Annotated in this window: 55 protein-coding genes; 34 read left to right on the top strand and 21 right to left on the bottom strand. The window is 59.8% G+C overall.

Annotated elements, in window-relative coordinates; genetic code table 11:
• Positions 1-102: 102 nt before the first annotated feature.
• From DYE40_RS05835 to folP, 3 genes are all read right to left on the bottom strand, one after another.
• Positions 103-804, bottom strand: coding sequence for a DedA family protein (locus tag DYE40_RS05835; protein ID WP_115308323.1), 702 nt, complete (start codon positions 802-804; stop codon positions 103-105).
• A gap of 126 nt (positions 805-930) precedes the next feature.
• On the bottom strand, positions 931-2271 hold the full coding sequence (gene glmM / locus DYE40_RS05830; RefSeq protein ID WP_115308132.1) for a phosphoglucosamine mutase: 1341 nt from the start codon (positions 2269-2271) through the stop codon (positions 931-933).
• A gap of 224 nt (positions 2272-2495) precedes the next feature.
• Positions 2496-3350, bottom strand: a complete 855-nt coding sequence (folP, locus tag DYE40_RS05825) for a dihydropteroate synthase (protein WP_115308131.1) — start codon at positions 3348-3350, stop codon at positions 2496-2498.
• 176 nt (positions 3351-3526) lie between these two features.
• On the opposite strand from folP, the gene rnc reads away from it, so the two are divergent.
• The 4 genes from rnc (at position 3527) to recR (ending at position 6884) form a co-directional block, all read left to right on the top strand.
• Entirely contained in the window at positions 3527-4261 is a 735-nt protein-coding gene (gene rnc, locus DYE40_RS05820) for a ribonuclease III (protein ID WP_115308130.1), read from the top strand.
• Between the two features lie 143 nt (positions 4262-4404).
• On the top strand, positions 4405-5655 hold the full coding sequence (gene glyA / locus DYE40_RS05815) for a serine hydroxymethyltransferase (RefSeq protein ID WP_115308322.1): 1251 nt from the start codon (positions 4405-4407) through the stop codon (positions 5653-5655).
• Positions 5656-5738: 83 nt separating this feature from the next.
• A complete protein-coding gene (locus DYE40_RS05810; protein WP_115308129.1) occupies positions 5739-6206 on the top strand; it encodes a hypothetical protein in 468 nt (155 codons plus the stop codon).
• Between the two features lie 72 nt (positions 6207-6278).
• Complete coding sequence (gene recR, locus DYE40_RS05805; RefSeq protein ID WP_115308128.1) at positions 6279-6884, top strand: recombination mediator RecR; 606 nt, start codon at positions 6279-6281, stop codon at positions 6882-6884.
• Positions 6885-6965: 81 nt separating this feature from the next.
• Here recR and radC read toward each other — a convergent pair whose 3' ends face one another.
• Both radC and DYE40_RS05795 read right to left on the bottom strand, forming a co-directional pair.
• Entirely contained in the window at positions 6966-7640 is a 675-nt protein-coding gene (gene radC, locus DYE40_RS05800) for a RadC family protein (RefSeq protein ID WP_115308127.1), read from the bottom strand.
• A 96-nt stretch (positions 7641-7736) separates the two neighbouring features.
• On the bottom strand, positions 7737-8207 hold the full coding sequence (locus tag DYE40_RS05795; RefSeq protein WP_115308126.1) for a YchJ family protein: 471 nt from the start codon (positions 8205-8207) through the stop codon (positions 7737-7739).
• Positions 8208-8314: 107 nt separating this feature from the next.
• Here DYE40_RS05795 and gshB point away from each other — a divergent pair, with 107 nt between their 5' ends.
• From gshB to DYE40_RS05715, 16 genes are all read left to right on the top strand, one after another.
• Entirely contained in the window at positions 8315-9265 is a 951-nt protein-coding gene (gene gshB / locus DYE40_RS05790) for a glutathione synthase (RefSeq protein WP_115308125.1), read from the top strand.
• Positions 9266-9351: 86 nt separating this feature from the next.
• The gene (locus DYE40_RS05785) at positions 9352-9837 is read left to right on the top strand and encodes a hypothetical protein (protein ID WP_115308124.1); all 486 of its coding nucleotides are present in this window, start codon (positions 9352-9354) and stop codon (positions 9835-9837) included.
• A gap of 85 nt (positions 9838-9922) precedes the next feature.
• Positions 9923-10333: a diacylglycerol kinase gene (locus tag DYE40_RS05780; protein WP_115308123.1), complete on the top strand. Its 411-nt coding sequence runs from the start codon at positions 9923-9925 to the stop codon at positions 10331-10333.
• Between the two features lie 128 nt (positions 10334-10461).
• The gene (locus DYE40_RS05775) at positions 10462-10974 is read left to right on the top strand and encodes a copper chaperone PCu(A)C (RefSeq protein ID WP_115308122.1); all 513 of its coding nucleotides are present in this window, start codon (positions 10462-10464) and stop codon (positions 10972-10974) included.
• A gap of 175 nt (positions 10975-11149) precedes the next feature.
• A complete protein-coding gene (gene frr / locus DYE40_RS05770; RefSeq protein WP_115308121.1) occupies positions 11150-11707 on the top strand; it encodes a ribosome recycling factor in 558 nt (185 codons plus the stop codon).
• A 40-nt stretch (positions 11708-11747) separates the two neighbouring features.
• A complete protein-coding gene (locus DYE40_RS05765; RefSeq protein ID WP_115308120.1) occupies positions 11748-12494 on the top strand; it encodes an undecaprenyl pyrophosphate synthase in 747 nt (248 codons plus the stop codon).
• Between the two features lie 4 nt (positions 12495-12498).
• Positions 12499-13266: a phosphatidate cytidylyltransferase gene (locus DYE40_RS05760; protein WP_115308119.1), complete on the top strand. Its 768-nt coding sequence runs from the start codon at positions 12499-12501 to the stop codon at positions 13264-13266.
• 18 nt (positions 13267-13284) lie between these two features.
• Complete coding sequence (locus DYE40_RS05755; protein ID WP_115308118.1) at positions 13285-14037, top strand: SIMPL domain-containing protein; 753 nt, start codon at positions 13285-13287, stop codon at positions 14035-14037.
• Between the two features lie 127 nt (positions 14038-14164).
• Positions 14165-15391, top strand: a complete 1227-nt coding sequence (gene ispC / locus DYE40_RS05750; protein ID WP_115308117.1) for a 1-deoxy-D-xylulose-5-phosphate reductoisomerase — start codon at positions 14165-14167, stop codon at positions 15389-15391.
• Positions 15392-15425: 34 nt separating this feature from the next.
• Positions 15426-16787, top strand: coding sequence for an RIP metalloprotease RseP (gene rseP / locus DYE40_RS05745; RefSeq protein ID WP_115308116.1), 1362 nt, complete (start codon positions 15426-15428; stop codon positions 16785-16787).
• 4 nt (positions 16788-16791) lie between these two features.
• Complete coding sequence (gene bamA, locus DYE40_RS05740; protein ID WP_115308115.1) at positions 16792-19200, top strand: outer membrane protein assembly factor BamA; 2409 nt, start codon at positions 16792-16794, stop codon at positions 19198-19200.
• A 22-nt stretch (positions 19201-19222) separates the two neighbouring features.
• The gene (locus DYE40_RS05735; protein WP_115308114.1) at positions 19223-19729 is read left to right on the top strand and encodes an OmpH/Skp family outer membrane protein; all 507 of its coding nucleotides are present in this window, start codon (positions 19223-19225) and stop codon (positions 19727-19729) included.
• A 97-nt stretch (positions 19730-19826) separates the two neighbouring features.
• On the top strand, positions 19827-20867 hold the full coding sequence (gene lpxD, locus DYE40_RS05730; RefSeq protein ID WP_115308321.1) for a UDP-3-O-(3-hydroxymyristoyl)glucosamine N-acyltransferase: 1041 nt from the start codon (positions 19827-19829) through the stop codon (positions 20865-20867).
• A gap of 69 nt (positions 20868-20936) precedes the next feature.
• Positions 20937-21401 (top strand): 3-hydroxyacyl-ACP dehydratase FabZ, encoded by a 465-nt coding sequence (gene fabZ, locus DYE40_RS05725; protein ID WP_115308113.1) that lies wholly within the window; start codon positions 20937-20939, stop codon positions 21399-21401.
• A 147-nt stretch (positions 21402-21548) separates the two neighbouring features.
• Positions 21549-22325 carry an acyl-ACP--UDP-N-acetylglucosamine O-acyltransferase gene (lpxA, locus tag DYE40_RS05720; protein ID WP_115308112.1) on the top strand — a complete coding sequence of 259 codons (777 nt, stop codon included), beginning with the start codon at positions 21549-21551 and terminating at the stop codon, positions 22323-22325.
• A 162-nt stretch (positions 22326-22487) separates the two neighbouring features.
• The gene (locus DYE40_RS05715; RefSeq protein ID WP_115308111.1) at positions 22488-23480 is read left to right on the top strand and encodes a hypothetical protein; all 993 of its coding nucleotides are present in this window, start codon (positions 22488-22490) and stop codon (positions 23478-23480) included.
• A 75-nt stretch (positions 23481-23555) separates the two neighbouring features.
• Here DYE40_RS05715 and galU read toward each other — a convergent pair whose 3' ends face one another.
• The 5 genes from galU to DYE40_RS05690 all read right to left on the bottom strand — a co-directional run bounded on the left by galU (position 23556) and on the right by DYE40_RS05690 (position 30127).
• Entirely contained in the window at positions 23556-24443 is an 888-nt protein-coding gene (gene galU / locus DYE40_RS05710; RefSeq protein WP_115308110.1) for a UTP--glucose-1-phosphate uridylyltransferase GalU, read from the bottom strand.
• A 20-nt stretch (positions 24444-24463) separates the two neighbouring features.
• Positions 24464-26950, bottom strand: a complete 2487-nt coding sequence (gene ligA / locus DYE40_RS05705; RefSeq protein ID WP_115308109.1) for an NAD-dependent DNA ligase LigA — start codon at positions 26948-26950, stop codon at positions 24464-24466.
• A 99-nt stretch (positions 26951-27049) separates the two neighbouring features.
• Positions 27050-28423, bottom strand: coding sequence for a cell division protein ZipA C-terminal FtsZ-binding domain-containing protein (locus DYE40_RS05700; RefSeq protein ID WP_115308108.1), 1374 nt, complete (start codon positions 28421-28423; stop codon positions 27050-27052).
• 78 nt (positions 28424-28501) lie between these two features.
• Positions 28502-29050, bottom strand: coding sequence for a 1,6-anhydro-N-acetylmuramyl-L-alanine amidase AmpD (ampD, locus tag DYE40_RS05695; protein ID WP_115308320.1), 549 nt, complete (start codon positions 29048-29050; stop codon positions 28502-28504).
• Between the two features lie 84 nt (positions 29051-29134).
• The gene (locus tag DYE40_RS05690; RefSeq protein WP_115308319.1) at positions 29135-30127 is read right to left on the bottom strand and encodes an RluA family pseudouridine synthase; all 993 of its coding nucleotides are present in this window, start codon (positions 30125-30127) and stop codon (positions 29135-29137) included.
• Between the two features lie 455 nt (positions 30128-30582).
• Between DYE40_RS05690 and DYE40_RS05685 the strand changes: the two genes are divergently transcribed.
• The 6 genes from DYE40_RS05685 to DYE40_RS05665 all read left to right on the top strand — a co-directional run bounded on the left by DYE40_RS05685 (position 30583) and on the right by DYE40_RS05665 (position 35887).
• The gene (locus tag DYE40_RS05685; protein WP_115308107.1) at positions 30583-33348 is read left to right on the top strand and encodes an Rne/Rng family ribonuclease; all 2766 of its coding nucleotides are present in this window, start codon (positions 30583-30585) and stop codon (positions 33346-33348) included.
• 118 nt (positions 33349-33466) lie between these two features.
• Positions 33467-33895, top strand: a complete 429-nt coding sequence (locus DYE40_RS05680) for a GFA family protein (protein ID WP_115308106.1) — start codon at positions 33467-33469, stop codon at positions 33893-33895.
• Between the two features lie 209 nt (positions 33896-34104).
• Positions 34105-34632: a DUF1697 domain-containing protein gene (locus tag DYE40_RS05675; RefSeq protein WP_115308105.1), complete on the top strand. Its 528-nt coding sequence runs from the start codon at positions 34105-34107 to the stop codon at positions 34630-34632.
• A 51-nt stretch (positions 34633-34683) separates the two neighbouring features.
• Positions 34684-34941, top strand: coding sequence for a VOC family protein (locus tag DYE40_RS13210; RefSeq protein WP_342345870.1), 258 nt, complete (start codon positions 34684-34686; stop codon positions 34939-34941).
• Positions 34824-35096, top strand: coding sequence for a VOC family protein (locus DYE40_RS05670; protein ID WP_244732258.1), 273 nt, complete (start codon positions 34824-34826; stop codon positions 35094-35096). The genes DYE40_RS13210 and DYE40_RS05670 overlap by 118 nt, the downstream gene beginning before the upstream one ends.
• A 152-nt stretch (positions 35097-35248) precedes the next feature.
• Entirely contained in the window at positions 35249-35887 is a 639-nt protein-coding gene (locus DYE40_RS05665) for a hypothetical protein (protein WP_115308104.1), read from the top strand.
• A 251-nt stretch (positions 35888-36138) separates the two neighbouring features.
• On the opposite strand, the gene tatC is transcribed toward DYE40_RS05665, so the two are convergent.
• From tatC to rluD, 5 genes are all read right to left on the bottom strand, one after another.
• The gene (gene tatC, locus DYE40_RS05660) at positions 36139-36885 is read right to left on the bottom strand and encodes a twin-arginine translocase subunit TatC (protein WP_115308103.1); all 747 of its coding nucleotides are present in this window, start codon (positions 36883-36885) and stop codon (positions 36139-36141) included.
• Between the two features lie 9 nt (positions 36886-36894).
• On the bottom strand, positions 36895-37365 hold the full coding sequence (tatB, locus tag DYE40_RS05655) for a Sec-independent protein translocase protein TatB (RefSeq protein ID WP_115308102.1): 471 nt from the start codon (positions 37363-37365) through the stop codon (positions 36895-36897).
• Between the two features lie 3 nt (positions 37366-37368).
• Positions 37369-37578, bottom strand: a complete 210-nt coding sequence (tatA, locus tag DYE40_RS05650) for a Sec-independent protein translocase subunit TatA (RefSeq protein ID WP_115308101.1) — start codon at positions 37576-37578, stop codon at positions 37369-37371.
• Between the two features lie 42 nt (positions 37579-37620).
• Positions 37621-37953, bottom strand: coding sequence for a histidine triad nucleotide-binding protein (locus DYE40_RS05645; RefSeq protein WP_115308318.1), 333 nt, complete (start codon positions 37951-37953; stop codon positions 37621-37623).
• Between the two features lie 185 nt (positions 37954-38138).
• Complete coding sequence (gene rluD, locus DYE40_RS05640; protein ID WP_115308100.1) at positions 38139-39260, bottom strand: 23S rRNA pseudouridine(1911/1915/1917) synthase RluD; 1122 nt, start codon at positions 39258-39260, stop codon at positions 38139-38141.
• Here rluD and DYE40_RS05635 point away from each other — a divergent pair.
• The 3 genes from DYE40_RS05635 (at position 39259) to DYE40_RS12260 (ending at position 41324) form a co-directional block, all read left to right on the top strand.
• Positions 39259-40062 carry an outer membrane protein assembly factor BamD gene (locus DYE40_RS05635; RefSeq protein WP_115308099.1) on the top strand — a complete coding sequence of 268 codons (804 nt, stop codon included), beginning with the start codon at positions 39259-39261 and terminating at the stop codon, positions 40060-40062. The two genes, rluD and DYE40_RS05635, sit on opposite strands and share 2 nt — an antisense overlap.
• A gap of 158 nt (positions 40063-40220) precedes the next feature.
• Positions 40221-40853: a pyridoxamine 5'-phosphate oxidase gene (pdxH, locus tag DYE40_RS05630; RefSeq protein WP_115308317.1), complete on the top strand. Its 633-nt coding sequence runs from the start codon at positions 40221-40223 to the stop codon at positions 40851-40853.
• Positions 40854-41084: 231 nt separating this feature from the next.
• Complete coding sequence (locus DYE40_RS12260; protein ID WP_147286597.1) at positions 41085-41324, top strand: hypothetical protein; 240 nt, start codon at positions 41085-41087, stop codon at positions 41322-41324.
• Positions 41325-41895: 571 nt separating this feature from the next.
• Here the strand turns inward: DYE40_RS12260 and DYE40_RS12565 are convergent.
• Both DYE40_RS12565 and rarD read right to left on the bottom strand, forming a co-directional pair.
• On the bottom strand, positions 41896-42630 hold the full coding sequence (locus tag DYE40_RS12565; protein ID WP_172461223.1) for a hypothetical protein: 735 nt from the start codon (positions 42628-42630) through the stop codon (positions 41896-41898).
• A 502-nt stretch (positions 42631-43132) separates the two neighbouring features.
• Positions 43133-44056 (bottom strand): EamA family transporter RarD, encoded by a 924-nt coding sequence (rarD, locus tag DYE40_RS05610; RefSeq protein WP_115308316.1) that lies wholly within the window; start codon positions 44054-44056, stop codon positions 43133-43135.
• A 439-nt stretch (positions 44057-44495) separates the two neighbouring features.
• Between rarD and DYE40_RS12255 the strand changes: the two genes are divergently transcribed.
• Positions 44496-44747, top strand: coding sequence for a hypothetical protein (locus DYE40_RS12255; protein ID WP_147286594.1), 252 nt, complete (start codon positions 44496-44498; stop codon positions 44745-44747).
• 19 nt (positions 44748-44766) lie between these two features.
• On the opposite strand, the gene glnE is transcribed toward DYE40_RS12255, so the two are convergent.
• Both glnE and DYE40_RS05590 read right to left on the bottom strand, forming a co-directional pair.
• A complete protein-coding gene (glnE, locus tag DYE40_RS05595; protein ID WP_115308093.1) occupies positions 44767-47454 on the bottom strand; it encodes a bifunctional [glutamate--ammonia ligase]-adenylyl-L-tyrosine phosphorylase/[glutamate--ammonia-ligase] adenylyltransferase in 2688 nt (895 codons plus the stop codon).
• A gap of 95 nt (positions 47455-47549) precedes the next feature.
• Positions 47550-48353 (bottom strand): DNA ligase, encoded by an 804-nt coding sequence (locus DYE40_RS05590; RefSeq protein WP_115308092.1) that lies wholly within the window; start codon positions 48351-48353, stop codon positions 47550-47552.
• 102 nt (positions 48354-48455) lie between these two features.
• Between DYE40_RS05590 and DYE40_RS05585 the strand changes: the two genes are divergently transcribed.
• Positions 48456-49091 carry an MBL fold metallo-hydrolase gene (locus tag DYE40_RS05585; protein ID WP_115308091.1) on the top strand — a complete coding sequence of 212 codons (636 nt, stop codon included), beginning with the start codon at positions 48456-48458 and terminating at the stop codon, positions 49089-49091.
• Between the two features lie 872 nt (positions 49092-49963).
• Here DYE40_RS05585 and leuC read toward each other — a convergent pair.
• Together leuC and DYE40_RS05575 are read right to left on the bottom strand one after the other, a co-directional pair.
• A complete protein-coding gene (leuC, locus tag DYE40_RS05580; RefSeq protein ID WP_115308315.1) occupies positions 49964-51376 on the bottom strand; it encodes a 3-isopropylmalate dehydratase large subunit in 1413 nt (470 codons plus the stop codon).
• Between the two features lie 207 nt (positions 51377-51583).
• Positions 51584-52498, bottom strand: coding sequence for a BPSS1780 family membrane protein (locus DYE40_RS05575; RefSeq protein WP_172461222.1), 915 nt, complete (start codon positions 52496-52498; stop codon positions 51584-51586).
• A 922-nt stretch (positions 52499-53420) separates the two neighbouring features.
• Here DYE40_RS05575 and ppx point away from each other — a divergent pair.
• The 3 genes from ppx to rpsU all read left to right on the top strand — a co-directional run bounded on the left by ppx (position 53421) and on the right by rpsU (position 56305).
• Positions 53421-54929 carry an exopolyphosphatase gene (gene ppx, locus DYE40_RS05570; protein ID WP_115308090.1) on the top strand — a complete coding sequence of 503 codons (1509 nt, stop codon included), beginning with the start codon at positions 53421-53423 and terminating at the stop codon, positions 54927-54929.
• A 34-nt stretch (positions 54930-54963) separates the two neighbouring features.
• Positions 54964-55632 carry a DUF6348 family protein gene (locus DYE40_RS05565; RefSeq protein WP_115308089.1) on the top strand — a complete coding sequence of 223 codons (669 nt, stop codon included), beginning with the start codon at positions 54964-54966 and terminating at the stop codon, positions 55630-55632.
• Positions 55633-56092: 460 nt separating this feature from the next.
• Entirely contained in the window at positions 56093-56305 is a 213-nt protein-coding gene (gene rpsU, locus DYE40_RS05560) for a 30S ribosomal protein S21 (protein ID WP_115308088.1), read from the top strand.
• Positions 56306-56322: the final 17 nt, after the last annotated feature.

The raw sequence follows: 56322 nt of genomic DNA, 5'->3' as shown, positions 1-56322 counted from the left end.
AAAATGCCGCAAGGTCTGCCGCCGCCTTTGCAGGCGGGGGATTGCGGGTTTGGCGGATGAAAAAAAAGGTTTTCAGAGGCCGTCTGAAAACCTTTTGCGCGCTTATGCCTGATGGTCTGCGCTTTGCTCCGCCGCTTTTTGTTTCTGCTCCGCTTTGGCCGCTTTGCGTCTGGCGCGGGATTCGGCGAATTTTTCGCGGTAGAAGCGGCGGCGGCTGCGGGTCCGCCACCAAAACCAGCCCAGCAGTGCCGCGCCGACGGCAATGGCGGCAAACAAGCCGTGCTGCACCTGGTGGACGGTTTTCATCAGCCATTCGCGGTTGGTCGCGCCGTAGTCGCCCAGATACACCCAAATCGGCACGGACACGAGGGCGGCAAGGCCGTCCATCATGATAAAGCGCAGCACGGACACTTTGCCGCTGATGCCGGCGGTCATGTAGATGGGGGTGCGCAGGCCGGGCAGGAACCGGGCGACAAACAGCACCCAGTTGCCGTATTTCTCGAATTTTTCTTCAACCTGGGCATAGCGTTGCGGGGTCATCACGCGGGCGATGAAGCGGAAGCGCATGATGTTGTCGCCCCACAGGCGGCCGGCGGCGAACACGAGGCCGTCTCCCGCCAGTACGCCGGCAATGCCCACGGCCACCATGATGTGCGGGTCGGTATAGCCCAGCCCGGAGATGATCCCGCCGGTTACCAGAGTAATGTCTTCGGGTATCGGCACGCCGAAACCGCAGGCAAGCAATACGGAAAACACGGCGGCGTATCCGTATTGGAGGAAGAAGTTTTCTAAAAAAGCTGCCATAAATCCTGTTTCCTCGAATGTTTCGTGCTGCACCCGCCGTGCGGCATAAAGCGGGAAATCCGCAGCGCAAGGCCGTCTGAAAAGCGCGGATTATACCGTAACGCCCGTTTTTCAGACGGCCTTATCCTATTTTTGCGCAGCCTGCCGGATGGCTTGGGCAATGCGTTCCGCACCCTCGCGGGCGGCATCTTCGCGGCGTGCTTCCGCCATCACGCGCACGACGGGTTCGGTGCCCGAGGCGCGCAGGACGACGCGGCCTTCGCCGGCCAGCTCTTTTTCCACTTCGGCCAGCACGGGTGCGGCCGCGCTCTGCCAGTCCTGTCCTTTGGCAATGCGCACATTGATCATGGTTTGCGGGAAGGCTTTCCAGTCTACCGCCGCTTCCAAATCCTGCCCCAGCGTTTTGAGGGCGGCGAACACCTGCAAGGCGGAGATGATGCCGTCGCCGGTGTTGTGTTTGTCCATGCACAGGATGTGGCCGGAGGCTTCGCCGCCCACCTGCCAGCCGCGCTGTTGGAGCTGTTCGAGCACATAGCGGTCGCCGACTTTGGCGCGGGCAAACGGGATGTTTTTTTCGGCCAGGGCAAGCTCCATCGCCATATTGGTCATCACCGTGCCGACCACGCCGCCCGCCAGCCTGCCTTCCTGTGCGCGGGCTTTGGCAACGATGTAAATCAGTTTGTCGCCGTCGTAGACTTTGCCGTTTCTGTCCACCATCAGCAGGCGGTCGCCGTCGCCGTCGAGTGCCACGCCGTAGTCGGCTTCGTTTTGCAGCACGGCCGCTTGCAGGGTTTTCGGATGGGTGGCACCGCATTTGTCGTTGATGTTGTAGCCGTTCGGCGCGTCGGCAATGCTCACCACTTCCGCGCCCAGTTCGTGAAACACTTTGGGGGCGACGTTGTAGCCCGCGCCGTTGGCGGTATCGACGACGATTTTCAGGCCGTAGAGGTCGAGATGGTTGGGGAAGGCGGATTTGCAGAACTCGATGTAGCGGTCGTCCGCGCCGCTGATGCGGCGGGCGCGGCCGAGGTGGTCGGAGTGTTCGGTCTGCACCGCTTTTTCGAGTTCGGCTTCGATTTCCAGCTCGATTTTGTCGGAGAGCTTCACGCCGCCTTCGGCAAAAAATTTGATGCCGTTGTCGGCATAGCCGTTGTGCGAGGCGGAAATCATCACGCCGGCGGCAAGCCGCAGGGCGCGGGTGAGGTAGGCGATGCCGGGCGTGGGCAGCGGGCCGGTTTGGATGACGTTTGCGCCGGCGGCGGTAAAGCCGGCCACCAATGCGGCTTCGAGCATATAGCCGGAAATACGGGTGTCTTTGCCGATAATCACCGTCGGACGGCCTTTGCCGTCGTGCTGCACCAGCACCCTGCCCGCCGCGTAGCCGAGTTTCAAAACAAAATCGGGGGTAATCGGAAACTGCCCCACTTCGCCGCGCACGCCGTCGGTGCCGAAATATTTTTTGGCCATAAGCCGCTCCTTTGTTTGACAGAACAATAAATTAAATCCAAAACAACCGCTTGCGGAAGATTGGGCGCGCAGCAAACCGCCGTATCCGGCACATTCCGCCCGTGCGCCGGCCAGCGCGGCTTGGTTTGCCCGACTGCTTCTGCCTTGGTGAGGCCGTCTGAAAACGGCAGGCAGGCTTTTCGGAAACGCCATCCCGCGCAGGCAGGGGCGGCCTCCTGTCCGAATCAGGCCAAATCCCCGCCCAAGGCCGCCCACACTTTCAGCGCGTCGGCGGTTTCCTTCACATCGTGTACGCGCAGGATTTTCGCGCCGCGCGCCGCCGCCGCCAAAGCCGCCGCCACGCTGCCCGCCGCCCTTTCAGACGGCCTCTGCTCGCCGCTCAATTCGCCGATCATCCGTTTGCGCGACACGCCGGTCAAAAGCGGCAGGCCGCATTCGGCGGACAGGGTGCGCAGGCCGTGCATCAGGGCGGTGTTGTGCGCCAGCGTTTTGCCGAAACCGAAGCCCGGGTCGAGTACCAGCCGCCGCCGCGCGATGCCCGCCGCTTCGCACGCCTGCGCCCTTTGGCGAAGATAGGCCGCCACTTCGGCCGCCACATCGCCGTAACAAGGGTTGTCCTGCATGGTTTGCGGCAGGCCTTTCATGTGCATCAGGCACACGCCGGCGCAGCCTTCCCGCGCCAGCAGCTCCGCCGCGCCCGCGTCTTCCAGAGCCTGCACGTCGTTGATGATGTCCGTCCAGCCTTTGTCGAGCAGGCGGCGCATGATTTCCGTGCGCCGCGTGTCCGTGCTGACCGGCACGCCCCAGCGCGCCATTTCCGGCAATACGGCCGAGAGCCGCCGCCATTCTTCTTCAAGCGGCACAAAGTCCGCACCCGGCCGCGTCGATTCGCCGCCGGCATCCAAAATGTCCGCGCCCTCGCGCAACAGCTTTTCCGCGTGCGCCAGCGTGCTTTTCACGTTGGCCGAATACGTGCCGCCGTCGGAAAACGAATCGGGCGTGAGATTGACGATGCCCATGATTTTCGGCGCGGCCAAATCCAGTTCAAACCGCCCCGCCTGCCAAAGTGTCGCGCCCATCGCGCCCTCCGCCGCCGTGGTTGAAAGGCACGATTATATAATAACAATAAGAAGCCGCGCCGCCTCCGCCGAAAGCGGCGCGGCACAAAGCCGCCGTATCGGCTACAATGCCGCGCCGCCGTTTTCAGGCCGTCTGAAAACCGCTGCCGCCGTCCCGACCCGCCCGGAGGAAAGCCATGAACAAAACCCTGCACGATGCCGCCGTGCGCCGCCTGCAAGCCGCCCTCGGCCACACTTTCGCCAATCCCGCCCTGCTCGAGTGCGCCCTCACCCACCGCAGCTTCTCGTCGCGGCACAACGAACGCTTCGAATTTGTCGGCGACGCGGTGCTCAACTACACCGTTGCCCGTATGCTGTTCGACACTTATCCCGACCTGCCCGAAGGCCGCCTTTCGCGCCTGCGCGCCAACCTCGTCAACCAGACCGTGCTGGCCGAAACCGCCGCCTCGCTCAATCTGGGCGACGCGCTGCTTTTGGGCCCGGGCGAACTCAAAAGCGGCGGTTTCAGACGGCCTTCCATCCTTGCCGACGCGATGGAGGCCGTATTTGCCGCCGTCTGCCTCGATGCGGATTTCGCCGCCGCCGAAGCCGTCGTCCGCCGCCTCTTCCACAGCCGCGTGCAGAATATCGACTGCGGCGAAAAAGAAGCCAAAGACGCAAAAACCCGTTTGCAGGAAGCCTTGCAGGCGCAACGCCTCGCCCTGCCCAAATACCGCATCGACAAACAGGAAGGCGAAGGCGAAAACGCGTGGTTTACCGTATCCTGCGACTTGGGCGAACTCGGCTTCGTCAGCACCGCCCAAGCCTCCGGCCGCCGCGCCGCCGAGCAGGAAGCCGCCCGCACCGCCCTCGAATGGCTCGCCGCGCACCGTCCGCCGGCGAAAACGCCGCAAAAGCGCAGGCAGAAATAGCAAAAAGGCCGTCTGAAAACCGCCTCGGGCGGCAGCAAAACGGCGTTTTCAGACGGCCGCAAACTGTTTCAAAGCCGCCAACTGCTGCTACAATGGCCGCCCGCCGCATCAGGCCGTCTGAAACCCATTCCAAAGGAAACCCCATGTTCTCGAAAAGCCTCACCATCGCCAAATTCGACCCCGAGCTGGCCGCAGCCATCGCCGCCGAAGACCAACGCCAGCAGGACCACATCGAGCTGATTGCCTCGGAAAACTATGTCAGCTGCGCCGTGATGGAAGCGCAGGGCAGCCAGCTTACCAACAAATACGCCGAAGGCTATCCCGGCAAACGCTATTACGGCGGCTGCGAACACGTCGATGTGGCCGAACAGCTTGCCATCGACCGCGTGAAAAAACTGTTCGGCGCGGAATATGCCAACGTACAGCCGCATTCCGGCTCGCAGGCCAACCAAGCCGTTTACACTTCCGTACTCAAACCCGGCGACACCATTTTGGGCATGAGCCTCGCCCACGGCGGCCACCTCACCCACGGCGCAAGCGTCAATATTTCGGGCAAACTCTACAACGCCATCACTTACGGTTTGGACGAAAACGAAGTATTGGACTATGCCGAAGTCGAACGCCTCGCCCTCGAACACAAGCCGAAAATGATTGTGGCCGGCGCATCGGCCTACGCGCTGGAAATCGACTGGGCGAAATTCCGCGAGATTGCCGACAAAGTGGGCGCGTATCTGTTTGTCGATATGGCGCACTACGCCGGACTGGTGGCAGGCGGCGAATATCCCAACCCCGTGCCCTTTGCCGACTTCGTTACCACCACCACCCACAAAACCCTGCGCGGCCCGCGCGGCGGCGTGATTCTCTGCCGCGACAACACGCATGAAAAAGCCTTGAACTCGGCGATTTTCCCCAGCCTGCAAGGCGGCCCGCTGATGCACGTCATCGCCGCCAAAGCCGTCTGCTTCAAAGAAGCCTTGCAGCCGGAATTTAAGGAATACGCCAAACAGGTGAAAACCAATGCCAAAGCGATGGCGGAAGAATTGGTCAAACGCGGCCTGCGGATTGTGTCCGGCCGCACCGAAAGCCACGTATTCCTCGTGGACCTCCGCCCGAAAAACATCACCGGCAAAACCGCCGAAGAAGCACTCGGCAAAGCCCACATCACCATCAACAAAAACGCCATCCCCAACGATCCGGAAAAACCCTTCGTAACCAGCGGCATCCGCGTCGGCGCGGCCGCCATTACCACACGCGGCTTCAGCGAAGCAGACGCGCGCGAACTGGCCAATCTGGTGGCCGACGTGCTCGACAATCCCAACGACGAAGCCAATTTGGCAGCGGTGGCGGCAAAAGCCCAAGCCCTGTGCGCCAAAAACCCCGTTTACGGCGCGTAACAGGGCAGCGTAAACCATAGGCAGTCTGAAAGCGGTTTTCCACTTTCAGGCTGCTTTTTTGCCATTTCACGGAGCACAACTCCATGTTTATCGCCAGAAAAATCATTGCATCTTCCCTCTATCAACAACTATTGGCACAATTACAACAGCGCACAGGCATGAAAATGTATCCCGAATACGAAACCACGCTGGCACACCGCGACAGCCAATGCCTGGCGCGTGCCCGTTTAAGCGAAGACGATGTGATGCGCCTGCTGGCAACCGATGCCGCGCCGCTGCTGGATTTCGCCACGCGCTATTACGCAACATTCCGCGATGCACCAGACGAACAAGAATACCCCGCAGGCGAAACGCCCGATCCCGATGATGACGATGACAGCGAAACAATAGATTTAGGACAATGCCCCAACACGCTGCTGCATCATTTGATTCTGTATTACCTGCTCAAACACCGCCCCGATGATTTACTGCCCTATTTCCAAGCCATACGAATGCCGTATGCGGAAAAATTTGCGCGCGAAGTGGCAGCCGTGTTCCATCAGACAGCCTGAAATCCTGCAAAACCCGTTTTACGGCTTTTCAGACGGCCTCAAACCATATCCCGACACACCAACGGAATCCCTATGCCCAAACCGCAAGACGCGCTCTCCCGCCTCACCGACGCGCTCAAAGCCCTGCCCAACGTCGGCCCCAAATCCGCCCAGCGCATCGCCTTCCACCTGTTGCAGCACAACCGCGACGGCGCGGCCGAGCTGGCTGAAGCCCTGCAACACGCCCTGCGCCAGGTCCGCCACTGCGCCCGCTGCAACACCCTCTGCGAAGAAGAGCTGTGCGCCGTCTGCGCCGATCCCGCGCGCGACGGGCGGCGGCTGATGATTGTCCATATGCCCGCCGACGTGGCCGGCATGGAAGCAGCACACTGCCACGACGGCCTGTATTTCGTGCTGATGGGGCAGATTAGCCCCGCGCAGGGCATGGATCTCGACCACATCGCCCTCGACAAACTCATCGCGCGGCTTGCCGACAGCGAAGTCGAAGAAATCATCATCGCCACCGCCTTTACCGCCGAAGGCGATGCCACCGCCTACGTCCTTGCCGAACTTCTCAAAACCCTGCCCTGCAAAATCAGCCGCCTCGCACGCGGTATGCCGCTGGGCGCGGAACTCGAATACATCGATGCCGGCACGCTGGCACAGGCCGTGTACGAACGCAAGCAGTTGAAAGAATAGGAATGGAAACGGCGGCGGAAAACGACAGGCCGTCTGAAAACCGTATTGCAGCTTTCAGACGGCCTGCCGCAGCATAGCTGCCTACACCAGCCCGCGTTCGGAGAAAGACACCGCCCGCTGTGCGGTAATAATAAAATGGTCGAGCAGGCGCACGTCCACCAGCTCCAAAGCCTGTTTCAGACGGCCGGTAAAGGCAATGTCGGCGGCGGAGGGTTCGGGCGAACCGCCGGGATGGTTGTGGGCGAGAATGAGGGCGGAGGCGTAGCGGTCGAGGGCGAGTTTGACGATTTCGCGCACATACACCGCGTTTTCCGCCACCGTGCCGCGCGAGAGCTCCACGCAGTCGATCAGGCGGTTGCGGCTGTTGAGCAGCAGGGCCAGCGACACTTCCACCCGCTCGTGTCCCAGTTGCAGGCGCAAAAAGCCTGCGGCAGTCTGCGGATCGGACATCGGCTCGCCCTCGCGCAGCTCTTCGGCCAGCACGCGGCGGCCGATTTCGCGCACCACGGCAAACTGGGTAAAGCCCGCCCGCCCCATGCCCTTATGCCGCACCAGCTCGCGCTCGGGCGCGCTCATCAGGCGGCCGAGGCTGCCGAATTCGTTGAGCAGGTAACGCGCCAAATCCACCGCGCTCATGCCTTTGATACCCGTGCGCAGCAGCACCGCCAAAAGCTCGGCATCGCTCAACGCCGCCGCGCCGAAGGCGGAGAGCTTCTCGCGCGGCCGCTCGCCTTCGGGCCAGTCTTTGATGCTCATGTTTTCCCTTTCCGCTATTGCCAATGTGTATGGAGAAAAAATAAAAACAGGCCGTCTGAAACCGTTTTCAGACGGCCTCGAAACCGTTTGGCCGCATCAGGCACGGAAAAACCGCCCGCAGCACACTTTAAACTTTCTGCCCGAGCCGCAGAAACACGGACTTTGCGCGGCGGGCAGGGACACGGTGGGGTCGATGAAATACCAGCAGCCGCCCGTGCGCACAAAGGCCGAAAGCTCGTGATGCGCCTGCCGCGTGCCGTCCGCGCCGGCGTAAAAAGCGGCAAACTCCACTTGCGCATGACGTGTGCCGACGTTGCGAAAACCGCGTATTTCCAAGCCGAGCCACCGCGTTTCGCGGCTCCATGCGGCAATGGCGGCGGTGTCGAGCAGGCCTTGCTGGGCAGGTACGGTGGTTTGCACGATGTAGCCGGCCAGTTGCAAAACATAGGCGGCATAGCGCGAACGCATCAGCGCAAGCGCGTCGGCGGCGGGCGCACCCGCATGGAGCGGGCGGCAGCATTCGGCGTACGACAGCGCGGATTGGCAGGGGCAGGCTTGGTTTTCCATGTTTTCAGACGGCCTTTTGGACAGACGGCGCAGTATAGCAGGCACGCTGACGCGCACAGCCGTTTCTTGCTATCATGACAGCCGTTTTTCATTCAGGAGCAAGGCCGATGGACATCCTCTTTATCGCCGACCCGATGGCCGGTTTCAAAACCTACAAAGACACCACCTATTCGATGATGCGCGAAGCGGCGCGGCGCGGCCACAAGCTGTTCCACACCCTCTCGGGCGAATTGTCGGCAAACGGCGGCACGGTATCCGCACAGGCCGCGCCTTTCGATTTTCTCGGTGCGAAAAACAACCACGACCACGCCTGGTTCCGCGCAGGAAGCAGCGTTCAAACGGCCCTGACGGAATTTGACGCAGTGATTATGCGCACCGACCCGCCCTTCGATATGCAGTATCTCTACGCCACACAGCTCCTGACGCTGGCCGAAAACCACGGCGCAAAAGTATTCAACAGCGGACAGGCCATGCGCGATTTCAACGAAAAGCTGGCCGTACTGGATTTCCCGCAGTTTTCCCCCTCCACCATCGTTACCACCCGCGCCGCCGACGTGCGCCATTTCCTCGCCGAACACGGCGACATCATCGTCAAGCCGCTCGACGGCATGGGCGGCATGGGCATTTTCCGCCTCACCGGACACGACCCGAATACCGGCAGCATTTTGGAAACCCTGATGCGGATGGAAACCCGCACCATCATGGCGCAGCGTTACATCCCCGAAATCGTGCACGGCGACAAACGGATATTGGTCATCGGCGGCGAAGTGGTTCCCTACGCGCTGGCACGGATACCGCAGCATGGCGAAACGCGCGGCAACCTGGCGGCCGGCGGACGCGGCGTGGCGCAGAACCTGTCGGCACGCGACCGCGAAATCGCCGAAACCCTCGCCCCCGAACTGAAACGGCGCGGCATCCTGCTGGCCGGTTTGGACATCATCGGCGAACACCTCACCGAAGTAAACGTAACCAGCCCGACCGGTTTCCAAGAAATCACGCAGCAAAAAGACTGCGACGTGGCCGCCCTCTTCACCGACGCAGTAGAAGCGGCGGTTTGAACAGGCTTTGAGGCCGTCTGAAAAACCGTTTCCCGTTTTTTCAGACGGCCTCTGCCCTTTCCTGCGACATCTTCGGGAAACGCAACATGGACTTAATCGAACGCATCCGCCGCTTTTTCGCCGAAAACGAAATTGGAGAAACCGCCGGCACGCCCGACACGCCGCAGGACGTCGCCGACATCGGACAAATGCTGAACCTGCGCCCCAACCCACTGTATCAAAAAATTATTTCCGAATTCGGCCCATGCTACCTCGGCTTGGAACTCTACGCCCGCCACCGCCCGGACGACGGTGTCATCATCCAAACCCAATGGTTCCGCCAAGCCGCGCAAGACGCGGGTTTGTCCGGCTACGAACACTTCCTCGCCATCGCCGACAACGGCAGCGGCGACAAAATCCTGCTGGGCGCGGACAGCAACGAACTGTTCCTCTTCGCCCACGACAGCGGCGAAATCCTGCCCCTCGCGCAAGAATACGGCTGCGCGGGCACGCTGGACGGCCTCATCGGCGAATACCTCGAAGAAGAGGAAAACCGGAACGGCAAAGAAGACAAAGACGCACAGGCCGTCTGAAAAGGCTTTGAGGCCGTCTGAAAACGCAAAAACGGCTGTTCGGACGGCCTGCTCCTGTTTCCTGCTTTTTTAAAGAGAACATTTTATGCAAAAACCCACACCCGACAGCTACGCCGGACAAATCAAAGGCAAAACCGGCCTGCGCCGCATCATCAACGCCTGCGGCTACTCGCGCGACGGCTTCAAAGCCGCCTGCGAAGAACAAGGCTTCCGCCAGCTTCTGTGGCTCAATATTCCGCTGATTGTCCTGACTTTTTTCCTGCCTTTCGGCACCGCGTCCCAGATGATCCTGATCGCCGCCTCCTTCCTCTGCCTGATTGTCGAACTGTTCAACACCGGCGTAGAAGCCGCCGTCGACCACACCTCGCTGGAAAAACACCCCTTGGCCAAACGCGCCAAAGACGTATGCTCGGCCGCGCAAACCCTAGCCCTCGCCCTGCTCGCCCTACTGTGGCTCACCGCCCTCTGGCGCGAATACGGCTTTGCCTTTTTTTGAGTTCGGTCAAAGTTTTCCCTTGCGCCGATACCATATAACACATATAGTTTTCCCGTCAGCACAGCCTCCCGCAAACGCAAGGCCGTTGCCGGCATTTTTTTAAACCGTGTTTTGAAAAGGAAAACAGTATGAAAAAATTGTTCGCAGCAGCAGCAATGGTTGCCATGTGTCAGGCCGCTTTTGCCGAAGGCGTGTCCGTACAGAACTCATGGGCGCGCGAAACCGTCGGCGGCATGAAAAACGGCGGCGTATTCTTCGACTTGCAAAACGACACCCCCAAAGACATCATACTGGTCGGCGGCAGCAGCCCCGCAGCCAAAAGCGTGGAAGTGCACGAACACGTCCATGCCGAAATCACCGACCCGAAAACCGGCCAGAAAGCCATGGGCATGAAAATGCAGCCCGTACCCGGCGGCCTGAAAGTCGCCAAAGGCGAAACCGTTTCCCTCAAACCGGGCAGCTACCACATCATGCTGATGGGCTTGAAAAAACCGCTCAAACCGGGCGACAAATTCCCCGTTACCCTCAAATTCAAAGACGCGAAAGACCAAACCGTACAGATTGAAGTACGCGCCAACAACGCCGCCGCCAAAGGCGGTATGAAGCCGGACCACGGCCACGAACACGGCCATGCGCACTGATTCGGCCTAAACGGCATCATAAAGGCCGTCTGAAAACCCATAACCGGCGTTTCGGGGTTTTCAGACGGCCTTCTCCTGCCAATCCGCCCGCCGCCCGTCGGCTTGCCCGCCATCCGAAAGCAAGGTAGTATCCCGCCTTTGATTTTCCAGCCACATAAATTCAACAGAGACACAAATGATCAGCGACATTCAGAAAACCGCCGAAAGCAAAATGCAGCGTTCCTTGGAAGTATTGAAAGAAAACCTCGCCAAAGTGCGCACCGGCCGCGCCCACACCGGCCTGCTCGACCAAGTGGAAGTGGAATACTGGGGCAGCATGGTACCCGTCAGCCAGGTAGGCAGCGTAACCCTGCTCGATGCCCGCACCATCGGCGTGAAACCCTTTGAAAGCAATATGGCCGCCAAAATCGAAAAAGCCATCCGCGATTCCAACCTCGGCCTCAACCCCGCTTCCGTCGGCGACCTCATCCGCGTCCCCATGCCCATGCTGACCGAAGAACGCCGCAAAGACCTGATCAAAGTCGTACGCGGCGAAGCCGAAGAAGGGCGCGTCTCCATCCGCAACGTACGCCGCGATGCCAACGACCACATCAAAAGATTGCTGAAAGACAAAGAAGTATCCGAAGACGAAGCCCGCCGCGGCGAAGAAGCCGTACAAAAGCTCACCGACAAATACACCGCCGAAGCCGACAAAATCCTCGCCGCGAAAGAAGAGGATCTGATGGCGGTGTAAAGGCCGTCTGAAAAAACGCCCTTTACCACAAGGACTTTCCGTGAAAAGCAGCACCCAGGCCGTTCCCGAACACCACAGCATCCCCCGCCACATTGCCGTCATCATGGACGGCAACGGACGCTGGGCGAAAAAACGTTTCCTGCCGCGCGTCATGGGACACAAAAAAGGCTTGGACGCATTGGAAAACCTGTGTGCCGAATGCTCGGCCGCAGGCGTGGAATACCTGACCGTTTTCGCTTTTTCCACCGAAAACTGGCGCAGGCCGCCGGACGAAGTCGGCTTTCTGATGAACCTGTTTTTACAGGCACTGCAAAAACAGGTTCGGCGGATGCACGAACACAATATGCGCCTGAAAGTCATCGGCGACCGCAGCCGCTTCAATGCCCAAATCACCGCCGGTATCGAAGCTGCCGAAAAACTTACCGCAGCCAACAGCGGCCTCACCCTGACCATCGCCGCCGACTACGGCGGCCGCTGGGACATCCTGCAAGCCGCCAACAGGCTGCTTGCCGAAGGCAGAAGCGAAATTACCGAAAGCGATTTGAACGCCTGCCTGATGCTCGGCAACGCCCCCGAACCCGATCTCTTCATCCGCACCGGCGGCGAAAAACGCATCAGCAATTTCCTGCTCTGGCAGATGGCCTACGCCGAACTCTACTTTACCGACACCCTGTGGCCGGACTTCGACAAAAAAGCCTTCACGGACGCAATCGCTTCCTTCCAAAAACGCGAACGCCGCTTCGGCCGCACCTCCGAACAGCTGCCGCAGGAACAGCAGAGAAACTGAACCCATGTTGAAACAACGCATCATCACCGCCCTGATTCTGCTGCCCGTCATGCTGGGTATGCTGTTTTGGGCTTCCGACACCCTGTGGGCGGCTTTCTGCGCCCTGATTGCCCTGACGGCCTTATGGGAATACGCCCGCATGACCGGCATTTCCCAGCGCGAACGTACGCCGTATCTTGCCGGTACGGCGGTTTTCATGCTGTTTGCCGCAGCCGGAAACTGGATGCTGCCTGCCGTCGGCTGGTTGGCCGTACTCGCATTTTGGCTGGCCGTTATGCCCTTGTGGCTGAAAAACAAATGGAAGCTGCAAGGCGGCTGGCGCGCCTATGCCGCCGGATGGATGCTGGTACTGCCTTTCTGGTTTGCCCTTACCGTCCTGCGCGCCGACATCGGCGCACTGCCGCTCTTGGGCATTATGGGCGTAGTGTGGGTTGCCGACACCGCCGCCTATTTTTCCGGAAAGGCATTCGGCAGACGCAAACTCGCCCCTTCCATCAGCCCGGGAAAAAGCTGGGAAGGCGTGGCCGGCGGCCTCGCGGCGGTGCTGGTATACCTTGTCTGCTGGTTTGGATTTAATGCCACCACAATCATTGCCGGTATCGTGCTGACCGCCGCCAGCGTTTGCGGCGACCTGCTCGAAAGCTGGCTCAAACGCGCCGCAGGCATCAAAGACAGCAGCAGCCTGCTGCCCGGACACGGCGGCGTATTCGACCGTGTGGACGGCCTGATTGCCGCCGTAAGCGTTTTTGCCGCCTGTTACTTTCTACTTTAAACCGCAAAGGAGCGGATCATGCCGGAGCAAAACCAAAAATCCTCCCTGCCCGTTTTGGGCGTACTGCTTGCCGCCGGACTGATGGCGGCGGCCTTCATCCTCGGCGTACAATTTAAAAATTTCCGCCAACCCGGCACGATCACCGTCAAAGGCTTGGCGGAAAAGAACTTCCAGTCCGACAGCGCAACCTGGCGCAGCGGCGTCGCCCTGCACGGCGACAGCTATCAAGCCGTGCTGGACGGGCTCGGCAGCGAAAGCAAGAAACTGGCCGCTTTCCTAAAAAAGCAGGGTTTTGACAACGCGGAAATACAGACCGGCCTGCCGCAGGTAGAGCGTGTCTACAAAGACATCCGTAACGAACAGGGCGAAATCGTCGGCCGCAGCCCGAACGGCTACGACGGCACGCTGCACATCACCGTCAACACCAAAAAACTCGATAAAATCCAAGCCGCGCAAACCGCCATCCGCAGCCTGCGGGCGAAAAACGACTTCATCGACTTCGATGCCCCGCAATACCTGCTCGGCAATCTCGAAACCATCAAACGCGACCTGATTACCCAAGCCACCGAAGACGCGCAAAAACGCGCCGCCGAATTTGCCAAAACCGGCGGCGGCAAAGTCGGCGCGATGCGCTCCGCCTCGCAGGGCTCGTTCAACATCTATTCCGACAAAGGCAGCAGCGAAGACGAAGACTACGGCGGCACCTACGACAAAACCACCGTCGGCAAACAGGTAAGGCTGGTGGTAACGATAGAATACGCCATCGACTAAACCCGTTTTCAGCCTGCCTCCAAGCCGCAAAAGGCCGTCTGAAAACCTGCCGTCCGTCAAAAACACATCCGTAGCAAGCAATAACAGACATGCCGCCGTTTTCAGACGGCCTGAACAGAATAAAAATATGCCCCAAACCCTTACCATACTCGGCAGTACCGGCAGCATCGGCGAAAACACGCTGGACGTAGTATCGCGCCATCCCGACAGATTCCGCATCTTCGCGCTGGCAGGACACAGACAGGTGGAAAAGCTGGCGGCACAATGTGTACGGTTTGCACCGGAATACGCCGTAACCGCCGATGCCGGACACGCCGCCGCACTGGAAAAACTGCTGCGCGACCAAAGCTGCCAAACCCAAGTGCTATACGGAGCGCAAGCTCTGGCCGACATCGCCGCCGCAGACTGCGTAGACGGAGTAATGTGCGCCATCGTCGGTGCGGCGGGTCTGCCTTCCGCGCTGGCCGCAGCCAAAGCAGGCAAAACCATCTATCTGGCCAACAAAGAAACACTGGTCATGTCCGGTGCGCTGTTTATGGAAACCGCCCGCGCCAACGGTGCGCAAGTGCTGCCGGTTGACAGCGAACACAATGCCGTATTCCAAGTATTGCCGCGCGGCTGCGCAGGCCGTTTGGACGAACACGGCATCCGCTCCATCATCCTTACCGCGTCGGGCGGCCCCTTTCTCGATACCGACCCGGCCGAACTGGAACACATCACGCCCGCCCAAGCGGTAAAACACCCGAATTGGCGTATGGGCAGGAAAATTTCCGTCGATTCCGCCACCATGATGAACAAAGGCTTGGAACTGATTGAAGCGCACTGGCTGTTTGACTGTCCTCCGGCACGGCTGGAAGTGGTTATCCACCCGCAATCGGTGGTACACAGCATGGTGCGCTATCTCGACGGATCGGTACTGGCGCAGCTTGGCAATCCCGATATGCGTACGCCGATTGCCTACTGCCTCGGCCTGCCGCAGCGCATCGAATCCGGAGCGCAAGCACTAGACTTCGAAACCTTGTCCGCCCTGACTTTCAGACAACCGGACTCTGCCCGCTTCCCATGTCTGCAGCTGGCCTACGAAGCCATGAACGCCGGCGGTGCCGCCCCGTGCGTATTGAATGCGGCAAACGAAGTGGCCGTCGCCGCCTTTCTCGACGGAAAAATCCGCTTTACCGACATCGCACGCACCGTGGCACACTGCCTGAACGGCAGCTTCCCAAACGACACAGGAAGCCTGGAAAGCCTGCTCGATCTCGATGCGCAAACGCGCAGACAGGCACAGGCGTTTTCAGAGCGTCCGAACGCAAAACCATATTTTCAGACGGCCTCAAACCATACAGAGGCCGTCTGAAAACACAGCAACAAAACATTAACCGGGGAAAACATTGCCGTCCTTTCTGCTTAACGCCTTATCCACCGCCGCATCTTTCATTGTCGCCATCCTCGTGCTGGTCAGCCTGCACGAACTCGGCCACCTGCTTGTCGCCCGCTGGTGCGGCATCAAAGTGCTGCGCTTTTCCGTCGGCTTCGGCAAACCGTTTGTTACCAAACGCTGGCGCAATATCGAATGGTGCCTTGCGCCGATACCCTTGGGCGGCTACGTCAGAATGGTCGATACCCGCGAAGGCAAAGTAGCCGAAACCGACCTGCCCTTTGCCTTTGACAAACAGCATCCGGCAAAAAAAATCGCCGTCGTCGCTGCCGGCCCGCTGACCAACCTGATACTCGCCTTCCTGTTATACAGCTTCAGCTTCTCTTTCGGCATCAACGAAACCAAACCCTATGTCGGCACAGTCGAGCCGTACAGCATCGCAGCCCAAGCCGGCTTTCGCTCTGGCGACCGCATCAGCGCGGTAAACGGCGAACCCGTAACAAACTGGGGCGACGCGCAAACCGCCATCGTGCTGGATTTGGAAGCCGGCAAAGTCGAAGTGGCCGTTACCGACGAAGCAGGCAGGGCGGCCGTGCGCACCATCAACATCGCCGGCACGCAGGCTGCGGACGATGTGGCGAAAAACAGCGGCTACATCGGCCTTGCCCCATACCGCATGACCCAAACCATCGCCAAAGTCATGCCCGACAGCCCCGCCGCCCGTGCAGGCCTGAAAGAAGGCGACACCTTATTGTCCGCCGACGGCAAACCGATTGCCGACTGGCTCTCGTGGACGGACTTGGTGCGCCAAAGCGCGGGGCGCAAAATCGACATCGCCTACCTGCGCGGCGGCCAAACCATGCACACCGCCGTGCGCCCCGAAGCCGAACGGATAGGCGGCGAGCTGGTCGGCCGCGTCGGCCTGGCAGCGCAAACCGATAAAGTGTGGGACAAAGAAGTCCGCTTCCGCTATCATCCCTCCCTTGGCGAATCGGTGGCACTGGGCTGGAAGAAAACCACAGGCTACATCAGCCTTACCGTCCGTTTCTTCGGCCGCCTGCTCGGCGGACAAGCCTCGCTGCAACACGTTTCCGGCCCGCTGACGATTGCCGACGTGGCCGGCAAAACCGCCGCCATGGGCTGGCAGCCCTATATCGAATTCCTTGCCCTGGTCAGCATCAGCCTCGGCGTAATGAACCTGCTGCCCGTTCCCGTACTCGACGGCGGCCATTTGGTGTTTTACAGCATCGAATGGCTGCGCGGCAAACCGCTTTCCGAAAGCATACAGTCTGCCGGGCTGCGCATCGGGCTGGCACTGATGCTGATGCTGATGGTTTTGGCTTTTTTTAACGACATTACCCGTTTGTTTGGATAACTTTATGAAAATGAAAAAACTCACCCTCGCTTTGATGATGTTGGGCCTGTCCCTGCCTGCCGCCGCCGACTTTACCGTCCGCGACATCCGTGTGGAAGGTTTGCAGCACACCGAGCCGGCCACCGTATTTACCTATCTGCCCGTCAAAGTCGGCGAAACATTCCGCGACGGACAAAGCGAAGAAATCATCAGCAATCTCTACGCCACCGGTCTTTTTGACGACGTGCGCGTGGAAAGCATGGGCGACCAGCTCCTGCTGACCGTGGTCGAACGCCCCGTCATCGGCAGCTTCGAAGTCAGCGGCGGCAAGCTGATTCAAAACGATGCCATCAAGAAAAACCTCGATGCTTTCGGCCTGGGGCAGTCCCGCCCGTTCAACCAAGGCCGTCTGAACGAAGCCGTGGCCGGTTTGAAGGAAGAATATAAAAAGCAGGGCAAATACGCGGTGGAAATCACCCCCGAAGTTACCCGTCTGGCACGCAACCGCGTGGCGGTACAGCTAAAAATCGACGAGGGCAAAACCACCACCATCAACGACATCGAATTTGAAGGCAACCAACGCTATTCCGACCGCCGCCTGCGCCGCCAGATGTCTTTGAGCGAAGGCGGTTTGTTTACTTGGATTACCAAATCCAACCGCTTCAATTCCGACAAATTCTCGCAAGACTTGGAACGCATTACCGACTTCTACCAAAACAACGGCTATTTTGACTTCCGTATCGTCAATACCGACGTACAGATGAGTGCGGATCAGAAGCACCAAACCATGAAGATCACCGTATCCGAAGGACAGCCTTACCGCTGGGGCAAGGTCAGCATCGACGGCGATACCCGCGAAGTGCCGAAAGAAGAACTCTACAAGCACCTGAAAATGAAGGAAGGGCGCAAATACGAACGTGCGCAGATGCTGGAAAGCCTGGAAAAAATACAGCAGAGCATGGGTACGGCGGGCTACGCGTTCAGCGAAGTAAACGTCATTCCCCAGCCCAACCGCGAAACCGGCGTGGTGGATTTCGTTTTGCAGGTCGAACCAAACCGCAAAGTATATGTAAACAAAATCAACATCTCCGGCAACAACAAAACCCGGGACGAAGTCGTGCGCCGCGAGCTGCGCCAGATGGAAGCCGCGCCTTACGACGTGTCCAAACTGCAACGCTCGAAAGAGCGCGTCGAACTTTTAGGCTATTTCGACGATGTGAAATTCGAAGCGCGTCCGGTTGAAGGCACGCCCGACCAGGTAGATGTCGACATGAGCATCAACGAACGCGCCACCGGTTCGCTCGATGTAAGCGCGGGCTGGGTGCAGGATACCGGCCTGGTTATGGCGTTCGGTGTGGCGCAGGACAATCTGTTCGGTACAGGCAAATCCGTTTCCGCCCGCATCTCCCGCAGCAAAACCACCAACAACGCCTCGCTGTCGTTTACCGACCCCTATTTCACACCCGACGGCGTGAGCTTGGGCTACGACCTCTACGGCAAAACCTACGATCCGCGCAAATCCTCTTCCTCCACCACCAGCAACAGCCGCTACAAAACCTCCACCCTCGGCGCAGGCATCCGCATGGGCGTGCCGGTAACCGAATACGACCGCGTAAACTTCGGCCTCGGTGCGGAACATATGCAGGTGGAAACCTTCTCGGGTGCGCCGAAACGCTACCGCGAATTTATCGAAAAACACGCCAGTAACCAAACCAACGGCATCGGCAAATACAAAGGCTGGACCATCAAAGGCAGCATCGGCTGGGGGCGCAACAAAACCGACAGCGCACTGTGGCCGACAAGGGGCTACGTCGTCGATGCCAACCTCGAAGGCGGCCTGCCCGGCGGCGACCTGCTGTATTACAGCCTGACCCACAACCAAAAATGGTTCTTCCCGTTGAGCAAAAACTTCACCCTGATGCTCGGCGGCTCGGTCGGCACGGCCGACGGCTACGGTAAAACCAAAGAGCTTCCCTTCTTCCAAAACTTCTACGGCGGCGGCTTGGGTTCGGTACGCGGCTACGAAAGCGGCACACTCGGCCCGAAAGTTTACGACGTGGACGGCGACAAAATCAGCTACGGCGGCAACAAAATGCTCTCCGGCACCGCCGAACTGCTGTTCCCCTTCCCCGGCATCAAAGACAGCCGCAGCGTCCGCCTGAGCCTGTTCGCCGATGCGGGCAGCGTGTGGGACGGCAAAACCTACAACGATGCCAGCAGCGACCCGCTGGGCGGCAGAACGGTACAAAACGTGTACGGCGTAGGCACCAGCCACCATTCCACTTTCAAGGAAGAGCTGCGCTACTCCGCCGGTGCGGCCGTTACCTGGCTTTCGCCGCTGGGGCCGATGAAGTTCAGCTACGCCTACCCGATTAAGAAAAAAACCACCGACGAAATCCAACGCTTCCAATTCCAGTTGGGCACCACCTTCTAAAACTGTTTGAAACGGAAACCGCATGATAAAACGGAAACCACAGATAAAGCGGTGGGCTGCCATACTGGCCGCTGCGGCCTGCTTGGCCGCTCCCGCTGCGGCAGAGGGTCTGCGCAAACTCGGTTTTATCGACGTGGATCGGGTATACCGCGAATCGAAGCAGGCACAGAACATACAGGCCAAGCTCGACGAAGAATTTTCGCCGAGACAGAAACGGCTGGAACAAATGCAGCGGGATGCGGCGGAATTGGAACGCAAAGCCGCCGCCACCAAAGCCGGCAAAGCCCGCGACGGCCTGCTTGCCGAACTGCAGCGGCACAACCAAACCCTCCGCAGCGAACAGTCCAAGCTGGCCGAAGACTACGACCTGCGCCGCAACGAAGAGTTTGCCGCGCTGCAACGCAATGCCGACAAGGTAATGATCGACCTGGCAAAAAAAGAAGGCTACGACCTGATTGTCCACGATGTCATCTTTATAAACGCCAAATTCGACATTACCGACAAGGTAATCCGCGAAATGAACCGCTGACCGCCTGCCTGTTTCCCCGTTTTTCAGACGGCCTCCTCCGTATTTGAGGCCGTCTGAAAACATAAAACGGGCCGTTGCCAATCCGTTCGAAACGCATATGAGCCAAACCTACACCCTTTCCCAAATCACGGCCAAACTCGGCGGCCAAGTGCGCGGCGAAGACATCGCCGTCCGTGCCGTGCGGCCGCTGGATGAGGCCGAAGCCGCAGACATCAGCTTTCTTGCCAATCCCAAATACAAACACGACATGCACGCCAGCCGCGCCGGCGCGGTGATTGTGTCGGAAGCGGCCGCTGCCGGACTGGAAGGCCGCAGCCTGATTGTCGCCGCCGACCCGTATCTCTATTTTGCCAAAGTGGCCAGGCTGTTTTCGCCTGTGGCCAAAGCGCGCGGCGGCATCCATCCCACAGCCGTTATCGAGCCGACTGCAAAAGTACCCGCAAGCTGCGAAATCGGCGCGCACACCTACATAGGCGCAAACACCGTACTCGGCGAAGGCTGCCGCATACTCGCAGGCGCGGTAGTCGAACATGACTGCACGCTGGGCGACGAAGTCGTCGTCCGCCCCAACGCCGTGATTTATTACGGCTGCGCACTGGGCAAGCGCGTAGAAATCCACAGCGGCGCGGTCATCGGCGCAGACGGCTTCGGGCTGGCGTTCGACGGCGGCTCGTGGTTTAAAATCCCGCAAACCGGCGCGGTAACGCTGGGCGACGACGTGGAAATCGGCTCGAACACCAATATCGACCGTGGCGCGATGAGCGACACCACCGTCGGCTGCGGCACCAAAATCGACAACCAGGTGCAAATCGGCCACAACTGCAAAATCGGCAGCCATACCGTCATCGCCGCCAAAACCGGCATTTCCGGCAGCGTTACCGTCGGCAGCTACTGCATCATCGGCGGCGGGGTCGGCACGGTCGGCCACATCGAAATCGCCGACAAAACCACCATCGGCGGCGGCACTTCCGTTACCCACAGCATCACCGCAAGCGGGCAGCACATTGCCGGCATTTTTCCGATGTCGTCCCATAAGGAATGGGCGCGCAACGCCGTCCACATCTCACGGCTGAGCGACACCTCCAAACGGATCAAACAACTCGAACAGCAACTGGCCGAACTAAAAAGCGGCAAATGAAACAGGCCGTCTGAAAAGCGCACTTCCTTTTCAGACGGCCTCCCGACAACAAAACAGGACCACAACGCAATGGACATCCAACTCCCTATCGAAGCACGCGAAATCCAAGAACTCCTGCCACACCGCTTCCCCTTCCTCCTGCTCGACCGCATTACCGCCGCCGAACCGGGCAAATCGCTGAACGCCATCAAAAACGTAACGTTTAACGAACAGTTTTTCCAAGGCCATTTTCCCGAATCGCCCGTGATGCCGGGGGTATTGATAGTGGAAGCGATGGCGCAGGCCTGCGGCGTATTGGCCGTGTTGAGCCAGGGCAGCACCAAACGCCGCGAAGGGGAAATCACCCTGTTTGCCGGCTTGGACAACGTCCGCTTCAAACGGCAGGTCATTCCCGGCGACCGCCTCGATTTCGAAGTGGAGCTGCTGGCACACCGGCGCGGCATCGGCAAATTCAACGCCACCGCCAAAGTAAACGGCGAACTGGCCTGCGAAGCCACCATCATGTGTGTCCAGCGGATTGTCGAAAAAGGCTGAGCACCGTTTTCAGACGGCCTGTACGGACTCCGTACGGGCATCGCGCCGATACGCATCCGCAGCCATAAAGACATCAGGCAGCAATACGGCGGGCCGGTTCGCCCGCCGGACACAACGCCCGATTTGCGCCATCACGAAAGGAAAGCCATGACCCTCATCCATCCGACTGCCGTTATCGACCCCAAAGCCGAGCTGGATTCCGGCGTTAAAGTCGGCGCATACACCGTCATCGGCGCAAACGTGCAAATCGGCGCAAACACCGAAATCGGCCCGCACGCCGTCATCAACGGCCACACCACCATAGGCGAAAACAACCGCATCTTCCAGTTTGCCAGCCTCGGCGAAATCCCGCAGGACAAAAAATACGCGGGCGAACCCACCCGCCTCGTCATCGGCGACAACAACACCATCCGCGAATTCACCACTTTCAACCTCGGCACCGTAACCGGCATCGGCGAAACCCGCATCGGCAACGGCAACTGGATTATGGCCTACTGCCACCTCGCCCACGACTGCGTCATCGGCAACCACACCGTATTTGCCAACAATGCCTCGCTGGCGGGACACGTTACCATTGGCGACTACGTCGTCTTGGGCGGCTACACGCTGGTATTCCAGTTCTGCCATATCGGCGACTACGCCATGACCGCCTTCGCCGCCGGCGTACACAAAGACGTACCGCCCTACTTCATGGCCGCAGGCTACCGCGCCGAACCGGCAGGCATCAACAGCGAAGGTATGCGCCGCAACGGCTTTACCGCCGAACAAATCTCCGCCGTAAAAGAAGCATACAAAACCATCTACCTGCGCAACATCCCCTACGAAGAAGCCAAAGCCGACATCCTTACCCGCGCCGAAACCCGCCCCGAGCTGGCGGTGTTCAAAGACTTTTTCGCCGCCTCCACACGCGGCATCGTGCGCTGAAACCGTTTCGCAACAAGCTGCGGATACAGGCCGCCGGGCTGCACGGATCAAAGCGCGGCCGACAAACCTTAGAGGCCGTCTGAAACCGCAAAACGGTTTTCAGACGGCCTCATTTGCCATATTCCCCATCCCGTTACCACATTTGAAAAACACGCCGCCGCCATGATGAAAAACATAAAGAAATATCTGAAATTACATCTCGAAAAAAGAGAAAGCAGCTTTCAAACGCAGGGATGCTACTATCCGCCCGCTTCCTGGGAAGAATTCGAACGCTGGAACGAAAGCACTTTCGATCAGAATTTTTCAAAATGTTCAGACGATGACAGTATTCTGACAACGAAAATATATATCAGCCTGTTTGACAATTTGAAAGACTTTGCGTTTTACAGCGTTTTTAAGGATTTGGATTTTGAAAAATTAAACAATGCCCTGTTTCAAACATCCAGAGAAGAGCTGTTGAAAACCTGCATTTTTCCCAGCGGCACAGACCATTGCCATGCCTTTTTTGAAAGTCTGTCTGCCTTTGCCTGCAATGATTTCGAAGTGATAGAAAGCCTTTTTCCCGCAGAGCTGCCTTCCGGTGCGGGCAGGTATTACACCGAGAATGCAGTAAACCTGCTGAAAATCCTTTATTTCGGGCAGGAAGACCTGAAAGAAGAAGCCTTGCGCAAAGCGGAAAAATTTTTGCAGAAGAAAAAAACGGCGTGGGAGCGGCTGTGTGTGCTGTATTTGCTGGCTTTAATGGAAAAAAATGCCGAAAAAGCATCGGAGTGTTTGCAGGAACTCTGCGCGGCATACCAAAAACTGGGTTTTCCGCGCGAGAAGACAGACAAACTGTTTGCCCAGGAAATCCACGGCCTGTACCGTTTGGCAAGGACGGTTGACGCGGATTTGTTTGAAAAAATAACCATGCCCGTCCACGACTGCTTTTTTCGGGAATTTGAGCATTGGCAGCGGGAAAACGGCTATCCGAAAGGCCGGATATTTTATTTTTACCCGCCGAAAATGGCTTATATGAATGCCGTTTTGCAGGCGCAGTTGCCCAAAATGACGCTTTACGAACAAAAATATGACGACGGACGCAGATATATCTATAAAAATGTAGAAAAATTTGCGTCGGATTTGACGGAAGAAGTGCAAAAGACAACTTTATAAAATTAAGGGCAGAATCGGAATCTGCCCTTAATTTTTTCAAACAAAGGCGGAAGGCGCGCGGCACCGCCGGCCGTTTCAGCGCGGCTCTGCCGCATATTGCGCCAAAATACCGGCGAAGGCCGCGCCCGTTTCGGGGTGTTTGAGGCCGTAGGCGACGGTGGCTTCGAGATAGCCGAGTTTGCTGCCGCAGTCGTAGCGTTTGCCTGCAAAGGCATGGGCGAGGACGGTTTCGTGATCCAGCAGGCGGGCGATGCCGTCGGTAAGCTGGATTTCGCCGCCCGCGCCGCGCGGCAGGTTGGTCAGCAGGTCGAAAATGCGGGGTGTCAGGATGTAGCGTCCGACCACGGCCAGATTGGATGGTGCTTCTTCGGGCTTGGGTTTTTCAACGATATTGGTAATGCGCCGCAGGCTGCCGGCGGCGGCCGTTTCCACGATGCCGTACGAGCCGGTCTGCTCGGGGGACACGGTTTCCACGCCCAAGACGCTGCTGCCGCTCTGCCCGTAGATTTCAATCATCTGCCGCAATGCGCCTTGCGGCGCGTCGATCAGATCGTCTGCCAGAATGACGGCAAACGGCGCATTGCCGACGGCGGCGCGGGCGCAGAGGACGGCGTGTCCCAGCCCGAGTGCCTCTGCCTGGCGGATGTAGAGACAGGTAATGCCTTTGGGCAGGATGTTGCGGACGTGTTCGAGCAGCCTGTCTTTATGGCGCAGCTCGAGCTCGCTTTCCAATTCGTAGGCTTTGTCGAAATGGTCTTCGATGCTGCGCTTGTTGCGCCCCGTTACAAACACCATTTCGGTGCAGCCGGCTTCCACGGCTTCCTCTACGGCGTATTGGATCAAGGGTTTGTCGACGATGGGCAGCATTTCTTTGGGGCTGGCCTTGGTAGCGGGCAGAAAGCGCGTACCCATGCCGGCAACGGGGAAAACGGCTTTTCTGACGGCTTGGGGCTGGTGGCTCATGGTTTTTTCCTTTTATGTTTTCAGACGGCCTGCTGTGTGTTTGCATCTTGACCGAGCATGGCCAGCAGCTCTGCTTCGTTTAAAACGGCAACATTCAGCGTAAGGGCTTTTTCCAGCTTGCTGCCGGCGGCTTCGCCCGCAACGAGGTAATCGGTTTTTTTCGACACGCTGCCCGACACTTTGCCGCCTGCCGCTTCAATCATGGCTTGTGCCTGATCGCGTTTGAGGGTGGGCAACGTGCCGGTTAAGACAAAGGTTTTGCCTGCCACGGCTTCATTGAGGCCGTCTGAAACGCTTGCGCCTGCGGTGTTTTCAGACGGCCTGTGCGCCGTTTCCGCGAGAAACGCGATGGTTTGCCGCAGCAGTTTTCCGTTTTGCGGCACGCTGCGCCAAGCCTGCCAGTCGGCGGGCAGGGCTTTGTCGTTTAAGAGTGCGTCTGTGTTCCGTCCCGCCAAATCCCACAAAGCCTGCGCTTTGTTTTCGCTGGTTTTGAAACCGGGCAGGCGGGAGAGCCAGCATTGCGGTGCTGCGTAATCGGAAACAGGCAGGGTAACGGCCTGTATTTTCGGGACGACACCTTCGGCCAGCAGCTCGTCTATCATCGCCTGCTGCGCGGCCTGGCCGAAAAAGTGGGCAACGGAGCGGGCGACGACTCCGCCGATGTCGGGCAGACAGGCGAGTACGGGTTCGGGCGCACGGCGCACGGTGTCGAGCGTGCCGAAAGCCTGCGCCAGCGTTTTGGCGGTGCGCTCGCCGACATGGCGGATGCCGAGTGCGAACAGAAAACGCGCCAAATCGGGGGTTTTGCTGGCGGCAATGCCGTCGATGATGTTTTCCGCCCACTTGGTCGGCTGTTTTTTGGTTTTGGCGGCGGGCGTTTCCGTGAGGCCGTCTGAAAACCCTTTGCTGTCGTTTTCAGACGGCCTTTCGGCCTGTTCCGCCGTTTCTTTCATTTTTTGCAGGGCGGGCACGTTCAGGCGGTAGAGGTCGGCGAAATGACGCACGATGTCTTGTGCGACAAGCTGCTCGATTTGTTTCTGCCCCAGTCCGTCGATGTCCATTGCCTTACGCGAGGCGAAATGAATCAAGCCTTGTGCGCGTTGGGCTTGGCACAGCATTCCGCCGCTGCAACGCGCTACGGCTTCGCCTTCTTCGCGTTCGATGGGGCTGCGGCAGATGGGACATTCGGCAGGCAAAACGTAGGGCGGATAGGCGGGTTGTTGTTTTTCAGACGGCCTTTGGACAAACAAATCACCGTTTGCGCCGGTATCGGCAATGCCTGCCGCCGCCGTCGGGCGGCGTTCCGCCACCACGCGCACCACTTCGGGAATCACGTCGCCCGCGCGGCGCACGACCACGGTATCGCCCACGCGCACATCCTTGCGCGACACTTCGTCCTGATTGTGCAGCGTGGCATTGGTAACGGTAACGCCGCCGACAAACACGGGTTTCAAACGGGCAACGGGCGTAGCCGCGCCGGTGCGGCCGATTTGCACATCGATGGCTTCAACCACGGTCAAGGCTTCTTCGGCGGGGAATTTGTGGGCGACCGCCCAGCGCGGCGCACGCGAGATAAAGCCCAGTTCGTGCTGCTGCGCCAGACTGTTTACCTTCACAACCATGCCGTCGATTTCATAAGGCAGGGCGGGGCGTTTTTGCCGCATTTGTTCGTAAAACGCCAAAATTTCGGCCATGCTGCCGAAACAGCCGCAGTTCCCTTCGGGCAGGGCAAAACCGAGCCTGCCGCAATAGTCCAGCTCCTGCATATGCGTTCCGGCGGAAAAGCCGCCCTCCTGCCGCGCGATGCTGTAAGGGAAAAAATGCAGTTTGCGCTGCGCCGTGATGCGCGGGTCGAGCTGGCGCAGGCTGCCCGCCGCCGCGTTGCGCGGATTGGCAAACGGTTTGCGGCCGTTTTCTTCCTGACGGAGATTCAGCGCGGCAAAATCGGCTTTGAACATCAGCACTTCGCCGCGTATTTCAATCAGCGCGGGTGTGTCGCCGCCGCGCAGCCGCAAGGGAATGTCGGATACGGTGCGGATGTTTTGCGTAACGTCTTCCCCGCTGCTGCCGTCGCCGCGCGTGGCGGCCTGCACCAGTACGCCGTCGCGGTAGAGCAGGCTCACGGCGAGGCCGTCGAATTTGGGTTCGATAACGTATTGCGGCGGCTTCCCGCCCAATCCGCCGCGCACGCGCTCGTCAAACGCCGTCATTTCCGCATGGTCGAATGCCCCGCTTTCATCCTGCGGCGAAAAAGCGTTGCTGAGCGAGAGCATAGGCACTTCGTGGCGCACTTGGGCAAAGGCGGACAACGGTGCGCCGCCGACACGCAGGGTGGGGCTGTCGGGCAGTTTCAGGGCGGGATGGGCGGCTTCGAGGGCTTCGAGTTCGTGGAACAGACGGTCGTATTCGGCATCCGGCACGCTGGGCGCGTCGAGTGTGTAATATTCGTAGCCGTAGCGGTTGAGGAGATCGGTCAGTTCGCGGATTTTTGCGGCGGTGTCGTTCATGGCGGTGTCGTGGGAGGCTTCGGGAGGGGAAAAGGGAATGTTTGAGGCCGTCTGAAAAGCGTTTTCAGACGGCCTTTTGCTTTTTTTCAGACGGCCTGTTCAGGAAAACAGCCGCTGTGCCAGCGCGCCGCCGGGTTCGATGCCGACTTTCTGCATTTCTTTCTGCCGCGCGGCAACATAGCGGCCTACGTCTTTGAGCCATTCCATCGACAGCTCTTCGAGTTTGTCGTTGACCAAATCCAAGCCCAGCTCGCTGGAAAAACGTACGGTCAAGTCCATAAAGCGGTCGAAATTGCGGCTGCCTGCGGGAACGTGGGGAATATCAAACAAAATGCTGAAGCCTTTATAGGGCTGCGATGCCAGCAGGGCGGCGGTAAACGCGCTGTTGTCCATGGTAATCACGCTGAACAGCACGCGGCCGTCTTCTTCGAGGTGGAACGCGCCGTCGTGCGCGAGCGCGAAGCCGGCACGCTCCAAAGCGGCGCGCAGCTCGCTGCCGCTGACGGTGCTGCGGGAAACGAGGTGCATGGCGATGGTTTGGTCTACGCGCTCGCACAATTCGTCCAGCGGGCGGGCGGTGTCGAGAAAGGCGGAAATGTCCATCAGCTTGATGCCCGCGTCGAGTTTGGCGGCAAACGCGTCAATCTGTGCGCCGAAGTCTTCCAGCTCCTGCACGGTGGCCAGCCCTTTGCGCGAGATGGCCTGCAAGGCAACGATGAAGCCCTGGTAATACACATTGGGTACGGGCTCGACTTCCTGCCACAGGCCGTCCATCGTGCAGCCGGCAACAAAGAAACGGTGGCGGCCGGAAAAGCGCGGCAGGGTGCGGAATTCCTGCGGTTCGCGCAGGGAAATGTAGGCCATGTAGTCGAAACGCGGCTCAAACCACGGCAGCTCCTGCTTGACCATGTCGTCCAAATCCATCAGCAGCCGTTCGCGGCGGCCGGTTTTTTCCCGTTCGCGCTCGGGCGAAGGTACGGAGGCAAACGCAAATTTGCCGGTTTCGGAGTCCGGCTCTTCCAACATGATGATTTCGTCTTCTTCCACTTCCACAGCGGCACCGCCGCCGTCAAACTCTTCCATCGCCAGCACGCCGGGGCCGGATTTGCCCGGCAGTATGGCCGCTTGCGCCGCATCTTTTTCAGACGGCCCTTCCTGCACGCCGGCAAACAGGTCGGCGGCGCGGGCGGCGGCTCGGTCTTCTTCGGAAAGTTTGGAAACATCGGCCTCGCGCACCACCACCAGCGGCTTGCCCTGCACTCCTTCTTTGTTCTGCCAGCCGGCCATGCCCGTGCCGGTACGTCCGTCGCGCACGGAATCCTGCTGCCCTTCGAGCAGCGCGTCTTTGTCGGAATGGCCGAACTGCTCGCGCACTTTGCGGCGGTATTTGTTTTCCTGATACATGTTGTAGGCGGTTACACCCAGAATCACCAGCAGGCCGACGGCTGCTGCCATCCACATTTTTCCGTCCATAGTGCTTTGTCTGTCGCTTGTCGAATCAAAAATAGCGGCGATTATAGCGGAAACCGCCGCCGCCATCACTTAACGGGCCTAAACGGCCGTCTGAAAACCCCACTCCGCCACCCGCTCCCAGTCGAAAAAATGCCCGGGGTCGGTTTTGCGCCCCGGAGCGATGTGTTCGTGTCCCGTTACCGCCTCAATCGGATATTGCGCCAACAGCGCGTCGAGCAGGCGGCGCAGGGCGGCATACTGCGCCTCTGCAAACGGCTCGAAGTCGCATCCCTCCATTTCGATGCCCACCGAAAAAGCGTTGCACCCCGCCCGCCCGCGAAACGACGACACACCCGCATGGTAGGCGGCATCGCCGCAGGAAACAAACTGCACCGTTTCGCCCGTGCGTGCGATAAAGAAATGGCTGGACACGCGCAAATTTTCAATCACGCTGAAAAACGGATGTTCCGCCCCGTTGATGCGGTTGGCAAACAGCTTCTCCACCGCGCCCGTGCCGTACTCGAACGGCGGCAGCGAAATATTGTGGATAACTGCCAGCGTAACCCTTTCCCCTTCGGGACGCGGCCCGCAGTTGGGCGAAAACGCCTGCCGCGCCCCCTGCCAGCGTCCTTCCCGCCATTCCTGCATTGCCCTCTCCTTTCCCGTAGCGGCCTGCGCCGCTGCGGCGGCAAAAGGCCGTCTGAAAACGGTTTTCAGACGGCCTGCATCCATTCATTCCGCCCGCGCCGCGCCGCCGTGTTCCAAAGCAGCAAGAAACCGCGCCAGCTCCTGCGGCAGCGGGGCTTCCAACACCAGCTCCGCACCCGTGAGCGGATGTTCCAAACGCAGCCTGGCGGCGTGCAGAAACATCCGTTTCAGGCCGAGTTTCTGCAAACGGCGGTTGGCCTGGAAATCGCCGTAACGTTCGTCGCCCGCAATCGGACAGCCCTGCGCCTGCATGTGGACGCGGATTTGGTGGGTGCGGCCGGTTTTCAAAGCGGCTTCGACCAGCGTCAAATGCGAAAGGCCGACGCTGTGCGGCAGGCCGTCTGAAAAACGGTTCAGCACCTTGAAAACAGTGTGCGCGCTCTGCCCTTCCCCACTCACCCGCACCATTTTCTCGCCCGCCGCGCCGGTATATTTGAACAGCGGCAGCTTCACATGGAAACGTTCGTCCGGCAGCTTGCCGACTCCCAGCGCGAGATAGCTTTTTTCCGGGCGGCCGCTGCGGATGGCCTCGTGCAGCTTTACCAGCGCGCCGCGTTTTTTCGCAATCATCAGAAGGCCGCTGGTGTCCTTGTCCAAACGGTGTACCAACTCGAGATAGCGGGCTTCCGGGCGGGCGCGGCGGATTTGCTCGATCACGCCGAAACTGATGCCGCTGCCTCCGTGCACCGCCACGCCAGACGGCTTGTCGATGACCAAAAGCGCGTCGTCTTCGTACACAATGTCAAACTCCCGCGCGGGCGCGGCAGCTTTTTCAGACGGCCTCTGCCGCTCTGCGGTACGCACCGGAGGAATGCGGACAATATCGCCCGCCGCAATGCGGCTGTCGCTCTTGCAGCGTTTTTTGTTCAGCCGCACCTCGCCCGCGCGGATAATCCGCTGGATATGGCTCTTGGGTACGCCTTTGAGGATTTTTATCAGATAGTTATCAAGGCGTTGCCCTGCCTCGTGTTCGCCAACGGCGGCAAGGCGGGCGGAAACTTTGCTTGTCGGGAGCATTTTCTCTATAATCTGCGGCGTTTTGCAGCCGCCTTGCGCGGCGCAAAACATATTGAAAAAAGCGATTTTATATTAAAAACGTATCCCGCAAAGCATTTCCGCGCCGCCCGCAGCCAAACGGGCGGCGGGCAGTAACCGAAGTCCGTATGTGCCTGGCCATTTACGCAAAACTAAGACGCGGCAGTTTCCCGCGCGGCGCAAACAGGCGAACGATAATAAGAAGATGTCGGCAGTTTCATTCCAATCCTGCCGCTTCCCAAAAGGAAGCGCAGGCTGCGCCGGTTTACTCCGGCGGCGTTCTTTAATCCCTTCTTTACGAATCCGCTTCACAGCCGCACATGGCCGTTTTCCGAACGGCATGGACTATTGCGGCGCAACAGCCGGAAACAGGTTACACGCTTCGTGGGTACAAACGGGCAGGCCGTCTGAAAAAAACGCGCCCGCCGGGAGTCATCATGAAACGAATGTTGTTTAACGCCACGCAGGCCGAAGAGCTGCGCGTGGCCATCGTAGACGGGCAGACCCTGCTCGATCTCGACATCGAAACGCTGGGCAAAGAACAGCGCAAAGGCAATATCTACAAGGGTGTCATTACCCGCATCGAACCCTCGCTCGAAGCCTGCTTCGTCGATTACGGCACCGACCGCCACGGTTTCCTCCCCTTTAAAGAAGTTTCCCGCGCCTATTTCCAAGACTACGAAGGCGGCAGGGCCCGCATTCAGGACGTACTCAAAGAAGGTATGCAGGTCATCGTCCAAGTGGAAAAAGACGAGCGCGGCAACAAAGGCGCGGCACTCACCACATTTATTTCCCTGGCCGGACGCTATCTGGTGCTGATGCCCAACAACCCGCGCGGCGGCGGCGTATCGCGCCGCATCGAAGGCGAAGAGCGGCAGGAGCTGAAAGACGCGATGGCCGAACTCGACGTGCCGCGCGGCATGAGCCTCATCGCCCGCACCGCCGGCATCGGCCGCAGCGTCGAAGAACTGCAATGGGATTTCGACTACCTGCTCAAACTGTGGCAGGCCATCGAAGAGGCGGGCAACGCCCATCCCGATCCCTATCTGCTCTTTATGGAAAGCTCGCTGCTCATCCGCGCCATCCGCGACTATTTCCGCCCCGACATCGGCGAAATCCTCGTAGACAATGCCGAAGTACATGCGGAAATTTCCGAATTCATGTCCTACGTCATGCCGGCCAACACAGGCCGTCTGAAACTCTACCAAGACCACACCCCCCTCTTCTCCCGCTTCCAAATCGAGCATCAGATCGAAAGCGCGTTCTCGCGCAGCGTCAGCCTGCCCTCCGGCGGCGCGATCGTCATCGACCACACCGAAGCCCTTGTTTCCGTAGACGTAAACTCCGCCCGTGCCACACGCGGCGCAGACATCGAAGAAACCGCCTTCAAAACCAATATGGAAGCGGCCGAAGAAGTGGCGCGCCAAATGCGCCTGCGCGACTTGGGCGGCCTGATCGTCATCGACTTCATCGACATGGAAAACCCCAAACACCAGCGCGAAGTCGAAAACACCCTGCGCGACGCGCTGAAAAAAGACCGCGCCCGCGTGCAGACGGCCAAGCTCTCCCGCTTCGGCCTGCTGGAACTCTCGCGCCAGCGTCTCAAACCAGCCCTCGGCGAATCCAGCCACGCCGCCTGCCCGCGCTGTGCCGGCACCGGCGTGATACGCGGCATAGAATCCACCGCCCTGCACGTGCTGCGCATCATTCAGGAAGAAGCGATGAAGGACAACACCGGCGAAGTGCACGCCCAAGTGCCCGTCGATGTCGCCACCTTCCTGCTCAACGAAAAACGCGCCGAGCTTTTCGCCATGGAAGAGCGTTTGGACGTGAACGTCCTGCTGATTCCCAACATCCACCTGGAAAACCCCCACTACGAAATCAGCCGCATCCGCACCGACGACATCGAAGAGGCCGCCGCCCCCAGCTACAAACAGGTTGCCGTACCCGAAACCGACGACACCGCCAAACCCTTCGGCAGCGAACGCGCCAAAGCGGCCCGCCCCGAGCCCGCCGTCAAAGGCGTGAAGCACACCCAGCCCGCCCCCGTCTCGGCCGAGCCGCAGCCGGAAAGCTGGTGGGACAGGTTCAAAGCATGGTTTAAAGGCCTGTTCGGCAGCACGGTACAGGCCGAACCGCAGCCCGAGCCGGCCAGAAACACCGGCGGCACACGGCGCAACCCGCAAAACCGCCGCAACGGCAACAACCGCCGCAACAATGCCCGCCCGAGCGGCGGCACACCGCCGCAGGACGACAACACCGACGGCGGCAGCCGCGCCCGCAACAACGGCCAGCAAAACCGCCGCCGCGCCGTTCCCCCGCCGCAAACGGAAGAGACCGCAGCCGTAACCGCCGCGCCGCCTCCTGCCAAAGAAGTGCAGAAAGAAGCGCAGCAGGAAGCACAAAACGAAAAACGCAACGGCCGCAATAACAACCGCAGCCGCAACGGCAAACGCGGCGACACCGCCTCCGCGCCTGCGGCTCTGTCCGGAGCGGCAGCGCAGCCCGTACAGGAGAGGCCGTCTGAAAACCCCGAAACACGGCAGGAACAAAAACCCGTCCGCAGCGGCAGCCGCGACGGCGGCCGTCAGGAACGCGGCGGCCGCAACAACGGCAGCAACCGCCGCTACGACAAAAAGCGCAACGTCCCCTCCGCCGCCAAAATCGAGCAGTATCTGATGATAGACGAAGCAGCGGAAAAGGTACGCGCCGCCGTCGCCCACGTTTTCGGAGCAACCGCGCCCGCGCCCGCCGCCGTACTGCCGCAGCACGACAACAACGCCCCGCTGGTCATTACCATCCCCGCGCCGCAGGAAGACACCCCTGCCGTACCGCCGGCCGCCGATGCCGCCCTTGTCAGCGAAAGCAGCGAAAAAGTGCTGGCCGCCGTCGCCCGCGTGATGACGCAGGCCGACAGCGGAGCACAGACGGAAACAAACGCCGAAGCTGCGCAAAGGCCGTCTGAAAACGCCGACAAACGCGGCAAATCCGCCCGCCAAACGGCGGCTGCCGACGAACAGCCGGTCGAACTGCCTGCCGCCCCTGCGGGCATGATACTGGTGCAGACCCGTCCTGAAGCCTTGTCCGCACCCGCGCCCGAACCCGATCTGCCCAAGCGTCCGCACCGCTCCGATCTGCCGCGCCGCGAAACAGCAGCCGTTGCCGCAGCAGAAATGGTGCAAATCGAAACCCGCCGCGACTGACGGAACGGCAGTAAAAACAGCGGCAGCCGTTTTCAGACGGCCTGCCGCTGTTTTGCCGATATAGGGCATCCGCACGTTTCCCAACCTTATTCACCGAAACAGAATCAGGAACAATACGATGACAGATACAAACACCGCACACACCGAAACCAACGCCCGCTGCCTGTGCGGCGCGGTATCGCTCAAAGTGGCGCACAACGGCCAAGTGCACGCCTGCCATTGCGGCAGATGCCGCAGCAGAAGCGGCGGCGCGGCGTTTGCCCTCACCGCGTCCGAGCCGCCCGAAATCAGCGGCGGCGGAAATATCAGCCGTTACCGGTCGACCGAATGGGCGCAGCGGGCGTTTTGCAAACAGTGCGGCACAGACCTGTTTGTGCAGGTGGGTGATGATTATTATGTAAACGCCGGACTGTTTGCCGACAACGCCGCCTTCAAGCTGGAGATGCAGATGTTTATCGACTGCAAAGCACCGTATTACACGCTGGCCGACGATACGCCGAAAATGACCGAGCAGGAGTTTCTGGCCTTTATCGGCGCGGCGCAGTAGGGCGGCAGGCCGTCCGAACAGCCCGATCCGCCGCAAAACCGAAAGAAACCCGCTAACCTATACCTGCTGGCAAACCGCACAACGGCTTACCCGCCCTCCCCTGCCCCGACCAACACGATTTCTATCACAGCATCACATCGGCCGAAGCGCGATGGCAGGTAGATTTGGTGTTTTCAGACGGCCTGAACAATATTTGCAAGGATTAAGCCATGAGCAGCCCGACCCTGATTGCCTTCCTGCGCGGTGTGATGCCACGCGGCAAAAACGCCGTCAGAATGGCAGACATCCGCACCGTATTGGGCGGCGGCGGTTTTGGCAACGTGCGGACATGGATACAGAGCGGCAACATCGCGCTGGAAAGCCCGTGGGCAGCGGACGAAACCGCCGCGCGGATACACGGGCTGCTGCACGGGAATCTGAATGCGAATTTGGTGGTTGTCGTCAAAACGCCCGAGCAGTTGCGCGAAATATTGGACGGCAACCCGTTTGCAGGCAGCGCATACGACCCCAAGCGCGTGTTTTACACTTTGTGCAACACGCCGCTGGCCGACACCGCCGGTTTGGGCGGGCAGGATTTCGGTGCGGAGAAACTGCATATCCGCCCGTGTGCCGCCTATTCGTATATTCCGCAGGACGCTTCCCGCAGCAAATTGGGCAATGCGTTTCTGGAAAAGCAGCTCGGCCTCCGCCTGACCACGCGCAACGGCAACACCTTGCGCAAGATGGCCGATTTTTAACAGGCCGTCTGAAAAAAACCTCAGGCTGCCTGAAACCCGAAACCGGAGACGATGATGGAACAGCACATCAACTTCATCACTTTGGGCGTGGCCGATTTGGCCGTGTCGCGCCGCTTTTACCGCGAAGCGTTCGGCTGGCGGGAAACGGACGGCAGCAATGAAAACATCGCTTTTTTCAGGCGGGGCGCGGTTTGCTGTTTGCCCTGTTCGGCAAAGAAGCCTTGGCCGCCGACGCGCAGATGCCGTCTGAAAGCAGCGGTTTCCCCCGCTTTTCGCTGGCGCACAATGTCGGCAGCGAAGCCGAGGTGAACGCGCTGTTCGGGCAGCTTGCCGCCGCCGGAGCAAAAACAGTGAAAACGCCGCAGAAAGTGTTTTGGGGCGGATACAGCGGCTACATCGCCGACCCCGACGGCTTTTTGTGGGAAATCGCGTTCAACCCGTTTTTGGAAAAACTGCGCGGCTGAGGCCGTCTGAAAGGGCGGCGGAACGATGAAACCCCCGTTTTCAGACGGCCTGAAACGCCGTATCAACAAACATATGCAAAACAAAGGCCGTCTGAAAACAGGCAGCCGCGCCCGTGCCGACCCGTTTCCACCCCACCGAAAGGAACAAACCAATGAACCTTGATTTCAACAGCAACGGTTTCCCCGCATACTTCGACCAAGCTCCCGCCGTTACCCTGCGCGACCCGCTGGCCGCCTTTCTCGGCGCGTCCGAACAAGGCCTGATTACCTACCGCTACCTCGATGCGGTCAAACTCGCAGGCCACTCCTGCCCCACCGTTGCCGGCGCGTACCTGATGGTATACCGCGCCCTCAAAGCCCTGTACGGCAGTGATATTCCCGAACGCGGCGGCATCGAAGTGCAAATGCGCGGCGCAAAAGACGAAGGTACGGTGGGCGTTGTCGCCGCCGTCGCCACTCTGCTGACCGGCGCGGCGGCGGAGCAGGGCTTCGGCGGTATCGGTATGCAACGCCGCTTCGCCCGCCGCGACCTGCTGTCTTTCGACGGCGGCATCGAAGGATCGCTCGCCCTGCGCCGCCGCGATACCGGCGCGGCCGTGGAAGCGTTTTACCATGCGGCACTCGTTCCCTTTGCGCCCGCAATGGCCGATGTCATGCCCAAAGCCGTTTCCGGCACCGCCACGCCCGACGAGATGCGCCTGTTCCGCGAACTGTGGCAGGGGCGTACCCGAGCCATTCTGATTGATCATGCCGACCATCCCGAGCTGATCGAAACCCGCCCGCTGCCCTAATCGTCCGCGCACGCAACAGGCCGTCTGAAACCATTTTCAGACGGCCTGAATCTTATATGGTGAAAAAAGACACCTGCACCGACAACGGAAAAGCGGATGATGAAGCAGGGTGTGTCGCCCAAGCGACGCACGCGTTCTTTGTTTTACAAATATTCTGAAACCGCGTGCGCCGCCTTGTAGCGACACACCCTGGCTGCCGTGCAAACAGCATAGCGGATATTTTCGTGTTGTTTCACTATAAAACAAGCTGTTTAGTCTTGTATCCCGTCTTCGTCCTTCGCCCGCACCGGACGGAACAGGCGGGCGGCGAGCAGGCCGAGTTCGTACAGAATCACCAGCGGCACAGCCATCAGCACCTGCGAAAGCACGTCGGGCGGAGTAATGACGGCAGCCAAGACGAATGCGCCGACAACCACATACGGACGCGCGCTTTTGAGCTGCGCAATCGACACTGCGCCCATGCGGTACAGCAGAACAACGACAATCGGCACTTCAAATGCCGCGCCGAAGGCAACAAACATCCCCAGCACGAAAGACAGGTATTTGTCGATGTCGGTGGCCATGCTCACGCCCTGCGGCGTTACTCCGGCAAGGAATTTGAACACAACGGGAAAAACGGCGAAATAGGCAAAAGCCATGCCGCAGGCAAACAGAATCAGGCTGGACAACACCAGCGGCAGTACCAGCCGCTTTTCGTTCTGATAGAGCGCGGGGGCGACAAACGCCCAAATCTGGTACAGCGTGTGCGGCAGAGTCAGCAGAAACGCCGTCATCAGCGTTACCTTTACCGGCACGAAAAACGGCGCGATCACGTCGGTGGCAATCATCTGCGCCCCCTGCGGCAGCGTCGCCATCAGCGGATGGGCGACAAACGTGTAAAGCTGCTTCGCAAAAGGCATGGCCGCTGCGAAAGCGGCCAGCATGACCAGCATCACCCACATCAGGCGGCGGCGCAGCTCGATCAGATGCTCGATCAGGGTTTGGGTTTCTTCGTTCATATCGCCCCGCTAAGGTTTCAGACGGCCTGCACGGCGCACGCGCAGCTTCGGGCGGGCATGGGGACGCGGGCGCAGGCTGCGGCGGCGGTTCATGGCGCGGCGGCGCAGGGTAAACAGATGGACGGGAGCCGTACGGTCGTAAGCCGCCCCGCCCTGCCCTGCTGCGGCTTCGTCTATGCCGAAATCGGCCGGAGTACGCTGCGGCGGCAGGCGTTCCCACGCAGGCATCCGTACATCCTGTATATCGGGCAGGCTGTCTTTTACGCCGCGCACGGCAGACTCGAATCCTTCTTTCGCTTCCTGCAAATCGGCGGCTTCGATTTGGCGTTCCAACTCGTCTTTCATACCGGAGGCGAAGCGTCGGACTTTGCCCAGCCACATCCCGGCGGTACGCGCCACTTTCGGCAGCCGCTCCGGCCCGAGCACAACAAGGGCAACAATGCCGGTCAGCAGCAGTTCGCTGAAACCGAGTTCGAACATGGCCTAGCTTTTGCCGCCGCTGTCTTCGGATTCGGACTTCTGCGCGGCGGCGGTTTCGTCTTTGCCGCCCTCGCTGCCCTCTTCCAGGCCTTTTTTGAAGTCGTGTACCGCTCCGCCCAGATCTTTGCCGACATTGCGCAGTTTTTTCGTGCCGAACAACAGCACCACAATCGCCAAAACCACCAGCCAGTGCCAAATGCTGCTCATACCCATATTTTCACTTCCTTGTTCAGATTAATCTTGCAAACGGTGTTTTCAGACGGCCTGTGCCGGCGTGCCGAGGATGTGGATGTGGAGGTGGAAGACTTCCTGCCCGCCGCCTTTGCCGGTGTTGATTTGGGTTTTGAAGCCGCCGGCCAAGCCGTGCTGTTCGGCAATCTGCGGCACTTTGAGCAGCATCCTGCCCAGCAGGCCTTCGTGTTCGGGCGCGGCGTGTGCGAGCGAGTCGAAATGCGTTTTCGGAATCAGCAGCAGATGCACGGGCGCGGCGGGATTGATGTCTTTGAAACACAGCATTTCGCCGTCTTCATACACCGCAGCGGCGGGGATTTTCCCGTCGGCGATTTTGCAGAAAATACAGTCGGACATATCGTTCTCCATGATGCCGAACGGATAAGGAAGCCTTTCAGACGGCCTCCCTTTGCCCGGCGGCGAAAAAGCGCGGATTGTAATACAAAAGCCCGTATGCCGCATTTTCAGACGGCCTGCGCGGCGGCGGCTGCCTGGAGGCCGTCTGAAAACCGCAGGCCGTGCCCGAAACGGGGCAGCACGCCCTAATCGCGCACGTAAACGGTTTCCACATCGTAATCGTCTTCGTCCCAGCCGTCGTCTTCGTCCGCGTCCGAATGCGCCTGCCACTCCTCTTCGCGGCTTAACGGGGAATCGAAGCCGCTTTCCAGCCGCAGGACGGAGAGCAGGTGGTAGATGTCCTGCGGCAGCGGGGCTTCAAAGTGCAGGGTTTCGCCGCTTTGCGGATGGACGAAGCTGAGGCGGTAGGCGTGCAAAGCCTGCCTGCCCAGCCCGCGTACGGCGTTTTTCACCTCATCGGAGGCGGTATGGCGCGGACTGCCGTACACGGGGTCGCCCGCCAGAGGATGGTTGGCCTCGCGCATATGGACGCGGATCTGGTGGGTGCGGCCGGTTTCCAGAGCGCATTCGATATAGCTGTGCGACTGATAGCGTTCGAGCACGCGGACATGGGTTACGGCTTCTTTGCCGCCGAATTTGACCACGGCCATTTTGGTGCGGTTGTGCGGGTCGCGGCCGATGAGGGTGTCGATTTTGCCGTCGAAAGGAACGATGCCGTTTGCCACGGCGCGGTAGATGCGCTTGACGCTGCGCTCCTGCATCTGCCTGACCAGATGGGTTTGCGCGGCAAGCGTTTTGGCCACAACCATCAGGCCGCTGGTGTCTTTGTCGAGACGGTGGACAATGCCGGCACGCGGAACGTTTTGCAGTGCGGGGCAGTGGGCGAGCAGGCCGTTGAGCAGCGTACCCGACCAATTGCCCGCTGCGGGATGCACCACCAGCCCCGCAGGCTTGTTTAAAACAATCACGCTGTCGTCTTCGTACACAATGTCCAAATCCATAGGTTCGGGCGCAAACGCCAGCGTTTCGTTACTCTCCCTCACCTGCACCGCCAGCTTTTCGCCGCCGATGAGCTTGTCTTTCGGCCTGGCCGGTTTGCCGTTTACCGACACCGCGCCGTCCTTTATCCATTCGGACAGGCGCGAACGGGAATAATCGGGCAGCAGCTTCGCCAGCGCGGCATCCAGCCGCAGACCCGCCATATCGAGCGGCACAGTCAGGTCAAGACAGGTTTCGTCTGCGGGGGCTGCCCCAAAATCAAAATCATCGCTATAATCTGCGGCGTTTTCTAATGAAGAGTTCTGCATGAAAAAATTTCTTTTAGTAGCGGCATTGGGCGCGGCTCTTGCCGGATGCGCCAGCAAAGGCACCAGCGACAAAGACGCGCAAATCACTCAGGATTGGTCGGTGGAAAAGCTCTACGCCGAAGCGCAAGACGAGTTGAACAGCAACAATTATACGCGGGCTGTCAAGTTATACGAACTTTTGGAATCCCGTTTCCCGCAAGGCCGCTACGCGCAGCAGGCGCAGCTCGATACGGCCTACGCCTATTATAAGGACGAGGAACGCGAGAAAGCCCTCGCGGCGGTGGAACGCTTCCAAAAGCTGCACCCGCAGCATCCGAGCATGGACTACGCCCTCTACCTCAAAGGGCTGATTCTGTTTAACGAAGACCCGTCCTTCCTCAACAAGCTGGCCTCGCAAGACTGGTCCGACCGCGACCCGAAAGCCAACCGCGAAGCCTATCAGGCCTTTTCCGAGCTGGTGCGCAACTATCCGCAGAGCAAATATGTGGAAGACGCGACCAAACGCATGACCAAACTCGTGGACGCGCTTGCCGGCAACGAAATGGCCGTCGCCCGCTACTACGCCAAACGCGGAGCGTACCTGGCCGCCGCCAACCGTGCGCAAAACATCGTAACCGGCTTCCAAAACACCCGCTATGTCGAAGAAGCCCTGGCGATTATGGAGCTTTCCTACCAGAAAATGAACAGGCCGCAGCTTGCAGAGGACACCCGCCGCATCTTGCAGCAAAACTTCCCGCAAAGCCCCTACCTTACCCGCTCGTGGAAAGACAACGACGCACCCTGGTGGCGTTACTGGAAATAGTCAACCCGACACAAAACAGGCCGTCTGAACAGCTTTCAGACGGCCTGTTGCGCCACAGCCCCGCCTTAACGCAAAAATGCACGGCTGGCACAGCCGTGCCGCCATTTTTACCGCACACCGCAACCATGCCGCAAGCACCGGCCACGAAAGGAAAAACGGTGAACCTGCACGACATCCGCGAAGATTACAGCCAACGCCGCCTCTCCGAACACGACTGCGCCGACAACCCCCTTACCCAATTCGAGCAATGGCTGGCCGAAGCCGTCAACGCACAGGCAAACGAACCCACCGCCGTCAACGTCGCCACCGTCGGCGAAGACGGCCGCCCGCAAAGCCGCATGGTGCTGCTCAAAGAAGTCAGCCCGCAAGGCTTTGTTTTCTTTACCAACTACCACAGCCGCAAAGGCCTTGCCCTTGCCGCCCGCCCCTATGCCGCCCTCACCTTCTTCTGGCCCGAACTCGAAAGACAGGTACGCATCGAAGGCCGCGTCGAAAAGCTGCCCGCCGCCGCCTCCGACCAATACTTTGCCTCCCGCCCCTACGCCAGCCGCCTCGGCGCATGGGCGAGCGAACAAAGCAGCGTCATTGCCGACAAAAACATCCTCGTCAAACGAGCCGCCGCCGCCGGCCTCAAACACCCCCTGCACGTCCCCCGCCCTCCGCACTGGGGCGGCTACCTCGTCATCCCCGACCAAATCGAATTCTGGCAGGGCCGCCCCAGCCGCCTGCACGACCGCATCCGCTACCGCCTTTCAGACGGCCTGTGGATAAAAGAACGGCTCGCCCCCTAGCCGCCACCGCCGTACCGAGCCAACGTAGGGGGCGTGGCTTCTAACGATTCAGACGGCCGCTGCCGCGCAGGTAGAATGTGCCGCCCAGCGGCGCACGCGCTCTTGCCGAGCAGCAAAGCCCCCGCCCTATCCCGCAAGCGGGAGAAGGAACAAAAGGCAGAGGCCGTCTGAAAACCGCAATGCGTTTTTCAGACGGCCTGATGTTTCCTATTCCGTCCAACAAGAAAACACGTGCGCCGCTTGGGCGGCACACCCTACCCGAACGGCAATACTTCCCATACCGAACACAGCCTTGCCGAACCCGCAGCAGGGTGTGCGGCCAGCCACACACGCGTTCCCGCCAAGCCGCAAAAGCCCCCGCCCCATCCCGCCACGCAAACGGGAGGGGGAACAAAGGGCAAAAGGCCGTCTGAAAACCATATTTTCGATTTTCAGACGGCCTTTTCTGTTTTATCTGCCGACTCCGCGTAGGGTGTGTCGCCCCGAGGCGACGCACGTGTTCCCTGCCGCAACGAAAGACCGTGCAGTCTCCGCAACTGCGTGCGTGGCAGATCCACACACCCTACCGAACAGCATAGGCCGTCTGAAAAGCACAAATGTTTTTCAGACGGCCTCTGTTCCCTCTCCTGCCTGCGGGGGAGGGTTAGGGTGGGGGCTGTTGCCGCTTCGGCTGTGTTGGCGGGCGGGAAAGCGGTTTGGCAAACCGCCCCTCCCCGCCCCTCCCCCGCGCGGGCGCAGGGGAGAGTGCAGGTTTGCGGCGGATTTTTCGGTTTTCAGACGGCCTTTCGGACAAAATCGGATGCAGCCAGCAGGCTTTTTCAGGCTGCTCCGGCTTTGGCAGAGCGGCTGCCGTCGTCCAGCCTGTCCAATAATGCCGCCAGCCCTGCCGCCGCAGCTTTCTGGCCGCGCTGACCGAATGGGGCAATCTGGCCGTAAGCGGGCGGGGCTGCTTTATCGGATGAGTGCGGAAGCGCGGCGCACGAAAGAGGCCGTCTGAAAACGGGTTTTCAGACGGCCTGCTGCTTATTGCGCCGCTGCGGGCTTACTGTTTTTTAAAGCTCTTGACCGAACCGTCGTTGTGGAATTCGAAATCGTATCGCGCACGGTCGGTTTCGATGTCGCCGACATACCATTTGCTCCTGCCGGTGGGGACAAACAGCGAGAAATAGATGTGGTCGGGCTCGGCTTCGCGCCCGCCGACTTCTTTGGCTTTTTCCGACCATGCCCGATGGATTTTCGCCACGGCGGCAAACGGAATCTTGTTCAGCGGCACCACATTGTCTTTCATGCGCCCGCTGCCGGAAAGCTGCACCGGCTGCGGGCCGTTCCATTTGCCGTTTTCGTATTCGTAATGGTCGACGTTTTCCGGCTTGTTCGGATCCTGCACTTCCACAGAGATGCGCGGATCGCTGCCGCCGTAAAAATGGATGGTTTGGAACACGTTTACCGGCTTGCCGCCAAACTGCGGCAGGGCTTTGAACGCGTCTTCGGCGGCTTGCAGCGCGGCGGCATCGCCCAAGAAAGCGGCGGGCGTTTGGGCGGCGGAGGCTTCGGTTTGCGCTGCGGCGGCCGTATCGGAGGCGGCAACCGTTTCCCATGCGGCGGACGGGTTTTCGGCCTGCTGGGGGGCGGATGCGGGGGAGGAAGCAGCGGAAGCGGCTGTTTCGACAGGCTCCGGCGGCGTGCTTACGGATGCCGTATCCTGATTGCCGCAGGCGGCGAGGCCGAATACGGCGGACAGCCAGAAGGCGGACAGCTTAGATTGTTTTGCAGTCATGGCATTTCCTTTTCTAGGGTTGGACGGACGGATACGGTTTGTAAAACAAACCGCGCCACGAAGCAAGCGGCGGCGCGGTTTCAGACGGCCTGTCTGTTTTCCCGCGCCGAATCCGCGCAGGGTGTGCCGCCCAAGCGGCGCACGCGGTTTTTCTGCCCCGAAGTGTCCGCACGTTCTGCATCTTGCTGTTTGGCAAACGGCGGTTTGAACAATACGGAATGTCGGAAACACGGCCGATGGCGCAGAAGAACGCGTGCGTGGCGAGCCACACACCCTACCCTAACGGCAGAGGCCGTCTGAAAAACGCATTGCCTTTTTCAGACGGCCTCTGCCTTTTGTGCCCTCTCCCGCTTTGGGTGGAGGGTCGTGGTGGAGGCTTTTGCCGCCCGGCAGAGATGTGCAGGACGGCGGGCAAAGCGGTTCTGCATACCGCCACCCCCTCCCCAACCCTCCCCCGCGCGTGCGCAGGGGCGGGAGCGGGTTTGCTGCGGGGCTGGCGTTTTCAGACGGCCTTTACGGCCGCCCGCCGCCCCTCCCGCCACACGCCGGACAAAAACACCGCCACACCCAGCCACACCAGCGCATAGCCCGCCAGACGGCTGCCGTCAAGCGTTTCGCCGAACAAGACCAGCCCCAGCAGAAGCTGGATGGTGGGCGAGAAATATTGCAGGATGCCCAGCAGCGACAGGGAAATGCGCTTCGCCCCCGCCGCAAACATCAAAAGCGGCAGCGTCGTGGCCGCCCCCGATCCCAGCAGCACCGCGTTTTGCAGCACGCTCAGGCTGCCTGCGGCGACAAACGTCCCGTTGCGTACGCACCAGGCCAGATAGGCGGCGGCAAAAGGCAGCAGCAGAAAGGTTTCCAAAGCCAGCCCCGGCAGCGCGTCCATCGGTGCGAGTTTGCGGATCAGCGCGTAGCTGCCGAAACTGCCCGCCAGCAGCAGCGCAATCCACGGCACCTGCCCGGCCGGCACCGCCAGCCACAAAATGCCTGCCAAAGCGAGCGCAACCGCCGCCCAACGGGTGCGGTCGAGCCGCTCTTTGAGCACCACAAAGCCGAGAAACACATTAAACAGCGGGTTGGCAAAATAGCCCAGGCTGGCATCGAGCACATGGCCGTTGGTAATCGCCCACAGATACACCAGCCAGTTTGCACCGATAAACAGCGACGAAGCGGCAAAGGCCGCCAGCAGGCGCGGACGGCGCAGCACCGCCAGCACCGCCCCGCCCTGCCTGTACCACAACAGCAGCAGCAGCGCGAACAATGCCGACCACACCACCCGCTGCGCCAGCATCTGCCCCGCCGGCACCGCGCCTTTGAGCGGATACCAATAAAGCGGAAACAGCCCCCACACGGCATAGCAGCCCAGCGCGTAGCGCAGGCCGCGTCGGCGTTCGGCGGCGGAATCGGAAAGGTCTGCGGTCATGGTTTCGGCCTCGGGCAAAGCGCGGATGGTACGCCTGCGGGCGGAGGGCTTCAAGGTAGAAAAGGCCGTCTGAAAACGGGTTTCAGACGGCCTTTATATTCAAAACAAGCGCGGGGTGTGTACCGCAGGTGCGCACGCGGCCTCGGATGGGGAAACGGCAGACCGCGTGCGTGGCAAGCCGCACACCCTACCCAACGGCAGAGGCCGTCTGAAAAAGCGAAACCCGCTGTTCAGACGGCCTGTCTGTTTTCCATACTGTACTGCGCAGGGTGTACCGCCGAAGCGGCGCACGCGGTTTTTGCTGCGTAAGAGGCCGTCTGAAAACCTTATCGGACGGCACGGAGCGCGTGCGCGGCTGTGCCGCACCCCCTGCTTTATGCGGGCTTGGCTGTGGGCCATTCCGCTAACCGTTGTCTGACGGCAAGCCGAGTTTTTTCCCGTGAATTTCGTAAAACTTTTCTTCTATAAATTTATCGAACCCGACATAAGGGGCATTTTCTCGGGTAAACAATTCGGGTTTTTTCGCTATCAAAAATCCCAAAATATGGTAATGCGAATTTGGTGTTTCATCCAAGCAGCGGTTTTCCCTGATTTTTTCTATTGCCACTTGGTTTTTGATGGGGACGGTGATGGAAAAATCGGCATTGGTTGCAATGCTTTGTCTGATAAAAATACGTTTGAGGCCGTCTGAAAACCCGTTTGGCAGGTTTTCAGACGGCCTCTTGGGTTTCGCTTTCGCAGAATATCTGCCGCCACAGGGTGCGCACGGCGCGGTAGTGGCCGTCGCGCACGCTGTCGGTTTGCGCCGCGCCGTCTTCGTGCAGGGTGGCGGCGTGTTGCAGGGCGCGCAGATAGCGGTAGGCGGCGCGGGCGGCTCCGGCGGCGGCGGAATCGATCAGGCCTTCGGCGGCGGCTGTCGCCAGCAGGGCGATGTTGCCGTAGTTGTCGAGCAGCGCGGGGCAGCGGCGGGCATGGGCGAGGATGAGGTACTGCACGGCAAATTCGACATCGACTATGCCGCCGTGCGCGTATTTGACATCGGTGTCGCACGGGGGGTGGGAGGCGGCGATTTTTTCGCGCATGGCGGAGATTTCCCGACGCAGGGCGGCGGGATCGCGTTCGCGGGTGAGGATTTCGCCGCGGATGCGGTCGAAGCTCTTGCGGATGCTTGCGCTGCCGCAGACGAAACGGGCGCGCGTCAGTGCCTGGTGTTCCCAAATCCAGGCGTTTTCGCGCTGGTATTTTTCAAATGCCTGCACGGAATGGGCGGGGAAGCCGCTGTCGCCGTTGGGACGCAGGCGCAGGTCGGTCTGATAGAGCGTGCCGGCTCCGGTGGCGGCGTTGAGCCAGTTGGTCAGGCGGTTGGCAAGGCGGCTGTAAATTTGCAGCGCGTCGGGGTGGGGGTCGTCGTAGAGGTAGACCAGGTCGAGATCGGAGGTGTAGCCGAGTTCTTTGCCGCCGAGTTTGCCGTAACCGATCACGGCAAATTCGGGGGTGTCGCGGTGTGTTTTCGGCATTTCGCGCCAGGCGTGGGTGAGGGCGGCATCGAGGATGATGTCGGCCAGGGCGGAAAGCTGGTCGGAAAGGCTTTCCACCGTCCACTTTCCCGCCAAGTCCTGCACAGCCAGGCGGAAGACGTGGGCATGGCGGAAACGGCGCAGGGTGTCGGTTTTGGCTTCGGTGCCGTCGCAGGCTTCGAGTTCGGCGGCCAGCAGGGCGGCCTGCTGCGGCCAGTCGGGACGGGTTTCGGTGAGCTGGTCGCTGAGCATTTCGTCGAGCAGGGCGGGATGGTTGCGCAGGTAGTCGGCCATCCATGTGCTCTGCCCCATCAGGCGGGCAACGCGGGAGAGTTCGTTGGGGTATTCGATCAGAAAGGCGAGATAGGAGGGGCGGCGGCTGACGGCTTCGATGAAATCGATCAGGCGGAACAGGGTGTCGCCGGGATGCGGGCATTCTGCGGCGGCTTCGGCCAGTCGGGGCAGCAGTGCGTCGAAGCGGGGCTGGCTGTGCGGGGAAAGGCTGCGGTAGCGGCTGCTCCGCCCCAGTGCGGCCAAACGCTCCGCCACGGCCTGCGGGTCGAAGCCGGCTTGTGCCAGCCGTGTTCCGGTGTCTTGGGAAAAGCCGTCCTGCGGCAGCGGCCAGATGCCGGCAAAGCGGGCGGGCGGCGTTTCTTCGGGATCGGACAGGATGTTGTCAAATTCGGCGGACACGGCGGCGCGGATGGCATCGAGGCCGTCTGAAAAGGCGGCATAGTCGGCAAAGCCCATGCTTTCGGCCAGAAGCTGACGCTGTTCGGGATTTTGCGGCAGGGTTTGGGTTTGGCGGTCGTCCCAGTATTGCAGGCGGTGTTCGACATCGCGCAAAAAGCGGTAGGCTTCGAGCAGCCTGGCCGTGTTTTCAGACGGCATCACGCCAAGCTGCGCCAGCATCCGCAGCGTTTCCTGCGTGCCTTTCAGTTGCAGCGCGCGCATCTGGCCGCCGCGTATCATTTGGAAAATCTGTGCGACAAATTCGATTTCGCGTATGCCGCCCGCGCCGAGTTTGATGTTGTCTTCCATGCCTTTGCGGCCGACTTCGGCGCGGATTTGGCGGTGCAGGGCGCGCATCGCGCCATACGCGCCGTAGTCCAGATATTTGCGGAATACAAACGGGCGCACCAGGGCTTTGATGCCGTTCGGATACGGGGTCAGCACGCGGCCTTTGCACCACGCATAGCGTTCCCATTCGCGCCCGTGCGCGGTCAGATACTGTTCCAGCGCGGTTTCGCTGCACACCAGCGCGCCCGAATCCCCGTCGGGACGCAGGCGCATATCGACGCGGAACACCTGCCCGTCGGCGGTGAGGTCGTTTAACAGCGCAATCAGCTTTTGCCCGACTTTGGTAAAAAATTCCTGATTGTCGCGCGACCGCCGCCCGTCGGTTTCGCCCGCTTCGGGATAGACGAAGATCAAATCGATGTCGGACGACACGTTCAATTCGTAGCCGCCCGCCTTGCCCATCGCCACCACGCTCAAATGCTGCGCTTCGCCCGTATGGCGGCCGACGGGCGTGCCGTACAAGTCCCAATAATGGGCATAGGCAAAATCCAGCGCGGTATTGACGGCAAAATCGGCAAACAGCGTAATCGTACGGGTAACTTCGTCCAAACCGCTGATACGGTTCAAATCGCGCACCATAATCTGCGCCACCACATAACGGCGCAACACGCGCAGCTGCCGCGCCAGCTCCGCCTCGTCCCGCCGCGCCAGAATATCTGCCCAGCCGGCAAAGTTTTGAAAATCCGTTTCGTGCAACACCTTGTCCAGCATGGGCTGCAAAATGTCCGTATCCAAGCCGCCCCCGTCGAGCAGGCGGGCGAGAAACGGGGAAAAACGGCGGGCGTATTCAATCGGATTCATGTCGGCTTCTTTCGGAAAAACGGCGGAATTATAAGGGAAAGGCCGTCTGAAAAAACGGAATCTGTTTTTTCAGACGGCCTCCGAATGCACCCCCATCACTCCCTGCGTACCCGCACAAAGGTGGCAAAACGCGGCAGGCCTTTCTGCGTGAAGCCGCGATGGCGGTAGGTAACCACCGCGCCGACGGGCGGCGGATTGGCGCGGTCGGCATCCTTAAAGCCGCTGCCGATTTTAAACTCGCCCGCCGCGCTGCGGCAGCCCAACGATCCGAGTTTGCCGGCGTATTTTCCTTTGCCTTCATAATGTTTCGTTACCGTGCATTCCGCATCCTGCTGCGGCTTCAATTTCAGATACGCCCCGCTGCGTCCCGCCCGGTAAGATGCCTGCGGATCGCGCAGCACCACGCCCTCGCCGCCCGCCGCCACGATTTCGTCCATCATCGCCCGCGCTTGGGCAATGTCTGCCACCGGCGTTTGTTTGATAACCACGATATTGGCCGGATGGGTTTTCAGACGGCCTTCGATCACCGCCAGCCGGCGGTAGAGATTGCCCTGCGCCTGCGGCACATCGAAAACGTGCAGCCTTATGCCCTGCCAGTCGCCCGCCGCCGAACGCACGGCGGCGGAAATCCGCTCAAACTGCCCGCGCGAAGAATACAGCTCGCCATCCAGCGGATAGGGCGGAAAATTTTTGACAAACCCGGGCGGCGGGCTGAACGCATAACCCTGCCTGCTGATGAGTTTCCTGCCGTCCCAATAGGCGCGCACCCCGTCCAACTTCTCGCTCGCCACCCATCCTGCCACGCTTTGGCCTTTGTATTCTTCCGCCAGCATCAGTGCGGGTGCGGCGTATGCGGCAGACACGATGGGGAAAAGCCCGCAAAAAATAAGGTTTTTCATCACAAAGGCCTCCAAGTCATTGGTTTTTACTGGATTATCACATATAATTCAGCAGATTGCATAACGCGCACCGGCACGAAAAACAAAACTCCAAGGAAAACAATGTCGCTACATGTCGAAATCATCCCGGTTACCCTGTTCCGCCAAAACTGCACCCTGATGTGGGACGACGAAACCAACGAAGCCGTTTTCACCGATGTCGGCGGCAAAGTGCCGCAACTGATGGAAGAAGCCGCCAAACGCGGCCTGAACGTCAAAGCCGTGTGGCTGACCCACGGCCACCTCGACCATGTCAGCGGCGTGGCCGAACTGACCGCCCTCAACCCCTCGTTGGAAGTACTCGGCCCGCACGAAAACGACCGCTTCCTGCTCGCCAACCTCACCGAAATCACCAAACAATACAACTTCCCTCCCTCCAAGCCCTTCATCCCCACCCGCTGGCTGGAAGAGGGAGACACGCTCAACGTCGGCAAATACGGATTCAAAGTGCTGCACATTCCCGGCCACACCCCCGGCCACATCGTGTTCTACTGCGCCGAAGCCGGGCTTTTGGTGGCGGGCGACGTGATTTTCTACGAAAGCATAGGCCGCACCGATTTCGAGCGCAGCAGCCACGACGACCTGATCAAAAACATCCGCGAAAAAATCTTTACCCTGCCCGACGACACCGAAATCATCACCGGCCACGGCCGCACCACCACCGTGGGCTATGAAAAACTGCACAATCCGTATCTTTAAAAACACCTTTGCACAACAACCGAAAGGCCAAACCGCCGCGCTGAACCTATCGTAGGGTGTGCGGCGCAGCCATGTACGCATTCCCACCAATCAGTTAAAAAGGCCGTCTGAAAACTGCAATACGTTTTTCAGACGGCCTCATGTTTCCCCACCTCCAAGCCCCGCCGTCCGCATGGAACGCGTGCGCCACGTGGGCGGCACATCCTACCCGAACCGCAACATTTCCGCACCGCGTCAAAGCAATGTAGGGTGTGTAGCACAGCCACGCACGCGATCCCACCGATGTAGAGGCCGTCTGAAAACACAGTCCCGCAGCAAACCAGCTCCCTCACCTGCACCCGCGTGGAGGGTTAGGAAGGGGCTGTACGTAGAACCGCTTTGTCTGCTACCCCGCAAATGTTGCCCAAACGGCAAACGCCCACCCTAACCCTCCGCGCAGGCGGGAAGGGAGCAAAAAGCAGAAGCCGTCTGAATACGTAATACGTTTTTCAAGTGGGTTGTTGGGAAGATAGCGATTTGCAGAACCGCTTGACCCGTCCTGCAAATGTCCGCAGGAAACGCGTACGCCGCTCGGGTGGCACACCCTACCCGAACGGCAAAATTGTCCGCCACGCACGCGCTACCCTCCGCAGAGAAAAGACCGTCTGCAAACCGCCGTGTACTATCCGCAACCGCGTGCATGGCGGAGCCACACCCTGCTTTAACGGCAAAGGCCGTCTGAAAAGTGCACAAGTTTTTCAGACGGCCTTTATGCTATGGGAAAAGCCCCTTGCGGGGCTGTCGTTTGGCGGAATCTGCCGGCAATGTTCAGGGCGGCGGCTGCCGTTACCTGTACTTGCCTTTTCCAATCCGTTTGCGGCGGGGTATTTTGCCTACACCATCGCCCGCACATCGACAAAATGTCCGCTCACCGCCGCCGCTGCCGCCATAGCGGGGCTGACGAGGTGGGTGCGTCCGCCGTTGCCCTGGCGGCCTTCGAAATTGCGGTTGGATGTGGAGGCGCAGCGTTGGCCGGAAGTCAGGCGGTCGGCGTTCATCGCCAGGCACATCGAGCAGCCCGGTTCGCGCCATTCGAAGCCGGCATCGGTAAAGATTTTGTCCAAACCCTCCTCTTCGGCCTGCTGTTTGACCAAACCGGAGCCGGGTACGATCAATACGCGCGAGACGTTGTCGGCTTTTTTCCGCCCTTTGGCTACGGCGGCGGCTTCGCGCAAGTCTTCGATGCGGCTGTTGGTGCACGAGCCGATAAACACAATGTCCACGGGGATTTCGGCAAGCGGCGTACCTGCTTCCAAGCCCATATATTCGAGGGCGCGTTCCATACCGCTGCGTTTGACGGGGTCGGCCTCGTCGGCGGGATTCGGCACTTTGCCGCCGATGTCGAGCACCATTTCGGGGGACGTACCCCAGGTTACCTGCGGCTCGATGTCTTCGGCACGGAAGGTGTACACCTTGTCAAACCGCGCCCCTTCGTCGGACACCAGCGTGCGCCAGTATGCGACGGCTTTGTCCCACATTTCGCCTTTGGGGGCGAAGGGTTTGCCCTGCACATAATCGATGGTGGTTTGATCCACCGCCACCATGCCCGAGCGCGCGCCCGCTTCAATCGCCATATTGCACAAGGTCATGCGGCCTTCCATGCTCAGGCTGCGGATGGCTTCGCCGCCAAACTCGATGGCGTAGCCCGTGCCGCCTGCGGTGCCGATTTGGCCGATGATGTAGAGTGCCACGTCTTTGGCGGTTACGTTGGCTTTCAGACGGCCTTGCACGTCTATCAGCATGGATTTGGACTTTTTGGCGGTGATGCACTGCGTGGCCATCGTGTGTTCGACCTCGGAAGTGCCGATGCCGTGCGCCAGTGCGCCGAACGCGCCGTGGGTGCTGGTGTGCGAGTCGCCGCAGACCACAGTCATGCCGGGCAGCGTCGCGCCCTGTTCCGGCCCCATCACATGCACGATGCCCTGCCCTTTGTCCATAAACGGGAAATAGGCCAGCGCACCGAATTCTTTGATGTTTTTGTCCAAAGTGTCCACTTGCAGCTTGGCAATAGGATCTTGGATGCCTTTGTCCCAATCGCCGGTGGGGGTGTTGTGGTCGGCGGTGGAAACCACGCTGTCGATGCGCCACAGCTTGCGTCCGGCCATTTTCAAGCCCTCAAAGGCTTGCGGGCTGGTTACTTCGTGTACCAGATGGCGGTCGATGTAGAGCAAAACCGTGCCGTCTTCTTCTTCGCGGACGACGTGGCTGTTCCAAAGTTTGTCGTAAAGGGTTTGCGGGGTGTTCATGTTTTTGTACTTGGTATCTAAGGGAAAAACGGCGGCCATATTAGCTGCGAACGGCCTGCTTCGCAAGCAAAATGTCTAAAAATTTCAGTTTTTCGTGTTGCCAATCATTATTTCTAATATTTTTGGACTTTTTGTCTATTCAGGCCGTCTGAAAACGGATTTTCAGACGGCCTGAATCGGGTGCGGCGCGAATAGACGGCTGCGGAATCAGTCGTGTTGCGGCGGGTCTGTCCAAATGCTGCGGTAGGCTGTGTAGTAGCCGATCTGCATCAGGGAGGTAAACATCAGCCAGAAGGGAATCAGCAGCAAAAACATCACTCCGGTAATCAAGAAGACTGCCGAGCTGTCCGCATTGCCGCCCAGCGAGGAAAACCCGCCTGCAAAAACAAAGATAACCAGCACCAACAAGGCAAACACCGCCAGGCTGATGCCGAACCACACCAGCGCATTAATAAGAAACGCACCCAAGTTGCGCAAACAGGCTTTGAAGCTCATTTTCATCGCCTGAAACGGCGGCACATCATGCAGCGTAATCAGCGCGGGCGCGAACCACACCATCATAACAAAAGGGATGACGAGCATAATCATAATCAGCACAAACAATATAATCAGCAGCGCGGTAGACGGATCGGGCGAGCCGCTGTTGAGCGCGGCGGCAAACTCGTTCCAATCCATGCCCACGGCAAACAGGGCAAACAAAATCCCAACCACGATCGCTGCCGCAACCAAAAACAGGATATACAGCAGCGTCAGAATCGCCAACTCGTTGAATTTGTATTTGAAGCCGGCAAAAAGATAAGAAAATTCCAGCTCGCCGCCCTCTTCCAGCGCGTCGCAAGACAGCATAAAGCCGCCGACGAAAAACAAGGGCAGCAGATTGGACACAATGCTGACAAAGGGAATCAGCGACAAAACCATCTGGATGAGCAGCATGACAAACACCATCCCCATCCAAACCATCGGGCGCATTTTGAATATCCGCCACGACCGCCTGATCCAAGACACGCCCTCGCCCCACGCCACCTTGCGCGGCTCGGCCAGCAGGCGCGGCGGCTGCTTCACAGGCGGCACGGGCGCGGCCGGCGGCGCGGATTGGAAAGAAGAAGGATCGTATTGGTTCATAATGGCAAATCTCCCTGTGTACGGTTCGGATAAAACAGCCGCCGGTATCGGGGCGGCCGCAAGCGTAAAAATGATTGACGCATTTTAACCAAATCCCGCCCCTTGCGCTGCGGAATCTGCGCTGCAAAGTCTTGCAAACCCGTTTTCAGACGGCCTTCCCTGCTGCAAAACAAGCCTCATCCCATTCGAATAAATATAGCGGAACAACACAAAAGCAGGCATTTGGCCGACAACACCGATGCGGCATGAAGCAGGGTGTGCAGCCCAAGCGGCGCACGCGGTTTCTACGGGCAGCGGCATTTGACGACGTAGGGAGCATAAGGCCGTCTGAAAAACGTATTGGACGTATTGATCGTTTTCAGACGGCCTTGTACTTTTTGTTTCCTCCCCGTGCTGACGCAGGAAAGGAGCAGATTTACCGTAAGACCAACATTCATTTTCAGACGGCCTCTGCATCGGCAGAAAACGCGTGCGTGGCTGCGCCACACACCCTACGGAGCCTTCCACGCTGCAGTTTGACCGTTCAGCAGCGTGATCCGCCCAAGCGGCGCACGCGGTTTCAGACGGCCTGAATGGTAAAGAACGCGTGTGTCGCTTTGGGCGGCACGCCCTGTCTGGCGAAGAAAATCCCACAGCAAAGCCGAGATGCCCTGCTGCCGGCTTTTCCTTAGAACAAAACCCATTCCGTACGGGCGCAGCCGGAAATGCGGGATAGTTCAAGCCGCCACGGCTCAGCCCGCATAACGCAGACACACCGCCCGCAAGCCCTCCGAAACAAGCCATGACACAATTGCCGTTTCTCATGATTTAAGCAATTTCAGACGGCCTCCCGCCCCGAAAACCCATGAGGCCGTCTGAAATTGCGGTTTTCAGACGGCCTGTTTACAATGCCGCCTCCGTTTTCCCTCTCCCGCCCCGCCTTATGCACAACACACCAGACACCCCGCAAATGCTCGCCTCCGTCGATTTGGGTTCCAACAGCTTCCGCCTGCAAATCTGCCAAAACCACGGCGGCCAGCTCCAAGCGGTCGATTCCATCAAAGAAATGGTGCGCTTTGCCGCCGGACTGGACGAACAGAAAAACCTCGACGAAGCCTCGCAGCAGCGCGCCCTCTCCTGCCTGTCCAAATTCGGCGAACGCCTGCGCGGCTTTGCCCCCGAACAAGTCCGCGCCGTCGCCACCAACACCTTCCGCGTTGCCAAAAACATCGGCGCGTTCATCCCCAAAGCCGAAGCCGCCCTCGGCTTTCCCATCGAAGTCATCGCCGGACGCGAAGAAGCCCGCCTCATCTACACCGGCGTGATCCACACCCTGCCCCCGAACGGCGACAGAATGCTGGTGGTGGACATCGGCGGCGGCTCCACCGAATTCGTCATCGGCTCCGAAGCACAGCCCGCCCTCACCGAAAGCCTGCCCCTGGGCTGCGTTACCTACACCATGCGCTTTTTCAAAAACAAAAGCGGCGAAAAAGAATTTCAGACGGCCATTACCGCCGCCCGCGCCGAAATCCAGCGCATCGCCCAAACATACAAGCGCACCGGCTGGGACTTCGCCGTCGGCACCTCCGGCTCCGCCAAATCCATCCGCGACGTACTGGCCGCCGCCGCCGGCAACACCGCCGAAACCATTACCCACGCCGGCATGAAAAACCTCATCCGCCGCATTGCCGCCGCCGGCAGCGTCAGAAAAGCCAAACTCGAAGGCCTCAAGCCCGAACGCATCGAAGTCTTCGCCGGCGGCCTCGCCGTCATGGCCGCCGTATTTGAAGAACTCGGCGTGCAAACCATGAACGTAACCGATGCCGCCCTGCGCGACGGCGTGTTCTACGACCTCATCGGCCGCAGCCTCAACGAAGACATGCGCGAACAAACCGTCGCCCTCTTCCAAAAACGCTACCACGTTTCCCAAAGCCAGGCCGAGCGCGTTGCCCGCACCGCCGCAATCCTCCTCGAAAGCCTGTCGCAAAACACCTCCGTGCAAGAACTCACCCACTGGCGGCAATACCTGCGCTGGGCGGCCAAACTCCACGAAATCGGCATCGACATCGCCTACACCGCCTACCACAAACACACCGCCTACATCCTCGACCAGGCCGACATGCCCGGCTTTTCCCGCAAGGAGCAGCAAATCCTCTCCGCCCTCGCCCTCGGCCAGCGCGGCGACCTGCGCAAAGTTGCCGACACCATCGCCGCCAGCCCCATGATGGCGCACGCCCTTTTCGCCCTGCGCCTCGCCGTCCTCCTCCACCGCGCCCGCCTCCCGCTGACCCTGCCCCAATTTACCCAACTGCGCAGTCCGGATGCCAAAACCTACATCCTGCGCATCAGCGGCAAATGGCTTGCCGACAACCCCCTCACCGCCGGCACACTGGCCGAAGAAAGCCAGCAATGGGCCAAAGCAGGCATCCGTTTCGACATACAGGCCGTCTGAAAACCGCCAACCGGCCCACCCCAAAGGCAACACCGTGAACGAAGAAACCGACTACACCCTCAACCAAATCCTCCACGCCGCCTTCACCGCCCACGGCTGCCGCGTACGCGAAGAACACGGCAAACTCATCCCCGATCTCAAAATCCCCGCCGCCTTCGACACCCTCGCCCACATTACCGGCCGCCGTCCGAACGCCGTCATCACCCGCCTCGACGTAGAAACCACCCTCCCCGACGGCCGCAGCCTCTACGAAGCCTACGGCGACATCGGCGCAACCGTCGAAGAAGCCCTCAGCGGCAACTGGGAAAACTTCCAGGAAAGCGCGTTCCACACCCTCCTCAACGCCCTCGACGGCAAACACGGCACCGCCGAACGCTGGACACTGGGCGGCATCCCCTTCCATGCCCACGCCGGCCCCGCCCTCCTCAAATACGCCGGCGAAAAACCCGCCCTGCCCGCCGACGCGCTGCACACCGCCATACGCGAAGCCCTGCACCGCATCCGCCCCGAAAAGCAAATCCACTTCGTCCGTTTCTACTACAGCCAGAGCGCAAACCAAACCGACTGCACCGAATTTCTGCTCGACAACCAAAGCCACCCCGCCGCCGAACAAGCCCTCGCCCGCCTCGACTGGCCCGAGCGCAGCCACTTTTACAGCCTGCGCCGGTTCATCGTCCTCGTCCCCGAAGAAGAGGCCGTCTGAAAACCGCAATACGTTTTTCAGACGGCCTTATGTTTTTTCTATTCCGCCAAACACTACAGCCCGCAGAAAACGCGTGCGCCGCTTTGGCGACACACCCTACCGAACGGCAACATTGCCCCCTCTCGCCGAACACTCCGCAGGGCGTGTGGCACAGCCACGCACGCGTTCGCCGGTGCAGAGGCCGTCTGAAAACAAAAGAATTGTTTTCAGACGGCCTCTTCCCTCCTTCGCAAACATTGACCCGCACCCGCAAAACACGGATAATCCGCCGCTTTCGTCCGCAAGAGCGGGCCAAACCGAATCCGCCGCCGAGCGCGGCCCTGTTAGGAGGTGATGTTGCCCCCTGCGGCGCGTAACCCGCCCTGCCCCACACGGCAAAAAGCGTTACACGACACCCATCCCGTGCGCCGCCGCCCTTTTTCGGGCAGCCGCACAAATTTCAATTTTTTAAGGAAACAAAATGCCCGTAATCAAAGTAAAAGAAAACGAACCCTTCGAAGTTGCCATGCGCCGTTTCAAACGCGCCATCGAGAAAACCGGCCTGCTGACCGAGCTGCGCGCCCGCGAAGCCTACGAAAAACCCACCACCGAACGCAAACGCAAAAAAGCCGCCGCCGCCAAACGCCTGCAAAAACGCCTGCGCAGCCAGCAGCTTCCCCCGAAACTGTACTAAGCCCGGCCTGCAATTGC

The sequence above is a fragment of the Kingella potus genome, assembly GCF_900451175.1.
Classification (GTDB): domain Bacteria; phylum Pseudomonadota; class Gammaproteobacteria; order Burkholderiales; family Neisseriaceae; genus Neisseria; species Neisseria potus.
The sequence above is the reverse complement of the archived record's forward strand: the minus strand, read 5'-3'. Positions and strand labels throughout refer to the sequence as shown.

Bases quoted from the DNA above. Each gene is read 5' to 3' on its own strand.
- DYE40_RS05835 (WP_115308323.1), bottom strand. From the start codon at position 804: ATGGCAGCTTTTTTAGAAAACTTCTTCCTCCAATACGGATACGCCGCC.
- glmM (WP_115308132.1), bottom strand. From the start codon at position 2,271: ATGGCCAAAAAATATTTCGGCACCGACGGCGTGCGCGGCGAAGTGGGG.
- folP (WP_115308131.1), bottom strand. From the start codon at position 3,350: ATGGGCGCGACACTTTGGCAGGCGGGGCGGTTTGAACTGGATTTGGCC.
- rnc (WP_115308130.1), top strand. From the start codon at position 3,527: ATGAACAAAACCCTGCACGATGCCGCCGTGCGCCGCCTGCAAGCCGCC.
- glyA (WP_115308322.1), top strand. From the start codon at position 4,405: ATGTTCTCGAAAAGCCTCACCATCGCCAAATTCGACCCCGAGCTGGCC.
- DYE40_RS05810 (WP_115308129.1), top strand. From the start codon at position 5,739: ATGTTTATCGCCAGAAAAATCATTGCATCTTCCCTCTATCAACAACTA.
- recR (WP_115308128.1), top strand. From the start codon at position 6,279: ATGCCCAAACCGCAAGACGCGCTCTCCCGCCTCACCGACGCGCTCAAA.
- radC (WP_115308127.1), bottom strand. From the start codon at position 7,640: ATGAGCATCAAAGACTGGCCCGAAGGCGAGCGGCCGCGCGAGAAGCTC.
- DYE40_RS05795 (WP_115308126.1), bottom strand. From the start codon at position 8,207: ATGGAAAACCAAGCCTGCCCCTGCCAATCCGCGCTGTCGTACGCCGAA.
- gshB (WP_115308125.1), top strand. From the start codon at position 8,315: ATGGACATCCTCTTTATCGCCGACCCGATGGCCGGTTTCAAAACCTAC.
- DYE40_RS05785 (WP_115308124.1), top strand. From the start codon at position 9,352: ATGGACTTAATCGAACGCATCCGCCGCTTTTTCGCCGAAAACGAAATT.
- DYE40_RS05780 (WP_115308123.1), top strand. From the start codon at position 9,923: ATGCAAAAACCCACACCCGACAGCTACGCCGGACAAATCAAAGGCAAA.
- DYE40_RS05775 (WP_115308122.1), top strand. From the start codon at position 10,462: ATGAAAAAATTGTTCGCAGCAGCAGCAATGGTTGCCATGTGTCAGGCC.
- frr (WP_115308121.1), top strand. From the start codon at position 11,150: ATGATCAGCGACATTCAGAAAACCGCCGAAAGCAAAATGCAGCGTTCC.
- DYE40_RS05760 (WP_115308119.1), top strand. From the start codon at position 12,499: ATGTTGAAACAACGCATCATCACCGCCCTGATTCTGCTGCCCGTCATG.
- DYE40_RS05755 (WP_115308118.1), top strand. From the start codon at position 13,285: ATGCCGGAGCAAAACCAAAAATCCTCCCTGCCCGTTTTGGGCGTACTG.
- ispC (WP_115308117.1), top strand. From the start codon at position 14,165: ATGCCCCAAACCCTTACCATACTCGGCAGTACCGGCAGCATCGGCGAA.
- bamA (WP_115308115.1), top strand. From the start codon at position 16,792: ATGAAAATGAAAAAACTCACCCTCGCTTTGATGATGTTGGGCCTGTCC.
- DYE40_RS05735 (WP_115308114.1), top strand. From the start codon at position 19,223: ATGATAAAACGGAAACCACAGATAAAGCGGTGGGCTGCCATACTGGCC.
- lpxD (WP_115308321.1), top strand. From the start codon at position 19,827: ATGAGCCAAACCTACACCCTTTCCCAAATCACGGCCAAACTCGGCGGC.
- fabZ (WP_115308113.1), top strand. From the start codon at position 20,937: ATGGACATCCAACTCCCTATCGAAGCACGCGAAATCCAAGAACTCCTG.
- lpxA (WP_115308112.1), top strand. From the start codon at position 21,549: ATGACCCTCATCCATCCGACTGCCGTTATCGACCCCAAAGCCGAGCTG.
- DYE40_RS05715 (WP_115308111.1), top strand. From the start codon at position 22,488: ATGATGAAAAACATAAAGAAATATCTGAAATTACATCTCGAAAAAAGA.
- galU (WP_115308110.1), bottom strand. From the start codon at position 24,443: ATGAGCCACCAGCCCCAAGCCGTCAGAAAAGCCGTTTTCCCCGTTGCC.
- ligA (WP_115308109.1), bottom strand. From the start codon at position 26,950: ATGAACGACACCGCCGCAAAAATCCGCGAACTGACCGATCTCCTCAAC.
- DYE40_RS05700 (WP_115308108.1), bottom strand. From the start codon at position 28,423: ATGGACGGAAAAATGTGGATGGCAGCAGCCGTCGGCCTGCTGGTGATT.
- ampD (WP_115308320.1), bottom strand. From the start codon at position 29,050: ATGCAGGAATGGCGGGAAGGACGCTGGCAGGGGGCGCGGCAGGCGTTT.
- DYE40_RS05690 (WP_115308319.1), bottom strand. From the start codon at position 30,127: ATGCTCCCGACAAGCAAAGTTTCCGCCCGCCTTGCCGCCGTTGGCGAA.
- DYE40_RS05685 (WP_115308107.1), top strand. From the start codon at position 30,583: ATGAAACGAATGTTGTTTAACGCCACGCAGGCCGAAGAGCTGCGCGTG.
- DYE40_RS05680 (WP_115308106.1), top strand. From the start codon at position 33,467: ATGACAGATACAAACACCGCACACACCGAAACCAACGCCCGCTGCCTG.
- DYE40_RS05675 (WP_115308105.1), top strand. From the start codon at position 34,105: ATGAGCAGCCCGACCCTGATTGCCTTCCTGCGCGGTGTGATGCCACGC.
- DYE40_RS13210 (WP_342345870.1), top strand. From the start codon at position 34,684: ATGATGGAACAGCACATCAACTTCATCACTTTGGGCGTGGCCGATTTG.
- DYE40_RS05665 (WP_115308104.1), top strand. From the start codon at position 35,249: ATGAACCTTGATTTCAACAGCAACGGTTTCCCCGCATACTTCGACCAA.
- tatC (WP_115308103.1), bottom strand. From the start codon at position 36,885: ATGAACGAAGAAACCCAAACCCTGATCGAGCATCTGATCGAGCTGCGC.
- tatB (WP_115308102.1), bottom strand. From the start codon at position 37,365: ATGTTCGAACTCGGTTTCAGCGAACTGCTGCTGACCGGCATTGTTGCC.
- tatA (WP_115308101.1), bottom strand. From the start codon at position 37,578: ATGGGTATGAGCAGCATTTGGCACTGGCTGGTGGTTTTGGCGATTGTG.
- DYE40_RS05645 (WP_115308318.1), bottom strand. From the start codon at position 37,953: ATGTCCGACTGTATTTTCTGCAAAATCGCCGACGGGAAAATCCCCGCC.
- DYE40_RS05635 (WP_115308099.1), top strand. From the start codon at position 39,259: ATGAAAAAATTTCTTTTAGTAGCGGCATTGGGCGCGGCTCTTGCCGGA.
- rluD (WP_115308100.1), bottom strand. From the start codon at position 39,260: ATGCAGAACTCTTCATTAGAAAACGCCGCAGATTATAGCGATGATTTT.
- DYE40_RS12565 (WP_172461223.1), bottom strand. From the start codon at position 42,630: ATGACTGCAAAACAATCTAAGCTGTCCGCCTTCTGGCTGTCCGCCGTA.
- rarD (WP_115308316.1), bottom strand. From the start codon at position 44,056: ATGACCGCAGACCTTTCCGATTCCGCCGCCGAACGCCGACGCGGCCTG.
- glnE (WP_115308093.1), bottom strand. From the start codon at position 47,454: ATGAATCCGATTGAATACGCCCGCCGTTTTTCCCCGTTTCTCGCCCGC.
- DYE40_RS05590 (WP_115308092.1), bottom strand. From the start codon at position 48,353: ATGAAAAACCTTATTTTTTGCGGGCTTTTCCCCATCGTGTCTGCCGCA.
- DYE40_RS05585 (WP_115308091.1), top strand. From the start codon at position 48,456: ATGTCGCTACATGTCGAAATCATCCCGGTTACCCTGTTCCGCCAAAAC.
- leuC (WP_115308315.1), bottom strand. From the start codon at position 51,376: ATGAACACCCCGCAAACCCTTTACGACAAACTTTGGAACAGCCACGTC.
- DYE40_RS05575 (WP_172461222.1), bottom strand. From the start codon at position 52,498: ATGAACCAATACGATCCTTCTTCTTTCCAATCCGCGCCGCCGGCCGCG.
- ppx (WP_115308090.1), top strand. From the start codon at position 53,421: ATGCACAACACACCAGACACCCCGCAAATGCTCGCCTCCGTCGATTTG.
- rpsU (WP_115308088.1), top strand. From the start codon at position 56,093: ATGCCCGTAATCAAAGTAAAAGAAAACGAACCCTTCGAAGTTGCCATG.